The sequence below is a fragment of the Lonsdalea quercina subsp. quercina genome (assembly GCF_000688695.1).
Lineage (GTDB): Bacteria > Pseudomonadota > Gammaproteobacteria > Enterobacterales > Enterobacteriaceae > Lonsdalea > Lonsdalea quercina_D.
In genome coordinates this window covers 1-57,671 of the sequence record NZ_JIBQ01000013.1, presented here as the reverse complement: position 1 = coordinate 57,671, position 57,671 = coordinate 1, and the positions used below count along the sequence as shown (strand labels likewise).

The 57,671-nt window shown below is 53.8% G+C and carries 47 protein-coding genes, 1 tRNA gene and 2 rRNA genes (1 of these 50 running past the window's edge); 19 read left to right on the top strand and 31 right to left on the bottom strand.

The genetic code is table 11. From position 1 onward, the window contains the following. From dppF to dppA, 5 genes are all read right to left on the bottom strand, one after another. Positions 1 to 304, bottom strand: the 5' portion of a protein-coding gene (dppF, locus tag SB13_RS13330) for a dipeptide ABC transporter ATP-binding subunit DppF (RefSeq protein ID WP_026740831.1). It extends 713 nt beyond the left edge of the window; the window shows 304 of its 1,017 coding nt (coding positions 1–304); its start codon is at positions 302 to 304; its stop codon lies beyond the left edge, outside the window. Continuing rightward, positions 301 to 1,278, bottom strand: coding sequence for a dipeptide ABC transporter ATP-binding protein (gene dppD, locus SB13_RS13325; RefSeq protein ID WP_026740830.1), 978 nt, complete (start codon positions 1,276 to 1,278; stop codon positions 301 to 303). Before dppD ends, dppF begins: the two co-directional genes overlap by 4 nt. Before the next feature lie 10 nt (positions 1,279 to 1,288). Then, complete coding sequence (gene dppC / locus SB13_RS13320) at positions 1,289 to 2,194, bottom strand: dipeptide ABC transporter permease DppC (RefSeq protein ID WP_026740829.1); 906 nt, start codon at positions 2,192 to 2,194, stop codon at positions 1,289 to 1,291. Positions 2,195 to 2,203: 9 nt separating this feature from the next. After that, positions 2,204 to 3,223 (bottom strand): dipeptide ABC transporter permease DppB, encoded by a 1,020-nt coding sequence (dppB, locus tag SB13_RS13315; RefSeq protein WP_026740828.1) that lies wholly within the window; start codon positions 3,221 to 3,223, stop codon positions 2,204 to 2,206. Positions 3,224 to 3,341: 118 nt separating this feature from the next. After that, positions 3,342 to 4,949 (bottom strand): dipeptide ABC transporter periplasmic-binding protein DppA, encoded by a 1,608-nt coding sequence (gene dppA / locus SB13_RS13310; RefSeq protein ID WP_026740827.1) that lies wholly within the window; start codon positions 4,947 to 4,949, stop codon positions 3,342 to 3,344. A 1,165-nt stretch (positions 4,950 to 6,114) separates the two neighbouring features. Between dppA and SB13_RS13305 the strand changes: the two genes are divergently transcribed. Continuing rightward, the gene (locus SB13_RS13305) at positions 6,115 to 7,458 is read left to right on the top strand and encodes a 2-hydroxycarboxylate transporter family protein (protein ID WP_026740826.1); all 1,344 of its coding nucleotides are present in this window, start codon (positions 6,115 to 6,117) and stop codon (positions 7,456 to 7,458) included. A gap of 226 nt (positions 7,459 to 7,684) precedes the next feature. Here the strand turns inward: SB13_RS13305 and dcuR are convergent, their stop codons facing one another. The 5 genes from dcuR to ibpA form a co-directional block, all read right to left on the bottom strand. Further along, on the bottom strand, positions 7,685 to 8,407 hold the full coding sequence (dcuR, locus tag SB13_RS13300; protein WP_026740825.1) for a two-component system response regulator DcuR: 723 nt from the start codon (positions 8,405 to 8,407) through the stop codon (positions 7,685 to 7,687). Beyond that, a complete protein-coding gene (locus SB13_RS13295; RefSeq protein WP_026740824.1) occupies positions 8,400 to 10,013 on the bottom strand; it encodes a sensor histidine kinase in 1,614 nt (537 codons plus the stop codon). Before SB13_RS13295 ends, dcuR begins: the two co-directional genes overlap by 8 nt. Before the next feature lie 131 nt (positions 10,014 to 10,144). After that, positions 10,145 to 11,557: an anion permease gene (locus SB13_RS13290; RefSeq protein WP_026740823.1), complete on the bottom strand. Its 1,413-nt coding sequence runs from the start codon at positions 11,555 to 11,557 to the stop codon at positions 10,145 to 10,147. 646 nt (positions 11,558 to 12,203) lie between these two features. Further along, positions 12,204 to 12,659, bottom strand: coding sequence for a small heat shock chaperone IbpB (gene ibpB, locus SB13_RS13285; protein ID WP_026740822.1), 456 nt, complete (start codon positions 12,657 to 12,659; stop codon positions 12,204 to 12,206). 138 nt (positions 12,660 to 12,797) lie between these two features. After that, positions 12,798 to 13,217, bottom strand: coding sequence for a small heat shock chaperone IbpA (gene ibpA / locus SB13_RS13280; protein ID WP_026740821.1), 420 nt, complete (start codon positions 13,215 to 13,217; stop codon positions 12,798 to 12,800). A gap of 348 nt (positions 13,218 to 13,565) precedes the next feature. Between ibpA and SB13_RS13275 the strand changes: the two genes are divergently transcribed. After that, positions 13,566 to 13,925 (top strand): YceK/YidQ family lipoprotein, encoded by a 360-nt coding sequence (locus SB13_RS13275; protein ID WP_026740820.1) that lies wholly within the window; start codon positions 13,566 to 13,568, stop codon positions 13,923 to 13,925. A gap of 59 nt (positions 13,926 to 13,984) precedes the next feature. On the opposite strand, the gene SB13_RS13270 is transcribed toward SB13_RS13275, so the two are convergent. Continuing rightward, positions 13,985 to 15,280, bottom strand: a complete 1,296-nt coding sequence (locus SB13_RS13270; protein ID WP_026740819.1) for a DUF3748 domain-containing protein — start codon at positions 15,278 to 15,280, stop codon at positions 13,985 to 13,987. Between the two features lie 234 nt (positions 15,281 to 15,514). Here SB13_RS13270 and bhsA point away from each other — a divergent pair, with 234 nt between their 5' ends. Then, entirely contained in the window at positions 15,515 to 15,772 is a 258-nt protein-coding gene (bhsA, locus tag SB13_RS13265; protein WP_026740818.1) for a multiple stress resistance protein BhsA, read from the top strand. An 80-nt stretch (positions 15,773 to 15,852) separates the two neighbouring features. Here the strand turns inward: bhsA and yidA are convergent, their stop codons facing one another. After that, positions 15,853 to 16,668, bottom strand: a complete 816-nt coding sequence (yidA, locus tag SB13_RS13260; RefSeq protein WP_026740817.1) for a sugar-phosphatase — start codon at positions 16,666 to 16,668, stop codon at positions 15,853 to 15,855. 665 nt (positions 16,669 to 17,333) lie between these two features. Next, positions 17,334 to 17,771: a universal stress protein UspA gene (gene uspA / locus SB13_RS13255; protein WP_026740816.1), complete on the bottom strand. Its 438-nt coding sequence runs from the start codon at positions 17,769 to 17,771 to the stop codon at positions 17,334 to 17,336. 591 nt (positions 17,772 to 18,362) lie between these two features. Here uspA and uspB point away from each other — a divergent pair. After that, positions 18,363 to 18,701 carry a universal stress protein UspB gene (gene uspB / locus SB13_RS13250; RefSeq protein ID WP_026740815.1) on the top strand — a complete coding sequence of 113 codons (339 nt, stop codon included), beginning with the start codon at positions 18,363 to 18,365 and terminating at the stop codon, positions 18,699 to 18,701. 111 nt (positions 18,702 to 18,812) lie between these two features. Here uspB and pitA read toward each other — a convergent pair whose 3' ends face one another. After that, positions 18,813 to 20,318: an inorganic phosphate transporter PitA gene (pitA, locus tag SB13_RS13245; protein ID WP_026740814.1), complete on the bottom strand. Its 1,506-nt coding sequence runs from the start codon at positions 20,316 to 20,318 to the stop codon at positions 18,813 to 18,815. Positions 20,319 to 20,592: 274 nt separating this feature from the next. On the opposite strand from pitA, the gene SB13_RS13240 reads away from it, so the two are divergent. Beyond that, positions 20,593 to 21,780, top strand: a complete 1,188-nt coding sequence (locus tag SB13_RS13240; protein ID WP_026740813.1) for a BaiN/RdsA family NAD(P)/FAD-dependent oxidoreductase — start codon at positions 20,593 to 20,595, stop codon at positions 21,778 to 21,780. A 4-nt stretch (positions 21,781 to 21,784) separates the two neighbouring features. Here SB13_RS13240 and SB13_RS13235 read toward each other — a convergent pair whose 3' ends face one another. From SB13_RS13235 to ligB, 4 genes are all read right to left on the bottom strand, one after another. Continuing rightward, positions 21,785 to 22,744, bottom strand: a complete 960-nt coding sequence (locus tag SB13_RS13235; RefSeq protein WP_026740812.1) for an arsenic resistance protein — start codon at positions 22,742 to 22,744, stop codon at positions 21,785 to 21,787. Positions 22,745 to 22,968: 224 nt separating this feature from the next. Continuing rightward, a tRNA-Pro gene (locus SB13_RS13230) sits at positions 22,969 to 23,045 on the bottom strand. A gap of 131 nt (positions 23,046 to 23,176) precedes the next feature. After that, positions 23,177 to 24,856, bottom strand: coding sequence for a kdo(2)-lipid A phosphoethanolamine 7''-transferase (eptB, locus tag SB13_RS13225; protein WP_026740811.1), 1,680 nt, complete (start codon positions 24,854 to 24,856; stop codon positions 23,177 to 23,179). Positions 24,857 to 25,234: 378 nt separating this feature from the next. Next, positions 25,235 to 26,938 (bottom strand): NAD-dependent DNA ligase LigB, encoded by a 1,704-nt coding sequence (gene ligB / locus SB13_RS13220; RefSeq protein WP_051619113.1) that lies wholly within the window; start codon positions 26,936 to 26,938, stop codon positions 25,235 to 25,237. A gap of 322 nt (positions 26,939 to 27,260) precedes the next feature. Here ligB and gmk point away from each other — a divergent pair, with 322 nt between their 5' ends. The 7 genes from gmk to SB13_RS13185 all read left to right on the top strand — a co-directional run bounded on the left by gmk (position 27,261) and on the right by SB13_RS13185 (position 36,508). Beyond that, on the top strand, positions 27,261 to 27,884 hold the full coding sequence (gene gmk, locus SB13_RS13215; RefSeq protein WP_026740809.1) for a guanylate kinase: 624 nt from the start codon (positions 27,261 to 27,263) through the stop codon (positions 27,882 to 27,884). A gap of 56 nt (positions 27,885 to 27,940) precedes the next feature. Continuing rightward, complete coding sequence (gene rpoZ, locus SB13_RS13210) at positions 27,941 to 28,216, top strand: DNA-directed RNA polymerase subunit omega (protein WP_026740808.1); 276 nt, start codon at positions 27,941 to 27,943, stop codon at positions 28,214 to 28,216. An 18-nt stretch (positions 28,217 to 28,234) separates the two neighbouring features. Then, positions 28,235 to 30,334, top strand: a complete 2,100-nt coding sequence (gene spoT, locus SB13_RS13205) for a bifunctional GTP diphosphokinase/guanosine-3',5'-bis pyrophosphate 3'-pyrophosphohydrolase (protein WP_026740807.1) — start codon at positions 28,235 to 28,237, stop codon at positions 30,332 to 30,334. Between the two features lie 6 nt (positions 30,335 to 30,340). Continuing rightward, on the top strand, positions 30,341 to 31,033 hold the full coding sequence (trmH, locus tag SB13_RS13200; RefSeq protein ID WP_026740806.1) for a tRNA (guanosine(18)-2'-O)-methyltransferase TrmH: 693 nt from the start codon (positions 30,341 to 30,343) through the stop codon (positions 31,031 to 31,033). Further along, positions 31,033 to 33,114: an ATP-dependent DNA helicase RecG gene (gene recG / locus SB13_RS13195; RefSeq protein WP_026740805.1), complete on the top strand. Its 2,082-nt coding sequence runs from the start codon at positions 31,033 to 31,035 to the stop codon at positions 33,112 to 33,114. The genes trmH and recG overlap by 1 nt, the downstream gene beginning before the upstream one ends. Before the next feature lie 129 nt (positions 33,115 to 33,243). Further along, entirely contained in the window at positions 33,244 to 34,647 is a 1,404-nt protein-coding gene (locus SB13_RS13190) for a nucleobase:cation symporter-2 family protein (protein WP_026740804.1), read from the top strand. 160 nt (positions 34,648 to 34,807) lie between these two features. Continuing rightward, on the top strand, positions 34,808 to 36,508 hold the full coding sequence (locus SB13_RS13185; protein ID WP_026740803.1) for an AsmA family protein: 1,701 nt from the start codon (positions 34,808 to 34,810) through the stop codon (positions 36,506 to 36,508). A 101-nt stretch (positions 36,509 to 36,609) separates the two neighbouring features. Here the strand turns inward: SB13_RS13185 and fabY are convergent, their stop codons facing one another. The 4 genes from fabY to typA form a co-directional block, all read right to left on the bottom strand. Beyond that, positions 36,610 to 37,551 carry a fatty acid biosynthesis protein FabY gene (gene fabY, locus SB13_RS13180; RefSeq protein ID WP_026740802.1) on the bottom strand — a complete coding sequence of 314 codons (942 nt, stop codon included), beginning with the start codon at positions 37,549 to 37,551 and terminating at the stop codon, positions 36,610 to 36,612. Positions 37,552 to 37,586: 35 nt separating this feature from the next. Continuing rightward, positions 37,587 to 38,024 carry a D-aminoacyl-tRNA deacylase gene (dtd, locus tag SB13_RS13175; RefSeq protein ID WP_026740801.1) on the bottom strand — a complete coding sequence of 146 codons (438 nt, stop codon included), beginning with the start codon at positions 38,022 to 38,024 and terminating at the stop codon, positions 37,587 to 37,589. Positions 38,025 to 38,071: 47 nt separating this feature from the next. Continuing rightward, positions 38,072 to 38,683 carry a glucose-1-phosphatase gene (yihX, locus tag SB13_RS13170; protein ID WP_026740800.1) on the bottom strand — a complete coding sequence of 204 codons (612 nt, stop codon included), beginning with the start codon at positions 38,681 to 38,683 and terminating at the stop codon, positions 38,072 to 38,074. A 205-nt stretch (positions 38,684 to 38,888) separates the two neighbouring features. Further along, entirely contained in the window at positions 38,889 to 40,712 is a 1,824-nt protein-coding gene (gene typA / locus SB13_RS13165; protein WP_026740799.1) for a ribosome-dependent GTPase TypA, read from the bottom strand. Between the two features lie 371 nt (positions 40,713 to 41,083). Here typA and glnA point away from each other — a divergent pair, with 371 nt between their 5' ends. The 4 genes from glnA to SB13_RS17795 all read left to right on the top strand — a co-directional run bounded on the left by glnA (position 41,084) and on the right by SB13_RS17795 (position 45,436). Further along, positions 41,084 to 42,493: a glutamate--ammonia ligase gene (gene glnA / locus SB13_RS13160; protein WP_026740798.1), complete on the top strand. Its 1,410-nt coding sequence runs from the start codon at positions 41,084 to 41,086 to the stop codon at positions 42,491 to 42,493. Positions 42,494 to 42,696: 203 nt separating this feature from the next. Continuing rightward, positions 42,697 to 43,746: a nitrogen regulation protein NR(II) gene (gene glnL, locus SB13_RS13155; RefSeq protein WP_026740797.1), complete on the top strand. Its 1,050-nt coding sequence runs from the start codon at positions 42,697 to 42,699 to the stop codon at positions 43,744 to 43,746. An 8-nt stretch (positions 43,747 to 43,754) separates the two neighbouring features. Then, complete coding sequence (gene glnG, locus SB13_RS13150) at positions 43,755 to 45,167, top strand: nitrogen regulation protein NR(I) (RefSeq protein ID WP_026740796.1); 1,413 nt, start codon at positions 43,755 to 43,757, stop codon at positions 45,165 to 45,167. A gap of 146 nt (positions 45,168 to 45,313) precedes the next feature. Then, positions 45,314 to 45,436 carry a YshB family small membrane protein gene (locus SB13_RS17795; RefSeq protein ID WP_139171511.1) on the top strand — a complete coding sequence of 41 codons (123 nt, stop codon included), beginning with the start codon at positions 45,314 to 45,316 and terminating at the stop codon, positions 45,434 to 45,436. 81 nt (positions 45,437 to 45,517) lie between these two features. On the opposite strand, the gene hemN is transcribed toward SB13_RS17795, so the two are convergent. Both hemN and yihI read right to left on the bottom strand, forming a co-directional pair. Further along, a complete protein-coding gene (gene hemN, locus SB13_RS13145) occupies positions 45,518 to 46,891 on the bottom strand; it encodes an oxygen-independent coproporphyrinogen III oxidase (protein WP_026740795.1) in 1,374 nt (457 codons plus the stop codon). Between the two features lie 187 nt (positions 46,892 to 47,078). Continuing rightward, entirely contained in the window at positions 47,079 to 47,621 is a 543-nt protein-coding gene (yihI, locus tag SB13_RS13140) for a Der GTPase-activating protein YihI (protein WP_026740794.1), read from the bottom strand. A gap of 214 nt (positions 47,622 to 47,835) precedes the next feature. On the opposite strand from yihI, the gene yihA reads away from it, so the two are divergent. Beyond that, positions 47,836 to 48,474 (top strand): ribosome biogenesis GTP-binding protein YihA/YsxC, encoded by a 639-nt coding sequence (gene yihA, locus SB13_RS13135; protein ID WP_026740793.1) that lies wholly within the window; start codon positions 47,836 to 47,838, stop codon positions 48,472 to 48,474. 114 nt (positions 48,475 to 48,588) lie between these two features. Here yihA and spfP read toward each other — a convergent pair whose 3' ends face one another. The 5 genes from spfP to SB13_RS13115 all read right to left on the bottom strand — a co-directional run bounded on the left by spfP (position 48,589) and on the right by SB13_RS13115 (position 54,055). Next, complete coding sequence (gene spfP / locus SB13_RS18215; RefSeq protein WP_071892919.1) at positions 48,589 to 48,636, bottom strand: small protein SpfP; 48 nt, start codon at positions 48,634 to 48,636, stop codon at positions 48,589 to 48,591. A gap of 299 nt (positions 48,637 to 48,935) precedes the next feature. Next, the gene (polA, locus tag SB13_RS13130) at positions 48,936 to 51,722 is read right to left on the bottom strand and encodes a DNA polymerase I (RefSeq protein ID WP_026740792.1); all 2,787 of its coding nucleotides are present in this window, start codon (positions 51,720 to 51,722) and stop codon (positions 48,936 to 48,938) included. Positions 51,723 to 52,089: 367 nt separating this feature from the next. Further along, positions 52,090 to 52,713, bottom strand: a complete 624-nt coding sequence (gene dsbA / locus SB13_RS13125) for a thiol:disulfide interchange protein DsbA (protein ID WP_026740791.1) — start codon at positions 52,711 to 52,713, stop codon at positions 52,090 to 52,092. Between the two features lie 22 nt (positions 52,714 to 52,735). After that, positions 52,736 to 53,722: a serine/threonine protein kinase gene (locus SB13_RS13120; RefSeq protein WP_026740790.1), complete on the bottom strand. Its 987-nt coding sequence runs from the start codon at positions 53,720 to 53,722 to the stop codon at positions 52,736 to 52,738. 63 nt (positions 53,723 to 53,785) lie between these two features. Next, positions 53,786 to 54,055, bottom strand: a complete 270-nt coding sequence (locus tag SB13_RS13115) for a YihD family protein (protein WP_026740789.1) — start codon at positions 54,053 to 54,055, stop codon at positions 53,786 to 53,788. 114 nt (positions 54,056 to 54,169) lie between these two features. Between SB13_RS13115 and mobA the strand changes: the two genes are divergently transcribed. After that, positions 54,170 to 54,748 (top strand): molybdenum cofactor guanylyltransferase MobA, encoded by a 579-nt coding sequence (gene mobA / locus SB13_RS13110; RefSeq protein WP_026740788.1) that lies wholly within the window; start codon positions 54,170 to 54,172, stop codon positions 54,746 to 54,748. Then, on the top strand, positions 54,741 to 55,259 hold the full coding sequence (mobB, locus tag SB13_RS13105; RefSeq protein ID WP_026740787.1) for a molybdopterin-guanine dinucleotide biosynthesis protein MobB: 519 nt from the start codon (positions 54,741 to 54,743) through the stop codon (positions 55,257 to 55,259). The genes mobA and mobB overlap by 8 nt, the downstream gene beginning before the upstream one ends. Before the next feature lie 571 nt (positions 55,260 to 55,830). Here mobB and rrf read toward each other — a convergent pair. Next, positions 55,831 to 55,946, bottom strand: a 5S ribosomal RNA gene (gene rrf / locus SB13_RS13100). 106 nt (positions 55,947 to 56,052) lie between these two features. Then, positions 56,053 to 57,671 (bottom strand): 23S ribosomal RNA (locus tag SB13_RS17930); the annotation flags it as partial.

The window sequence follows — 57,671 nt, the reverse complement described above, 5'->3', positions numbered from 1 at the left end:
GAATTTTCTGCCGCCGTAACTTTTCAGCCGCGGGGTCTGTCTTCAGCAGATCCTGCCCCTGATAATACAGTTCGCCGTGGGACGGGGTTTCGATCAGCGTCAACAGGCGGCCCAGCGTCGATTTGCCGCAGCCGGATTCGCCGACCACGGCCAGCGTTTTACCCCTTTCCAGCGTAAATGAGACGCCATCCAGCGCTTTCACCACGCGCTGGGGCTGAAAGATCCCGGACTTAACCGGGTAGTATTTTTTCAACGCTCGCGCTTCCAACAGCACGTCCTGACGCACGTCTTTATCGTGGCTCATAAACTGGGCCTCCCCGAATCATCCAGCGGCGTATGGCATTTCACCCGGCGATCGCCCCAGGGTTGCAGCTCCGGCTCTCGCTGGCGGCAGTGGTCCGTTACATACGGGCAGCGCGGGTTCAGCAGGCAGCCCGAGGGCCGGTCGTACTTGCCGGGGACGACGCCCGGCAGCGAGGCCAGCCGCGATTTATCCGTTGCGAACTCCGGCAAAGCCCGCAGCAGCGCCTGCGTATAGGGATGGCGCGGCGCCTTGAATATTTCGCCGGCAAGTCCCGACTCCACCACCTGCCCGGCATACATGACGATGATCTGATGCGCGGCTTCGGCGACCAGCGCCAGATCGTGGGTAATCAGTATCAGCGCCATATTCTCCTGCTGTTGCAGCGATAGCAGCAGCTCGACAATCTGCGCCTGAATCGTGACATCCAGCGCGGTCGTAGGCTCATCGGCGATTAACAGCTGCGGACGGCAGGCAATCGCCATCGCAATCATGACCCGCTGGCTCATGCCCCCCGACAGCTGATGAGGATACACATCCAGCCGCGAGGCCGGATCCGGTATCCCAACCATCGTCAGCAGGTCAATGGCTCGTTGGCGTCGGGTCCGACGGTTGCCGCCCTGATGCACCTTGATGGCTTCCATAATCTGAAATCCCACGGTGTAGCAGGGGTTGAGGCTGGTCATCGGGTCCTGAAAGATCATCGCGATTTCCGCGCCTACCAGCTGACGGCGCGCTTTCTCCGGCATGGCGATCAAATCACGACCGTCGAACGCCAGACTGTCGGCCGCGACCTGACCGGAATCAATCAATCCCATAATTGCCAGCGAGCTGACCGATTTGCCGGAGCCGGATTCTCCGACAATCCCCACCACCTGACCGCGTTCTACCTGATAACTGACACGGTCGACAGCCTTGAACGGCTGCTCGCCCTCGCCGAAACTGACGGACAGGTGTTCTACGTTTAGTAAGGCCATCGCTCTTCCTCTACGACTGCTTGAGTTTGGGGTCGAGAGCATCGCGCAAGCCGTCCCCCACCAAATTGAATGCCAACACCGTCAACAGAATCAGCAGTCCCGGAAAAGTCACGACCCACCACGCGCTTTGCGCATATTGCAGCACGTCCGACAGCATGGTCCCCCATTCGGGTGTGGGCGGCTGCGCGCCCATTCCCAGGAACCCTAGCGCCGCCATATCCAGAATTGCGTTAGAGAACCCCATAGATGCCTGAACAATCAAAGGAGCCAGACAGTTGGGAAAGATGTTGATGAACATCTGCCGCAGGGCGCCTGCGCCCGCGACGCGGGAAGCGGTGACGTAGTCGCGGTTGGCCTCCAGCAGCACCGCGGCGCGCGTCAGGCGCACGTAGTGCGGCAGAGAGACGAATACCAGCGCAATAGCCGCATTCACGATCGACGGGCCGAAAATCGCGACCAGCACCAGCGCCAGCAGCAGGCTCGGCAACGCCAGCATGATNTCCACCAGCCGCATGATGGCGGCATCCACCAGACCGCCGAAGTAGCCGGAGATCAGCCCCAATACGGTTCCGAACAGTAAGGAGATCGTCACGACCATACACCCGACCAGCAGCGACAGGCGCGCGCCGTACATCAGGCGGGACAACATATCGCGCCCCACATCATCCGTGCCGAGAAGAAATTTCCAGCTGCCGCCGTCTTGCCACACCGGCGGTGCAAGCAATGCTTCACGAAACTGTTCGGACGGAGAATGCGGCGCNAAAATGCCCGCCCCGATCGCGATCAACAGCATGATCATGATGTAGACCAGCCCCACGACGGCGCCTTTATTACGACGGAAGTCGTGCCAGAACGCCTGCAGCGGCGTCAACGGCAGCGGCGCCGAATTCATCGCGGGTTGAGTCAATTGCGTCATTGCGGCCTCCTATTTGCCATGCCGGATGCGCGGATTCACCACGCCATACAGCAGGTCCACCAGTACATTGACCAGAATGATCAGCGACGCCACCAACAGAACCCCGCCCTGCACGACCGGATAATCACGGCGTTGCAAGGCATCCATCAGCCAGCGTCCCAACCCCGGCCAGGAGAAAATGGTCTCCGTCAGAATGGCGCCCGCCAGCAAAGTGCCCACCTGGAGCCCAATCACCGTGACCACCGGCAGCATGGCATTACGCAGCGCATGCACCACCACCACACGCTGGCGGCTTAACCCTTTGGCGCGCGCCGTGCGGATATAATCTTCGCCCAGCACTTCCAGCATGGAAGAACGGGTCATGCGCACAATGACCGCCAGAGGAATGGTGCCAAGCACGATGGCGGGCAAAATGATATGCATCACCGCATCGACGAAGTCGCCCTGTTCCCCCCAGATAAAGGTATCAATGAGCATGAAGCCGGTCAGCGGCAGCGACTCATCCAGAAACAGGGTATCCCCCACCCGGCCGGACACCGGCGTCAGATTGAGGTGAACGGAAACCAGCATGATCAGCATCATTCCCCACCAAAAGATCGGCATGGAATAACCCGTCAAGGCTGCGCTCACCGCCGCATGATCGAAGAAAGAGTCCCGCTTGACTGCCGCCAATACGCCCACCGGAATACCCACCGCGATGGCGAAAATCATGGCGCATACGCCAAGTTCCAATGTGGCCTTGAAGCGCGGAACGAACTCTTCCCATACCGAAGTACGGCTTTTGAGCGAGGTGCCTAAATCACCGTGCAGAACGCCGTTGATGTAGTGGACATACTGTTGCCACATCGGCTTATCCAGCCCCATTTCCGCCATCAGCTGAGCGTGACGTTCGGGGGTGATCCCCCGCTCGCCAGCCATGATCATGACAGGATCGCCGGGGATCAGATGCACAAAGGCAAAGGTCAGTAGGGTAATACCGATAAACGTTGGGATAACCAGCCCCAAACGCCGGAGTATGAACTGAAACATATCCGCACTCTCTGTCGATGACCGACCCAGCGGCGGATCGGTTTGGGTCGCCACCTGCAGCGTCCATAGTCGCTGCGCGCCCGCAAGCACGCAGCAACATCCGCGTCGTGGTCAGTGATTAGTCCAGGGACACATGATTGAAGTTATGCACGCCGCGCGGCTCGATGACGTAGCCCTTCACGTTGCTGCGAATGGGTTCGTACACCGTCGAGTGAGCGATGATGAGAGCCGGAGCCTGATCGTGCATGATGACCTGCGCCTGTTTGTACAGCGCGATGCGCTTAGCCTCATCGGAGATGGCCCGAGCCGGCTGAATGACATCCTCGAATGGCTGGTAGCACCACCGGGAATAGTTGGAGCCCTTGCGAGCGGCATCGCAGCTGAACAGCGTCGCGAAGAAGTTATCCGGGTCCCCATTGTCGCCGGTCCATCCAAACAGGACGGTCTGATGCTCCCCGTCTTTGGAACGTTTTAGATACTCGCCCCATTCGTAGGTCACAATCTTGGCGTTCACGCCGATTTTGGCCCAGTCCGCCTGAATCATCTCCGCCATACGGCGCGCATTCGGGTTATACGGTCGCTGAACCGGCATGGCCCACAGGTCGATAGTAAAACCGTCCCCTAGCCCGGCTTCCTGTAAGAGCGCCTTTGCCTTTTGCGGATCATAGGCGTAATCCTGCACCGCATCGTTGTAACTCCACATAGTGGGCGGGATCAGGTTTTTGGCCGCCTGCCCGGCGCCCTGATAGACGGCGTCGATAATGGCCTGTTTGTTGACGGCATAGTTCAGCGCCTGCCGCACTTTGAGGTTATCCAGCGGCTTTTTCTCCACGTTATACGAGAGATAGCCGACGTTCATTCCAGGTTTTTCTAGCAGAATTAGGTTCTTATCCTTCCTCATGCTGGCCAAATCCGCGGGATTGGGATAAGGCATGATTTGGCATTCGTTTTTCTGCAGCTTGGCGTAACGCACAGAGGCGTCCGGCGTGATAGAGAAGACCAGGCGATCGATGCCCGGTTTCTGTCCCCAAAAGCCGTCGAACGCCTTGTACAAAATGCGGGAATCTTTCTGATATTGCTGCAGCTGGAACGGACCGGTGCCGAGCGGATTCAGATCGACTTTTTCGGGCGTTCCGGCCTTCATCATCGCATCGGCATATTCCGCGGATAAAATGGAGGCGAAATCCATCGCCAGATCGGCGGCAAAGGGCGCCTCGGCGTGGGTCAGATGGAAACGCACCGTGTGGTCGTCAACTTTTTCCACCTTCTCGATCAGGTCTCGCATCCCCATGCCTTCAAAGTACTCATAGTTACCGCCTGAGACTTTGTGATACGGGTGATTCAGATCCAGCTGACGTTGGAATGAGAACAGCACGTCATCGGCATTGAAACCGCGCGTCGGCTTGAAATCTTTACTGCTTTGCCACTTCACGTCGGTGCGCAGATGGAAGGTGTACGTTTTGCCGTCGTCGCTGATGTCCCACTTTTCCGCGAGACCCGGTTCGATCTCCGTTGTGCCACTTTTAAATTCAATCAGCCGGTTGTAGATGGGAGAAGAACTGGCATCAAACGTCGTGCCCGACGTGTATAACTGCGGATTAAAACCTTCCGGAGAGCCCTCCAAGCAATACACTAACGTTTTCGCCTGCACGCCCGCTGCAACTGAGAGCGCCAGCAGTCCAAGGCCAAGCCTTAGCATCCTTGATGTCATCATGGATTTAGCCATTTACGTATGCCTCATAGTGTGGATGTTGTGTGGTAGCAGACGGACCGTTCTTTTTATTTCGTGGTCCGCATACTGCAGCGTTACTGCGACAGGCATCAGTAACCAGGAAAATAAGCCGTGCGATGCCTCCCTGCTTGCCGAATAAATAAAGGGAAATACCCACACACGGACGGAGCTCTTTCCTGTCGTGTCATCAATTTGTCAACTGTTCACATTCAGGTCAATACGCCCAATCTGGATTTACAAAGCTATCGAGAGCGTTGGTACGAACTAAAAAAAGAAAAAATATGCTCAATTCAGATTTAAAATCCGATATACATAAAAAATTAAGCCTAAAATTACATAAAAGTCCAAATAGAGTAATTTAAAGATAAAAAATAACTATATGAAATTCATCTTACCCTTCTGATTTTCAACGTCACTTTTCCGGCATCTTCTTGTAAAAGTGATATTTAAGCCACAAAAGCGGGAGTGTTGTGATTGACAGCTTTTCATTTCACGAGGCTTAAGATGACTATCTGCGTGAGGTGAAAAAAGTGGTGGCGAGAGCTGCCGGCTTAATAGAAGCTATACTCCCGCTTCATCTGGAGCGGACGCCTCAAGGCCCTGTTCGTCTGTGAAAAGAAACGGTGCGGCATGACTGGCGTCACAAAATAAAAGGAAATGGAAACGAGGAAATTGGCTGAAATGAGGGTAATTATGTGATCGCGTAGGCAAACTACTGCAAATATTAAAAACTAAGATATTAATAATTACTGGCGTGATCTCATATTTCTCCCGAGAGATTTACATTAGTTTTAAAATTTTATTACTTAAGCGCCTATGGTTATTTTTATCATGCAATTATATCAAGATAAAAAACAAATTCCCTGCTTCAATAACGCTATTCCCTAACCCTGAGTTAATTTTAATTACAAAACTAAGAATTAAATTATTTAAAATGGAAGTGCCGTTCAGTTCACAATTACATCACGCACTCAATTAATGGCTATTATTTTTAACAATAAGCCATGATAAATTGCCTGATATTCAATGGCAGTACCCGAAATACCATACCCATTCACATTACGCATGTGAGCAAAAATAAAATAACGATTTATTATTCATAGCCTTACATTTTCCGATTGCCCTTTGTATGCCCTACCACCACAACAAGGTGAATATAATGAAAAAAATTGATGCTGATATCCTCCGTGAGGATACCCTCGTGAATACTCCGCCTCCTGGCTTTATGAGTAGTTTGAATAAAACCACGATTGGCTCCGTTCCTTTAGTTCTCTTTATCGTCATTTCCGCCATTGTTTTTGTCGCCGCCTATACCGGTGTTTTGCCCAGAAATATGATCGGCGGTTTCGCCGTTATCATGTCGATGGGATTTTTATTGGCGCACATTGGCCGCAATATTCCGGTGTTAAAAGAGATTGGTGGGCCAGCAATTCTGTGCCTGATCGTGCCGTCGGTATTGGTCTATTACGAGTTCTTTAATGACACCACGCTGGATACCGTGACCCTGCTGATGAAAGAGGCCAACTTCCTCTATTTCGTCATCGCCAGTTTGGTGGTGGGCAGTATTCTCGGCATGAACCGCATCATTCTGATTCAGGGCATGGTGCGTATGTTCGTTCCGCTGGTGATCGGTACTGTCACCGCCGTGTCTACCGGCCTGCTGGTGGGTAAATTGTGCGGTTATAGCTTCTACCATACCTTCTTCTTCATCATCGTACCCATCATCGGCGGCGGTATCGGCGAAGGCATTCTGCCGCTTTCCCTGGCCTACTCCGCCATTCTGGGTCAGTCTCCCGACGTCTATGTGGCCCAGCTGGCGCCAGCTGCCGTCGTAGGCAACATTTTCGCTATCATCTGCGCAGGTATGCTGGCGCGACTGGGTATGGCCCGCAAAGATCTCAACGGCCAAGGTCGACTGATCCGCAGCGATAAAGACAATGAGATCTTCAATGTGAAAGAAGCGCCAAAACCGGTGGACTTCACGCTGATGGGCGGCGGACTGCTGCTTATTTGCGCCTTCTTCATCGTTGGCGGTCTGGCGGAGAAAATCGTGCACATCCCCGGCCCTGTTCTGATGATCCTGATCGCCGTCATCTGTAAATACGCTCGCGTCATCCCTTCCAGCATGGAAACCGGTGCCAGCAGCTTTTACAAATTCGTTTCCAGCTCTCTGGTATGGCCGCTGATGATTGGGCTCGGCATGCTGTATGTCCCGTTGGAAAGCGTTGTCGCAGTCTTCTCTGTCGGTTACGTACTGGTATGTGGTTCCGTGGTGATCTCTATGGCGCTCGTCAGCTTCTTCATCGCGCCGTACCTCAATATGTATCCTATTGAGTCATCCATCGTCACGACCTGTCACAGCGGCCTTGGCGGCACCGGCGACGTCGCCATCCTTTCCGCCTCCAACCGCATGTCGCTGATGCCGTTCGCGCAAATCGCAACGCGTATTGGCGGTGCGTCTACGGTTATCGGCGCCACGCTGTTGCTGAGATTGTTCGTCTAGTCAACATCAGCCCCGGAAAACCACCGCCTCTGATCGGTGGTTTTTTTTCGCCTGCATTCGAGAAAGGTCCTTTTCCGAAGAAGTAGAGAAAGAAGAACGATAAAAAAAACCCGCCGCCTCTTAGAGGTGCGGGTTTTCATTATGTCGGTGGAGCCGTTTTTCAGTTCAAATCTAGCGGCTCACCATTATTCGCCCTGTGAGCATGCTCTGCATGCCATCATCACGATTATTCGCAATATTGGCGCAATGCATCCTGCTTTTCAGGCAACAGACGGTAGAGATACACCGGACGTCCCGTCGAACCATACAGGATGTTAGTGGCGAGAATGCCGGTATCCGCCAGGTAGATGAGGTACTTACGGCAAGAAACGCGCGAGATGCCAATCGCATTGGCCAGCATTTCGGTGGAGAACTCCGCCCCTTGATTACCTTCAATCCACTCGCATACGGTACGCAGCGTCAGGCTCGTCAGCCCTTTCGGCAGCTTCTTACGCTCGGCGACAGGGTTTCCGCTGGTGCGTCTAATCAAGTTATCGATATCCGTTTGCGCCACGAATTCACGGTGTTTAAGCAGGTTTGCCTCTTCGCGGTAAGCGGTCAGCGCCTGCTCGAAACGAGCAAACTGGAAAGGTTTAATCAGATAGTCCACCACACCATAGTGCAGGGCTTTTTTGATGGTGTAGACGTCGCTGGCTGACGAGATGATGATCACGTCAGTATGCTCGCTGAATTCGCGGATAGCCGGCAACAAGTCCAGCCCGTTATCCTGCTGCATGTAAATATCCAGCAGCACCAGATCGATTTCGCAATCTGGCTGCATCAGCAGATTTCTGGCCTGCTGCAACGTGGAGACAGTAGCGTAACAGTTGAATCCGGAAACCTGATTCAGGTAACACTTGTTCAACTCAGCCACCATGGCATCGTCGTCAACGATCAGTACATTAATCATGGTCAATCTGCCTTGCTTTATAAGGAATATTCACGAAAAACTGGGTATACACCTCGGGTTCAGAGTCAAGATCGATGGTGCCGCCAATTTTTTCCAGACTTTGTTTAGTCAAATACAAGCCAATGCCGCGTCCACTGCCTTTGGTCGAGAATCCTTCCTGGTAAATCTTTTGCTGAATATCCAGCGGTATACCCGGGCCATCGTCACTGACCATACAGTGAAGATGCCCTTTTTTATGATGGAACGTGACGCGGATCTCGCGGTTTTCGAGGCCGGTCATCGCGTCTAGCGCATTCTCGATCAGGTTCCCCAGAACCGTAATCAATTCGTTTGTCGCTTCCACATCATCGGTATCCGGCAGCAGACTGTCTTCGCTAATCGACAGGTTGATACCTAAATCCCGCGCCCGGTTGATCTTCCCGAGCAAAAATCCGGCGATCACGGGAGATTTGATTTTACGGATAATGGCGCCAATTTCCGCCTGATAATGATTTGCCGTTTTGAGAATGTACTCTTCGAGCTGCGGGTAATATTTTAAATGCAGCATACCCAGAATGACGTGCAGTTTGTTCATGAATTCATGAGACTGCGCGCGCAGCGCGTCGGCGTAATACGACATCCCGGTCAACCGTTGCACCAGCTGGCTAATTTCGGTTTTGTCCCGCAACGTGGCGATGGCGCCTATCGTTTCCCCATTCACCACGACCGGCACCGTGTTGGTGAGTAGCTGGTTGCCGTTGAAATTGATCTCTTCGTCTCGCTGTGGTTTTCCGGATTTCACGACGTTTTCCAGACTCATCAGAGCGGGCCAACGACTAATCGTACTGCCGATAGTCAGCTCATTGCTGGCGGAATGCTGACTGAACAAGCGCTGGGCTTCATCGTTGACTATCGTCACGCGTAATTCAGTATCGACCGCAATAACGCCTTCCTTAATCTGCTTCAGCATGGCGTTACGCTGCTCAAACAGATTTGAAATCTCGAAGGGTTCGAAGCCAAGCATGATTCGTTTCAGGGCTTTAACCAGAAAATACGTGCCCAACAATCCAACCAGCGCTCCAAAAAGGATAGTCCAAGGAATAATCCAGCGGTTTTCATTGATCAGCGACTGCACGCTGGTCAACGAGATCCCCACAGCGACCACGCCCAACTGTTTGCCGCTCTGGTCGAAGACCGGGACAAATACCCGCAGGGCAGGTTCCAGCACCCCACGGTTCACCGCCGAATTCTCAAGGCCCATCAGAGCCGGATAGAGGTCGTTGCCGATGAAGTGGCGGCCAATCTGGTCGGACTCGGGATGCGAATGGCGAATCCCTTTCATATCGGTCACGATGACGAACAGTAAGTGATTACGCCATTTCACTTCTTCCGAAAAGCGCTGCACCTCTTCCGGGTTGCCGACATTGCTCAACTCATGGATCACTACGGGGGCATAAGCGACGGTGCGAGCGATGGCAAAGGCCTTCTCTCTGAGGTGGCTTTCCGTCAGCTCACTGATACGGAAAAACAGTAGGGCATACACCACCAGTAGTACGGAACCAATCACCGCCGACACCATAAGGATGATGGACGTACTCAGCTTCAGCGGAGTCTTCTTCTTACTCATGGCTCGCTCCGAAAGATTGTCGTAACCCACTATCTTATACCGTTTAAGCCGATTTCGCGCAGTTCATATAACATACCGCCGCCATAAAGCGGCGGCGGCGGTTTATTTCACTTGTGGGTGCTGACGGCCTGTTACCACAGGCCCAGAACTTTCCACCAGAAGCTACCGACAATCAGCCAAATGGGGATGACGACCAGCCCGGTCAGGAAACCGATCTTCCACCAGGTAGACAGCGACATATAGCCACAGCCGAACAGGATGGGCGCCGGACCGCCGGAGTAGTGCGTGGTAGACATGAACAGGTTACTGAAGGCGGCAAAGGCCAGAACCGTCAGCATAGGAGGAGCACCTGCGGCGATAGCGATGGAGACGAAAATCGCATACATGGCGCTGATGTGCGCCACGGCGCTCGCCATCAGGTAATGGCTGTAGTAGTAGACCAGCAGCAGCAGTCCCAGCATTGGCAGCCAGTGCATCCCTTTGACGGAATCCCCTGCCATGTTGCCCAGCCAGCCGATCAGGCCCAATTTATTCAACTGCGTCGCCAGCATGATCAGCACCGCGAACCACACCACGGTGTGCCAAGCTTCTTTCTCGCTCACCACGTCGTCCCACGTCAAAGCGCGAGTCAATAGCAGCACGCTTAAACCCGCCAACGCCGTCAGGGTGGCGTCGATATGCAGCGTCGAACCCAGAACCCAGAAGGTGACCAGTCCCAGGAACACGCCCAGCACGACCCACTCATCGCGGCTCATCGAGCCCATTTCACGCAATTTTTCGACGGCCATCGCGCGCATTTCGCTCGTTTTCTTCAGCTCGGGAGGATAAAAGCGGTACATCACCAGCGGAATAACAATCAGAGAAACAATCCCCGGCAGCAATGTCGCCATCGCCCACTGGGTCCAGCTGATGTGCACGCCGAACTGCCCGGCCAGCTTGCTGATCATCGGGTTACCGGCCATGGACGTCATAAACATCGCGGACGTGACGGAGTTACACTGGAAGATGGTTTGCACTAGGAACGCGCCGATACGTTTCTGCGTTCCCTGAGCCGGCGTCGAGCCGTAGGCTTCAGCGATAGAACGAAACAGCGGAGTGATAATACCGCCGCAGCGCGCTGAGGTAGAGGGCATCGCCGGAGCAAACAGCAGATCGGTGAAGACCAGGCCGTAGGCCAGACCCAGACTACTGTTGCCCAGCTTGCTGATGAACAGCAAACCGATACGGCGGCCGAAGCCGGTTTTGATAAAACCGCGCGAGATGAAGAATGCGCAGGCAATCATCCAGATGGTCGGGTCGCTGAAACCCGCCAGCACATCTTTGACGCTCAGCAGCCCCATGGCGGCAACCGCCGTGATGCTGAATATCGCGATAGCGCCCAACGGATAAGGAGAAAGAATTAAACCCACGACGGTCGCAATGAAGATGGCCATCAAATGCCAGGCTGAGGGGCTAACGCCCTCGGGGACGGGAANAAACCATAATCCGACGGCAATGCCGAGGATGAACAGAAGTTTAACTAACCTGCTATTATTCGCAGACATACATACACCACTCATATTAAAACGAAATCTGACGTTTTTACCGGGTGTACCCTGTCTTGAGTGGGGGGTCGTTATTCTCTTTTATTTCCCCATTAATAAATACAACGGGTACAACGACAGTAAAAAAAGGCAAGAAAATAATAGCGTTTCAGCGATCCTCTTGCCCCATAAATTCGATGAATGTTCAACGGTCCAAATAGTATTATAAATGGCGTTACCGAACCCTTTACTTTAGTTACTAAATGTATTTAATAATTTAATTATAATTTAATAATTTGGGTATTAACAAATAAAAACAGTCAGTTCACGACAAGCAAAGATCTCACAACAATGGAACATAAAATTAACGTAATGACTGATAGTGATCTATTTATCAATTAAACACTTCATAGCCTGTAATATTGACTATACGTTAATTTAATATTTCTGCTGCGATATGCAGCAATGATATCTAATGACAGGGAATGTGGCAGAGAAAATATTAAGGACTGCACATAAAACATGGGATATATTCGCGAAAAAAAGCGCCGTTCCCGACAATCATTGCCGCATTTCCTCCTCACTGGCCAACCAACAAACCTGATGCAAAAAAAACCGCCCACGGCGAAAAGCCATGGGCGGTCATCAACGATTTTAGACGCGGAGGTTAAGCGTCAATCACCTCTTCTGAGGGTTTATCCAGCTGCCCGGCGCGCGACGTGCCGATGGCGATACGCTGCGGCTGCAGCTCTTTGGGCACTTCGCGGACGAGATCGATGTGCAGCAATCCGTGTTCGAATTTCGCCTCCGCCACGCGAATGTGTTCAGCCAGCGTGAAGCTTAGGGTGAACGGTTTAAACACGAGCCCCTGATGGACGTACTTCACAGTCTTGTCCGCCGGAACAGGCGAACCTTTGATCGTCAGGCGCGGCCCTTCGATTTCAATAGCCAGATCCTCCTGACGGAATCCAGCCAGCGCCAGCGTAATACGGTAGCGATCATCGTCCTGTTTTTCGATGTTGTAAGGAGGAAACTCCGCCGTTTCCTGACTGCCCATAGAGCTAGCCAATTTATCGAAGCCGATCCACTGACGCAGCAGCGGGGATAAATCATAGTTACGCATAGTCATGACTCCTTCTTTGAAGCGAGAAATTCACCCGGAGTGTCAAACATTCCGGCGCGCCCCCATTCGGCAGGCGCCACATGTCACGGCGAGACGCTAATCCTCTCTCGCCGGTGCCAACAACGGTTAACCCGTTTATTACTTAATTTCGATACGACGCGGTTTCAATGTCTCAGGGATGATGCGTTCCAGATCGATATATAACAGCCCGTTTTCCAGGTGCGCGCCTTTAATCTGAATGTGCTCGGCCAGCTGGAACTTGCGCTCGAAGTTACGTTCGGCGATACCCTGATAGAGGTAATTGCGAGGTGCAGAGGCAGCCTCGCCGCCGTGTGCGCCTTTCACGATCAGCATGTTATCGTGCGCGGTGATATCCAGTTCGTCTTCAGCAAAGCCGGCAACGGCAATCGCGATGCGGTACTGATTTTCGTCGACAAGCTCGACGTTGTAGGGGGGATAACCGCCGTTACCCTGGCTTTGGCCAGCTTCCAGCAAATTTAACAGACGATCAAAACCGATAGCGGAACGGTACAGCGGAGAAAAATCGGGGTTACGCATTATAGCCTCCTAAGCTTCAGCGAGGTGTTTACGACGGCCTTCCATCAGGACAGGCCTCTTGCCGGAAAGAAATACCCTGTCGGCATACGTCTCTCTACGGCTCTGTTATTCATATGGCGGCCACGCGTTTTTTTTCAAGAGGGGCGATAAATATTTTCGCCGGGAAGCGTGGAAATAAACCCAATGAGATCTCACGGATGAAACGGTTATCGCCTACACTGAACAAGGCACAATTTGCCAAAATCAATACAACATCTGTGCACTTCGATAACAGCACAAACGCGGGAACAATTTGTGGGTATGCAGGCTCAAGAGAATTTGCGGAGCGGTCTCCCTGTGGATAACGTTATGACCATATTGAAAAGTGTCTTATCTGCTTTCGTTCTGGCCGTTGGCATCGTCATTGCCCTAAGCGGATGCTCCAGTGTGATGACACGAACGGGAGGCGACCAGGGCTATTACTCGGGTACCCGAGCGGGCATCGACATGCTGGAAGACGACCACACCAGCTGGGCGATGATGCCCCTGGTCGCGATTGATATCCCCTTCTCTGCCGCGCTGGACACGCTGCTGCTGCCCTATGACTATTATCATTCCGATGATCAATCTGATAAATCACTGCACGACAGAGTCAGCGACAGTGAGGGCGACGCGCCTTTCAGCACGGCTCCTGCTACGCCCGCGATTGCCAGTCAGACGCGACGCTGAGTCGCAAGTTCGGCGACAACGCTCAGGTCGGCTGCCGCTTTCGGGGCTGCGCGCTCCGTTCAGCCCGCATCCTCAAGCTGTACTCTGACCTTGAAAATCTGATTCACGCCATCCACTTCCCGCAAATACGCAATCTCTTCGCCGCTGGGAGAAAAGACGACGGCGTCCCCTGACAGGGGCTCCGCGCTTCGCGGCGTCTGCCGGAATAAACGCCCCGTCGAAAGGCCACACACCATAATGCTGTTATCACAGACAAAAGTCAGATATTGCCCGCTGGGGTGCCAGGTAAAGGCCGATTGTATGGAATCAGGCCCATACGTCACCTGATGAGGAGCTCCGCCATTCGGCGACACCGTCCACAGCTGAACAATACCGTCATCATCCCGCATCAAAAACGCAATTTGGCTGCCATCCGGGGAGGATCTCAACCAATGACGCGGCTGATTCACCACGCCGGGATATCGTCTGTCTCCGCTAAATGTCAAACGTCGTTGAATGACGCCCGCCGGAGGCGAAGGCAGCGTGTCGGCGGTCCCGGCAAGCGGTTCAGATCCTGGCTGCGCATAGGCTTCAAGTGCTTCCGGCAGATCGACGATGAAGACCTCCGGCACCCGTTCCCCTGTCGTCGATACCGTATCGCCGATAAATGCCAACGCCCATCGCTGGCGACAGCCTTCCGGCCGGAGATACCCCCTTTCACCGATCCAGCCCTCCTCATAGGCCCGATTAATTTCATCACTGCCGGGGCGAGGATGTGGCGTGGTGCGACTGACCAGAACACAGTAATGGCTGCCGTCATATTCTCTTGGGTGATGTTTCGACACGATGACCGGGCGCAGCGGCACGCCCACCCCGACGTTGCGCAGGTCGAGGGACGGATCCCGTTCGTGCAGGACGTGATCGTTGTAGGTGAAGCTCAAACGCGTTCCATCAGGGCTGAAGACGTGGACATGTGTCCCGCCGCGCAGCGCGCCAGCGACATAGGGAGGCGTGATCGACAAAGCATCCAGCGTAACGACCTGATCACGTTTGTCGTCGGCGACGATGACGCCGCGACGATGGTGGAAATCATAGTGCCAATCGTCATCCGGATGCTCCGGACCGTGGATAAAGACATAGCGTTGGGGTAACACGGGGCTGCCGGTGATCACACCGACACACGCATTTTCTCTCGCCTCATAGACAACCTCCGTCTGTCGGGTATGAATGTTCACGCGCTCGACCCGACGGCCGGTAAATGAAGAACCTGTTGGTCTGACGTCATACAGCACCCATTGACCATCGCATGTCCAAATATTGACGTTCGTCAGCTGATGGGAAACGGAGCCCGACGTTAATTGAAATTCTTCATTCATCGTAAAAATCCACAAGGTGTATCGATTATTAACCTATAATAAAAATCTATGCGGAAAATAAAAATTAAATAGATAAAACAATTCGTTATTTACAGTACCTGACTTTCTTCTCGTTAAAACAGGAGGAATATAGTCGCAACTGATGACGGTTTATCGTCGTACCAACAAGGCGGTCGTTTTGCTACAGAACAACGCGCCATTTCTTTTCGTTATCGATATAGAAGGTATAAGACTATGAAAAGCGTTAAAATTATCGTTGCAGCTGCTGTACTTTCCACCCTCTCTTTTGGCTCGTATGCGGCCCAATATATCAGCGTGCTACAGGCGCAAAATATGGAAAAGATTGGCGAAACCTCGGATACCGGCAAAGACTTAACGACCCTTCAGCAAAAATTCTCAGCCAAAGCTGATAAAGCCGGTGCGAAGGCTTACACCATCACCAAAACCACCGGCGACCAGGTGTTGCACGGAACAGCAAATTTCTATAAATAATCTCGCAGCTGAGCTTCATGCCCGGTTTATCCGTCTCAGCCGGATAAACCGGGGGCGTGACGAAACNAAGCCGTCTCGCATTATCCCTTCAAGACAAACTTCTCGATGGCATAAGCCACACCGTCTTCCTGATTGGTTTTGGTGACGAACTGACTGGCTGCTTTCACCTTTTCAATTGCATTACCCATTGCCACGCCAAGCCCCGCATAATCCAGCATCGCTAAATCATTTTCCTGGTCGCCCAACGCCATGATTTCATCGCGCTCAAGGTTCAGGTGTTCCGCCAGCATCTTGACGCCCGTGCCCTTATTCACGCGTTTATCCAGAATTTCCAGATAAAAATCAGCACTTTTCATTATGGTGTAGCGTTCGAACACCTCAGCCGGCACCTTTTTAATGGCCTCATCCAACAACGCAGGTTCATCGATCATCATGAGCTTGGGAAAATGCAGGCTACGATCCATCTCTTCAACGGACCTGTATCGCAGAGGCATACCGGTGAGAAAAGCCTCATGCACCGTATAACGGCCGATGTCCTTATTGGCGGTATAGACATAATTAAAATCCAACGCGTGGAAATGAACGTTCAGATCGCGCGCCAGCTTTTCGCAATAGAGATAATCATCAAAATTCAGCGTAGTTTCCGCAACGCACTCAGCGCTGGCGGCTTTCTGAACCAGCGCGCCATTGTTGGTAATGCAGAAATGATCGTCCTGATATAAACCCAACTCTTCCAGATAACGCTTCACGCCAATATAAGGCCTTCCGGTCGCGAGAACGACGTGCACGCCTTTATCCCGTGCGGCGACGATCGCCGCTTTTACCGCCGGAGAGACGACGTTTTGTGGGTTAAGCAGCGTGCCGTCCATATCGATCGCAATAAGTTTGATTGTCATAATTCGTACCGGTGTCGGAATAATAATTTGTATGCTAACGCGCCTTTATGCAGCGATGCCAGTGAATATAGAACAAGGACGTGCTTTCCCGAATCAGTCGCGAAGTTGCTGTAGACTGCTTTTTAAAAATGTGACGTCGATCATGTTATGCCACGACAATAAAGAAAATAAGCCGGCTCAACGAACGCCACGGCGAATGAAATAACGGGCGCGCGCTCCGCTTTTCTTATTTTTCCCCCCATCCGAATTAACACATGTTTATTTCGAAGATAACCCATTGGATAAGTCCCGGCAGTCACCCTCTCTCCCAGACGAATTTCCTTTGCATCACTTAATTTCGATCAACGCTATTTCACGCTCAAGTAAGTAAGTCGGGAGTTTGATTGGCGGCCTGAAGATCCCACCGGAAATGGCATGCCCTGCTGCGCGAGCGGGTCGCCGCGTTTTAGCCGTCGATACGTGATGGGGTAATAATTGATGAAACGGTTCCGCCTAAAGCCTCGAGTACCACGTAACAGCGTTAAGCCCGCCATCGACAGAAGGGAGAGAAAAAGATGAGCGCCAGAGCGAAAAGCGCAGAGTTTAGGACAGACATCAGGCGGCACGTCGCAGTAATGATGTTACGCACCCGCCACCCTGATACTGAAGCGGCGGGTGATCCCACGTTAAACTTCTTCGTCATCCTGCAACGGAACAATCAGCATGTCGACATGGATGGTGTTGATCAGCTGACGGGCCGAGGACATCAGCTTGCTCCAGAAGTCCTGATGGTGTCCGCACATGACCAAATCGACATCGTACTTATGAATGGCATCCAACAGCACCTGGCCCAGATCGCCGCTCCCGCTCAGCGTTTCCGCAATCGGATATCCCGCGTTTTGCGACAGGTCTTTCAAGGCATTTTGCGTCTCTTCAGAGATACGCTGCTGCATATCGCCGAGGTTGACATCAATCAGTCCGGTGTAGAGATCGGAGTAGTTAACGTCGACATGAATCAGGGAAACCTTGGCGTTATACGGCTTGGCCATTGAGACAGCTTTGTCGACCAGCATTTTGCTTTCCGGCGACAGATCGACGGCAATAAGAATGTGTTTATAAGCCATAATAAGCTCCTTCCATAAAGACTAATGAATGGGTCAGCAGAGTTTTCTCCTGCCAAACTGATACTTACTGGCGATCTGCATCATAACACTCGCCATCGAAAGGGAGATGTTCAGCAGATCACAACGCCGTAGAGTGGCGGTTAGCTGTAGTCACGAAACCCATCACCACGCCTCCCTATTTTGAAGTTAACGTCAGTGTACGCCGATAAGCCGCATCGCCGACGAAAAATCGCGTGAACGCATAAGTATAGCTAAAGATCGCACGCGATAAGGCTAACAGGACTGGCGGGGATGACCGGGGGATCCTGCCAATTTTTCATCACATTAGCATGTCTAAGAGACATTAACGGCGTTATAGTAAAAAAATGAAACGGTCTTCTACAATGAAAATAATCCCGCGTCGTTGACTCCGCGCGGAGAAGAAGAATACCGCCAGCAGTGGACATTATCCGCAGACCGCGCCTTGATACGCCACGATCGAGCCGCACGGAAACATCGCATACATGATATTTGGGATGACTATCCACAGGTGTAAACGACGGAGATTCGTGACGTACAAACATCTGCCGGATAGCTAAGCGGGAGGGGAGCATGGTTATTAGCACGTTTGCGCTTTTCTGGGCCTTATGCATCATTTGCGTCATCAATATGGCGCGTTACTACTCTTCTTTGCGAGTGCTGCTGCTGGTATTGCGAGACTGCGATCCTCTGCTGTACCAGTACGTGGACGGACGCGGTTTCTTCACCGCTCACGGACAACCCAGCAAGCAACTAAGACTCGTTCGCTACATTTACAGCCAGCGCTATCTGGATCATCACGACCCCGAGTTCATCCGTCGCTGTGAACGTGTACGTGGACAGTTCCTGCTGACTTCCGCGCTGTGCGGATTAGTCGTGGTCAGCCTTATCGCCATGCTCGTCTGGCACTAAAGACGCGACCGATTCAAGGTCACGGCGAACGAGATTTTCTCGAACGACGCCCATAAAAAAGGCGACCTCAAGTCGCCTTTTTATCGTACGTATTGCTGTCGTCGCGCGGCCTTAAATCAGCTTCAGCGTCAACCAGTACAACACGCCGGACAGTATCAGCGATACCGGCAGCGTAAAGATCCAGGCCAGCAGGATGCTTTTCACCGTTTTGCTCTGCACGCCGCCGCCATCTACGATCATCGTCCCCGCTACCGCGGAGGAGAGCACATGCGTAGTGGACACCGGCATACCGGTATAGCTGGCGNCCCCAATCGAGAGCGCGGCCGTAACCTGAGCCGAGACGCCCTGAGCATAGGTCATCCCTTTCTTACCGATCTTCTCACCGATAGTGACGGCAACACGTTTCCACCCCACCATGGTTCCGAGAGACAGAGCCAACGCCACGGCGACGATAATCCACAGCGGCGCATACTCTACGGTATGCAACAAATCGGTACGCAGATTGGTCAGCAGACGTTTGTCTTCGCTGTTCGTTTCCGGCAGCTTGATGATGCGGTCCATGGTGTCGGAAATACACATCAGCAGACGGCGAACCTGACCACGGTCATCGCTGGACAACTCGCTGTAGTCTTTCAGGTTGTTCAGCAGGCCTAAAGAGTGATCGATGGCCAGCATGACCCGCGAGCTATCGCAATGGAAGTCCGGTTTACCCTCGACAGGAATGGTTTTTTCCGGCGCGGGCAGCATCGGTGGGGACAAATCAACCACATGCTCCAGCGCTTCGCCGTGAGAATGGTAGTAACCCTGCAGATTGACTATCGCATCGCGAGTTCGACTGATGTCATAACCCGACGCATTCATGTTCAGCACGAAACCTGCGGGCGCGACGCCAATCAGTACCAGCATAATCAGGCCGATACCTTTCTGACCATCGTTGGCGCCGTGAGAGAAGCTGACGCCGACGGCGGACAGGATCAAGGCAGTACGCGTCCAGAACGGCGGTTTACGCTTGCCATCCTGTTTCTCACGCTCTGCTGGCGTGAGGTGAACCCGTTTTCTTTTCTTGGTGTTGCTCCAGTAGCGACGCAGCAGGAACACCATGACCCCGGCGATGATCATGCCCACAATCGGAGACAGGATCAGCGACAGAAAAATACTGACCATCTTCGGAATATTGAGCGCATCCACGACTGACGTATTCGTCAGCAGTGCGTTGGTCAAGCCGATACCGATAATAGAGCCGATCAGGGTATGGGAACTGGACGCGGGCAACCCAAAGTACCAGGTACCCAGATTCCAGATGATCGCAGCCAACAGCATGGAAAAGACCATAGCCAGACCGTGAGCAGAGCTGACGTTCAGCAACAGATCGGTAGGCAGCAGGTGGACGATGGCGTAAGCCACGCTTAATCCGCCCAGAAGGACCCCAAGGAAGTTAAATATTCCCGCCATCACCACAGCGAGCTGGGCGCGCATGGCACGAGTATAAATAACGGTAGCAACAGCATTGGCAGTATCGTGAAAGCCGTTAATGGCTTCGTAAAACAATACAAACAGCAAAGCCAAAATCAACATCAGACCGGTGTGGAAATCAATTCCGGCAAATAAATGTAGCATAAGCGTTAGGCCATATCGTGGTCATCAACGCGGCGCATTATCGGCGACAAGCGGGGCTTGGGAAAAGGAAAATCTGACATTATTTTGACTTATTTTAATCCAATCATCCATTGGCTAATAATTTATTCGATAAAAATCAGTCAATTGGGCCTTATTACGAAATTCTGCAATTTGTAACACTGGTCAGATCACAGGACGAGCACTACAATCTGCCGCCCTGAACGGCAATTCGGCCGCAGGCCGAAACCTGACGAATTGCGGGGGAGCAAAACACGTGGAACAGTATGATGTGGTTGTGATTGGCGCCGGCGCGGCAGGTCTTTTCTGCGCGGCGCAGGCAGGACAGAAAGGCCTGCGGGTACTGCTGGTGGACAATGGTAAAAAACCCGGCCGCAAGATTTTGATGTCCGGCGGCGGGCGCTGCAATTTCACCAACCTTTACGCAGAGCCTGGCGCTTACCTGTCGCAAAACCCGCACTTCTGCAAGTCCGCACTGGCGCGCTATACCCAGTGGGACTTTATCGAACTGGTTAACCGCCACGGCATCGCCTATCACGAAAAGACCCTCGGGCAATTGTTCTGCGACGACTCCGCCCAGCAAATCACGGATATGCTGCTGAAAGAGTGTGAACAGGGCCAGGTCACGCTCCGTTTGCGCAGCGAAGTGCTGGAAGTGGAAAAGAGCGATGTATTTACCCTGCGGTTGAACAACGGTGCGATTCAAAGCCCGGAGCTGGTTATCGCCACCGGCGGCCTGTCGATGCCCAGACTCGGCGCCACGCCTTTTGGTTATCAGCTTGCCCAGCAGTTTTCCATCAACGTACTGCCCACCCGCGCGGCGCTGGTGCCCTTCACCCTGCACAAACCACTGCTGGAACAGCTGCAGACGCTATCCGGCGTCTCAGTGCCGTCTCTGATCGAAGCGGAAAACGGCGTGACCTTCCGCGAGAATATCCTATTCACCCACCGCGGCCTGTCCGGCCCGGCGGTACTTCAGCTTTCCAGCTACTGGCAGCCGGGTGAATTTGTCACCATCAATCTGCTGCCCGACCAGGATCTGGCCGCACTGCTTGATGCAGAACGCCTCGTCCATCCCAATCAGAGTCTGAAAAATACGCTGGCGCAGTGGTTGCCCAAGCGTCTGGTCGAGTGTCTTCAGGCGCTGGGACAGTTGCCAGATGTCACGCTTAAACAGCTGCAAAAACCACAGCAAACTCAGGTAGAGAACACCTTACAACAATGGCGGGTACAGCCTAACGGCACCGAAGGCTACCGCACGGCAGAAGTGACGCTGGGCGGAGTCGATACCCACGAGCTTTCATCAAAGACGCTGGAAGCCAGCAAGGTCCCTGGACTGTACTTTATCGGCGAAGTCGTGGACGTCACCGGCTGGCTCGGCGGTTACAACTTCCAGTGGGCCTGGAGCTCGGCTTGGGCTTGCGCTCAGGCGCTGGGCAAATAACGGCTCACTTGCCTGCGTGAAAGCGCAGACGCGGGGCACAACGAACGTAAATCAGTTCGGCAATCAGCTCGACCAGCGTCTGCGTCACCACCACGACAGGCATCAGCGGTAACGCCCCAGGAACCGCCAGCGCCAGCGGCAAAATCACCAGCGAATTTCGCGTCCCAGCGCTAAACATGACGCCCCTTCCCGCCGCCGCATTCAGCTTAAAAAGCCGCGCAACGCCCCAGCCCGCCAGAGGCGCGAGCGCCGAAAATAAAAGGTATACAGGCAAAACCGTCAGTGCGGTGCTTCGCGACTGGGCTAGCTGCGGTACGACAAACGCTGTGATCACCGCCAGCACCAACGCCGTCGCCGGCACGGGAAGACAGCCAAGCCAATTCGTCATAACCTGCCCTGCAGATGTCGTCTTACTCCAGCGTTGAAAGATCAACGCCAACAGCAGCGGGACCGCAATCATGGTGATAAAAGCATGCAGGAAAGGCTCGATGTTGATGGACTGCGCCGTATCGAATAACAGGCTTAAATAAAGCGGCAACAGCAGCATTTGCAAAAGTAGCAACAGCGGCGTCGCGGCAAGCAGCAAACGGGAGTCCGCCTGTCCCTGCTGACAAAACGTCACGACGTAGTCGATGCAGGGACACAACAACACCATTGCGACGCCATACGCCACCACCGACGGGAGCGGGAATAGCGTCAGCAACAACGCCACCAGCGCAGGTATCGCGACAAAATTGGCGATAAACAGGGCCAACAGGAAACGCGCGTGGCGAAAGGCGTTAAGCATCTCCCCCAGCGGCAGCGATAAAAACGTAACGAACAACATGAACGCCAGGGCCGGATTGAGAACCACCACCACGCCCGACACTGTCGGCCTGCAGACAGCCATGACCGCCGCCGCGACCATAGTCAAAAAATAAATTCCCGTTTGGCGGTTTTCCAGCGCGTCTTTTATTTGGCTCATAAAAAGGGGGACATACTCGATTAAAGAAAGCGGCCAGCATCTTGGCAGAAATCGCTGCGGTTGCCTATTGCCGCCCTGAGTCTGTGGCGGTATTGCACTGAAATGGACGGGGACGCCGAAATGAGACAGGAAAAATCTGTGCTCAGAAGAGATGAAAACAAAAAAACCCGCTGTAGTAAGCGGGTTTCTTGATGAAGACAACCGGGTATTGTCTTCTTTGAATTTGGTCGGTGAGAGAGGATTCGAACCTCCGACCCCTTCGTCCCGAACGAAGTGCGCTACCAGGCTGCGCCACTCACCGAATGCGGGGCGCATATTACTGCGCCCCTGATAACGCGTCAATCCCTTTTTAACAGACGGCCTTGGAGTTGGCGACAAAGCATACAACGCAATTTCCAAGAACAGATAGAGACCGCATCTTATTGATTTTAATCAATGAATCGGCTTCGAACACCAGTTGTTGCTTTGATTGATGCCGCCATTAGGCGAGGTATACCCCAGACATCCCAACACCGAGTCGAAGATCTCCTCATGGCGCAGGATTTCACCGGCATCCTTTCTGGCCTTCAGATTAGCGAAAGCCTGCTGATGTTCTGGCTCAGCCAGAAATTTGTCGGACGCCCACATCATTATCGGCGAACGGAACTGCTCCGGCGGCGCGACATTACGCGGGGTGCCGTGCAGGTGCGAGTTCTCATCGATGGATTCGCCATGATCGGAGGAATAGAACACCAACGCTTTCTTATCCCTCATCTGATCGATGACCTGTTCGATAAATGCATCCGTGTAAAGAATGCTGTTATCGAAAGAGTTGATGAGCTGTTCCCGGGTACAGGAGGCATCTACGCTCATGCACTCCGGCTGATAGCGGGCGAAGCTACGCGGGTAACGCATCGAATACTGGTAGTGCGACCCTTTGGTGTGCAGGACGATCAAGTGTTTGCCTTTGGTATAGCGTGCCAACGAGGCTTTCATCTCATCCACTAACAGCATGTCATCAACGGATTTTCCATCGTTGCGTTTTTCAGAGGCAATCATTTCACGGATAGAGTAGTTATCAGCCCGGATGTTGTTGTAGAACCAGACTTCGCTTTGCATGGCGAACAGCTCCGACGAGAACCCCAATCCTTTCATCACGGAGAAAATATTGTGCTCTTTTAGGGTCCGCTGGGGATTATCTTCCGTCCCGCCTTCACGAACGAACATACAGCGCATGGAGAGTTTGGTCGCGGTATCGCAAGAGCGGCCGCGAAACGCTAGCAAGTTTTTCTCTTTCCCCAACTGAGGTGTCGTGTCCCGCGAGTAGCCTAACAGTCCCAGATGATCCCACCGCGTCGTCTCGCCGATGATAAATACGACGTAGGTATCATCGATATCGCTGGGAGCCTGATAGGTAAAATGTGTGCTCGGATCAAACAGGGAAGACGCGTCCTGATTTTCATCGTAATGGGCGTAAGCGAACAATCCCAAGGCAGACAACCAGTTAGAGGGCAGATACGAGTGAGCCACCACGCCGCCATAGCTAGGTAAATCCTGATTGGAGGCTTTCTCCGCGTCAGCATTGACCTTGCCCATGTAATCCATAGGCAGCCAGACCAGCGCAACGATGACCGCCAAACCCAGCGCGGCTCGCAGACGTCTACCTGGCGTTTTCAACTGATCCAGTAACGTATGTTGCAGACGGCTTGTCCAGATGATCGCCAGCGGCGGCAGGCTGACGAGTATCATCCACAGCACGAAATTGACGCCGATCACCTCGCGCGAGAGATCGATATCTGTCGTCATCACGGAAGCGATGATGCCGTAGCCGATAACGACATTAAAAAAGGTCATGTAATAGCTGGCGGCTACTGAAATTAATGTCAGTAACGATGCCAGAATACGAAAGCATTTTTTTCCGCCCAGAGAAATAAGCCGCATCAGNAAAAAAGTAAACAGAATGCAAGCCAGCAGTTCAGCCACGGCAGAAAGAAAATGCGTGGCATGCTTGAGGTCGAAAATAGCCAGAGAATCAAAACGGCGGTAATAAACGGATAAATTCAGGAATAAGCCTATATAAAAAGCTAGTATCCAGGAAACTTTGGGTTGGGAAAAAGGCATCGACACTTTCATTCTTATTAATCTGCTCCAGAGGCTCACGTCTGTAAACAGACACCGGAGCCCCCCTCGGAGTTCATTATCTTTAAGATATAAAGGTAATAATTTCGATGCAGTACAAGCGCTCGACCTACTGATAGTCGTATCTGACCACTCAACTGTCAGTCTGGCTGGTGAACTGATTAGATCAATTTATCGATTCTTTAAAATAGTCGTCTAATTCATTAGTTTTTATGCGTGAACAAACCCTGTGGGCTTGATTTATATATAACGAGAAATAATTCTCTGAACTTTCGTCAGCAGTATTCCCTTTTAATAAAATTATTTATTCGTTATCACACTGGCTTTTTCATTACTGCCATCGGAGTATTTCTGAAATATTGAATTTTTCCGCTATTTAATACCGTACGACTCGATCTGCCGCATCATCGCTTGTACCTCTGGATGATGTAAAAACTGACTTATCTTGCGCGCCCGCCGATAACCGACGCCGGGTAACTGCTGCCATTCAGGGATACTGCGTTGCTGAAGCTGAGAAAAAGAGTGCCCCGACAGCGCGCCATGAGCTGACTGCGGCAACGGCATCCCCAAGGCCAGAAGCCAACGCGATAACGGCAGCTGCCGCGTCGACTGAAATTGTTGGTACAGCAGCCCCGCGCGCGTTTCACCGACAGACGCCGCGGTGCTGATCTGGTGTCGTTCCAGAGCCAGCCAGCCAATCAAGTCCTTCAGCTGATGCGCCTGTATCAATCGTTTCCACATGCCTTCGCGTAATCCCTGTATCGCCAGCCCCGCATCGCTGCTTAACCAGACCAACCGCGCCAGAAATTGCGGCTGACACGCTTTGCTCCATCGGAAGCAGGAAAACTCGTCGAACTGCGCTGTGTCAGGCGCGTCCACCGTCAAACGCTCCACGCTGCGCCACACGACGCCATCGAGCCGGGGTATGCCTCGCCCTGCGAGACTCACGGTCACGCGATCTCCAGGCATGACATCCCACCGCCGCCAACGTGCCACAGAGCCAACATTCACTCTGCTGACCTGCTTATCATCCAGCGTCACCGTGTCCAGCGCCAAAACGGCCCCTATTTTTCCGGTTCGACCCACCGGAAATTCAACGCCCTTGACCTCCGCGACGCGGTGAATCGGCGGATATTTCCAGGCTATCGACCATTCAGACGCTCCTGACTGCCAGTAGCGGCCTGCAGGCTCGTCTTCCTGGCGGATCACCACACCATCGGTGACAAACGGCATTGGGGATTGATACCAGTGCTCACGCCAGCGTCGAGCCTCTGCCAGCGAGGTGATAGGTTCGGAATAGCGCTCTGTCAGCGCAAACCCCATTTCACGCAACGCCGCCAGTCGCTGCGTCATGCTACGGGGTCCGTTGGGCCACGCCCAGATAAAAACCCCGATATTCGCCAACCGTGGGGAAGGTTGTTTGCGCCGCATTTCTCCTGCGACCAGCGCCCGGGCGTTGAGGCCGCCGAGCTTATTCTGACGATGATTTTCCACCGGAAGAAACAGCTCGCCCTGCAGAACGACACGCTCTGGTGTTCCAGTGTTATCGCCCCGCATGAGCCTAAGTTGCTGAGGGATGGCCGCTATCTGACGAACCTTCTCCGTCCAATCTTCCCCTTGCCGCCCATTGCCTCTGCTGACGGCAGAGATCAGGCGGCCTTGCAGATAAACCAGCGTCACAGCCACACCGTCCACCTTGGGTTGAACCCAAAGATGGCGCCGGGCCGCGATCCAATGCTGCAGATCGCCGTCGTCGGAAAGTTTTCTAAGGCCGGTCTGCGCCACCGGGTGACGCTTTTTTCCCTGACTGGGCAAACGCACCTCAAACACGGCCTCCTGCGTTGGAAAACAGCGCTGCCAGCTTGCCAACATCGTGCGCATCTGGTCGTACGCATCATCGGGAACCGGGCTTTTGCCCTCTTCATGATATGCCTTATCCCATTGCGCCAACTGCTGCCCTAGTTGCTGAATTTCCTGACGGGCCCGCGGGGGAGCCCATTCCGGACAAGCGTCGGCAGCCAGAGCCAGTTCCGTCCACAACATCGCCGCTACGCCCAGCCAATATCCATATTGCATCATTTCCCCCAGCTTCCGTTCAGCGCAACGGCAGTAAAGCACGGAGTCCGACAGCAAACCCAGCGCCAGAAATTACAGTTGCGAGCCGTTTCGCAGACAATTTGCGTCGTTACAGGAAGGAGATGAAAAATTGCGGCACATTACACAAGGAATATGCAAGGAAGAGAAAAGCGTTTGATCGCGGTAAAAAGATAAGCCAATTTGTCAAACAAGACGGGTTCAATACTTACGCTGCGCGACTGACGGCGGCGCGGCATGTATAATGCGGGGAACTGCGCGTTCCGCTGCATCAATTCTAACTACTGAATCAGATACATTCACTATGGCTCAAGGCACGTTATATATTGTTTCCGCACCGAGCGGTGCCGGAAAATCCAGTTTGATTACTGCGCTGTTGAAAACGCAGCCGCTGTATGACACACAGGTTTCCATTTCTCATACCACTCGCGATAAACGGCCGGGAGAAAATCACGGCGAGCACTACTATTTCGTGCCGGTTGACGAGTTCAAGCGCATGATTGGGAACGACGAGTTTCTGGAGTATGCCGAGGTTTTCGGTAATTATTACGGAACGTCTCGTACCGCCATTGAGCAAGTGCTGTCTACCGGCGTGGATGTATTTCTGGACATAGACTGGCAGGGCGCCAAGCAAATTCGCGAGCGGATGCCCTCCGCACGGAGTATTTTCATCCTGCCGCCCTCGAAAGAAGAGCTTGAACGTCGCCTGCGCGGCCGTGGTCAGGACAGCGAGGAAGTGATTAATCGACGCATGGCGCAGGCGATTGCCGAAATGAGCCACTATGCTGAATACGATTATCTTCTCGTCAACGACGACTTTGATCTGGCGCTGCAGGATTTGAAAACCATCATTCGCGCCGAACGTCTGCGTTTATCCCGCCAGAAAGTGCGGCATGACGGTTTAATCACCAAACTATTGGCAGACTGACGGCACATTCAGTATCATGCCCAGTCTTTTTTTATTTCCCTGTGGAGTACCTCATTATGGCACGCGTAACTGTTCAAGACGCTGTAGAAAAAATTGGTAACCGTTTTGACCTGGTGTTGGTCGCTGCCCGTCGCGCCCGTCAGATCCAGGTTGGGGGCAAAGATGCTCTGGTTCCTGAAGAAAACGACAAGTACACGGTTATCGCACTGCGTGAGATCGAAGAAGGACTGATCACTTCGCAAATTCTCGACGCCCGTGAACGTCAGGAGCAGCAGGAGCAGGAAGCCGCAGAAATTCAGGCGGTCACCGCAATCGCTGAAGGTCGCCGCTAATAACACCACGAGTCGCCCTTGTATCTGTTTGAAAGCCTTAATCTGCTGATTCAGAATTACCTGCCCGAAGACCAGATAAAACGTCTCCGGCAGGCTTACCTTGTCGCACGTGATGCTCACGAGGGGCAGACTCGCTCCAGCGGCGAGCCTTACATCACCCATCCAGTAGCCGTGGCCTGCATTTTGGCCGAGATGCGTCTCGACTATGAAACGCTAATGGCGGCGCTACTGCATGACGTGATCGAAGACACGCCCGCCACCTACCAGGATATGGAACAGCTGTTCGGCAAAAGCGTTGCCGAGCTGGTGGAAGGCGTCTCCAAGCTGGATAAGCTTAAGTTTCGCGACAAGAAAGAAGCTCAGGCGGAAAATTTTCGCAAAATGATCATGGCGATGGTGCAAGACATCCGCGTCATTCTGATCAAACTTGCCGACCGTACCCACAACATGCGGACGCTGGGAGCGCTAAGGCCGGATAAACGCCGACGCATTGCCCGGGAAACATTGGAAATCTACAGCCCGTTGGCCCATCGGCTTGGTATTCATCATCTGAAAACCGAACTGGAAGAGCTGGGGTTTGAAGCGCTCTATCCGAACCGTTACCGCGTCATCAAAGAAGTGGTGAAAGCCGCGCGCGGCAACCGTAAGGAGATGATTCAGAAGATCCTGTCTGAAATCGAAGGACGTTTGCTGGAAGCGGGTATCCCCTGTCGCGTCGGCGGCCGGGAAAAACACCTCTACTCCATCTACTGCAAGATGCACCTGAAAGAACAGCGTTTTCACTCCATTATGGATATTTACGCCTTTCGGGTGATCGTCAGCGATTTGGATACCTGCTATCGCGTGCTGGGCCAGGTACACGGCCTGTACAAACCGCGCCCCGGTCGCGTTAAAGACTATATCGCCATCCCGAAAGCCAACGGCTATCAATCTTTGCATACCTCGTTGATTGGCCCGCACGGCGTCCCGGTCGAAGTGCAGATCCGTACGGAAGATATGGATCAAATGGCCGAGATGGGCGTAGCCGCACACTGGGCTTATAAAGAAGGCGAAAGCAGCACGACCGCACAGGTCCGCGCGCGCCGCTGGATGCAGAGCCTGATGGAACTGCAGCAAAGCGCAGGCAGTTCATTTGAATTTATCGAAAGCGTGAAGTCGGATTTGTTTCCGGACGAAATGTACGTCTTCACGCCAGAAGGCCGCATTGTCGAACTGCCTTCCGGCGCCACGCCGGTGGACTTCGCCTATGCGGTGCATACCGACATTGGCCACGCCTGCGTGGGCGCACGTGTCGACCGTCAGCCGTATCCGCTGTCTCAAGCGCTGAAAAGCGGTCAGACGGTTGAGATCATTACGGCGCCGGGCGCACGGCCAAACGCCGCCTGGCTGAACTTTGTCGTCAGTTCCAAAGCCCGAGCCCGAATCCGTCAGATGCTGAAGAACCTGAAGCGTGACGATTCCGTCAGCTTAGGGCGCCGCCTGCTGAACCATGCGCTAGGCCACGGACGTAAGCTATCGGAAGTTCCTTCTCCCAACATTCAGCGTGAGCTGGACCGAATGAAGCTCTCCTCGCTGGACGATCTGCTGGCGGAAATCGGCCTTGGCAATGCGATGAGCATCGTGGTGGCCAGAAATCTGCTGGAAGAAGATACCGGACTGAACAGCTCCGGCATCCGCAAGCTCCCGATAAAAGGTGCCGACGGCGTGTTGGTGACATTCGCCAAATGCTGCCGTCCCATTCCGGGCGACCCGATCATTGCGCACGTCAGCCCAGGTAAAGGTCTGGTTATCCACCATGAATCCTGCCGCAATATCCGCGGTTACCAGAAAGAACCCGAAAAATTCATGGCGGTCGAGTGGGATAAGGTCACTGAGCAGGAGTTCCTGACGGAAATCAAGGTGGACATGCTCAACCATCAGGGCGTACTGGCCAACCTGACCGCAGCCATTAACACCGCCAATGCCAATATCCAGAGCATCAATACGGAAGAAAAAGACGGCAGGGTATACAGTGCCTTCATACGCCTGACAGCACGCGACCGTGTCCATCTCGCGAATATTATGCGCAAGATCCGCGTGATGCCGGATGTGATCAAAGTTAACCGTAACCGAAACTAATCTGTTATGACTCCAGAACGCTATGCGCGCATCAGAGAGATGCTGAATCACCGCCAGCCCGACCTGACGGTGTGTATGGAGCAGGTCCATAAGCCTCACAATGTTTCCGCCGTTATTCGGACGGCGGATGCCGTAGGCGTTCATCAGGTTCACGCCATATGGCCGACCGGCCATATGCGAACGCTGGTGTCGACCGCCGCTGGCAGCAATAGCTGGGTAAAAGTCAAAACGCACGCCACGATTAAGGACGCCGTCGGGCACCTGAAGGCGCAGGACATGCAGGTGCTTGCCACCCATCTTTCTGACAACGCTGTTGATTTTCGCGACATCGACTATACCCGTCCTACCTGCATTCTTCTCGGACAGGAAAAAAGCGGCATCTCCGCCGAAGCGCTGGCTTTAGCGGACCAGGACATCATCATTCCAATGACCGGTATGGTTCAGTCCCTCAATGTCTCCGTCGCCTCCGCATTGATTCTTTACGAAGCGCAGCGCCAGCGTCAGATGGCCGGGATGTATCATCGTGACACCAGCCCGTTGGACGATGAAGAGCAACAGCAGCTGTTGTTCGAAGGCGGTTACCCCGTTCTCGCCCGCGTAGCGAAACGTAAAGGACTTCCACGCCCACGCATAGACCAGCAGGGTCAGGTGGTCGCCGACACCCCGTGGTGGGCCGCCATGCAGTCCACGGAACAATAATGCGCGGGCGCCTGCTGAATACCCAACCGCTGAACACGCTTGTCGGCGTCGGGCCCAGTCAGGCGAATAAATTGGCCCGCATCGGTCTGGAAACGGTGGAAGACCTGCTATTTCATCTACCGCTGCGCTACGAAGACCGCACTCAGCTTTATCCCATCAACGACCTTCTTCCGGGCATCTACGCAACCGTAGAGGGTGAAATTTTGCGCTGTGACGTCACCTTCGGCCGCCGTCGTATGCTGACCTGCCAGATCAGCGATGGCAGTGGCATGCTCACGCTGCGATTTTTCAACTTCAACGCCGCCATGAAAAACAGCCTGTCGCCGGGCCAGCGGGTCATCGCCTATGGCGAAATCCGCCGCGGCAAGCTGGGGGCTGAAATTATCCACCCGGAGTATCGGGTTCAGGGCGAAGAAAGCGACGTGGCACTGCAGGAAACGCTGACGCCGGTCTATCCCACCACCGACGGTATTCGTCAGGCTACGCTGCGCAAGCTGACCGACCAGGCGCTGAAACTGCTGGACCGCCATCCGATTGATGAACTGCTGCCGCAGGAGCTCAATCACACGATGATTAGCCTGACGGAAGCGCTGCATACGCTTCATCGGCCACCGCCCGACATGCAATTGAGCGAACTGGAGCAGGGTAAACATCCGGCTCAGCAACGGTTGATCATGGAAGAGCTGTTGGCCCATAACCTGAGCATGCTGGCTGCACGTGCCGGCGCCCAGCGCCACCTCGCGCTGGCGTTGCCTCCCCGCGATGCGCTGAAACAACAGTTGCTGGCCGCCCTTCCGTTTTCGCCGACTCGGGCGCAGGAGCGCGTCGTGGCCGAAATCGAACAGGATTTGAATCACCCTTATCCCATGATGCGGCTGGTTCAGGGCGACGTCGGATCCGGCAAAACGCTGGTGGCGGCTTTGGCCGCATTGCGCGCCATTGCTCACGGCAAGCAGGTGGCCCTCATGGCGCCGACGGAACTGTTGGCGGAACAACATGCGCACAACTTCCGTCAATGGTTTGCGCCACTCGGCATCAACGTCGGATGGCTGGCCGGAAAGCAAAAAGGCAAAGCGCGTCAGGCCCAGCAGGAAGCGATCGCCAATGGCGATGTCGGCATGGTGGTCGGTACTCACGCCATTTTCCAGCAGCAGGTCCAGTTTAACGGTCTGGCGCTAGTTATTATCGATGAACAGCACCGGTTCGGCGTACATCAGCGGCTCGCCCTGTGGGAAAAAGGCGAGCAGCAAGGATTTCACCCCCNCCAGCTGATCATGACCGCGACGCCGATCCCGCGTACGCTGGCAATGACCGCGTACGCCGACCTGGAAACGTCCGTCATCGACGAACTACCGCCGGGCAGAACGCCCGTCACTCCCGTCGCCATCCCCGACACCCGCCGTAGCGATATCATCCAGCGTGTCGACAATGCCTGTCAGCAGGAAGGGCGTCAGGCTTACTGGGTGTGCACCCTAATTGAAGAGTCGGACCTTCTGGAGGCGCAGGCGGCGGAAGCTACCTGTCAGGAACTGCGCGAAGCGCTGCCGGCGCTCACGATCGGACTGGTGCACGGACGAATGAAGGCGCAGGAAAAACAACAGGTGATGGAGGCGTTCAAGGCAGGCCAAATTCAGCTGCTCGTCGCTACCNCCGTGATTGAAGTCGGGGTCGACGTCCCCAACGCCAGCCTGATGATTATCGAAAACCCGGAACGGCTCGGTCTGGCGCAGCTGCACCAGCTGCGCGGACGCGTCGGCCGCGGTTCGGTCGCTTCCCACTGCGTGCTGTTGTACAAATCACCGCTCAGTAAAACCGCGCAGAAGCGGCTGCAGGTTTTACGGGATAGCAACGATGGCTTTGTGATTGCTCAACGCGATCTCGAGATCCGCGGACCGGGTGAGCTGCTCGGTACCCGTCAAACCGGCAGCGCCGAATTCAAAGTCGCCGACCTTCTGCGAGACCAGGCGCTGATCCCACAGGTCCAGCGCCTGGCCCGCCATATCCATGAACGCTATCCCGAACACGCGCAAGCCCTGATAGAACGCTGGCTGCCGGAAAGCGCACGCTACACCAACGCCTAAACGCCGACTGCGATCACGTCCCCCAGATCCCCCTCCACGGTCAAGCAGAAAGATGAAGTGCGCAACCGTTTGCTTTTGTTAGGCAGATCATTAAAATGCGTTTTTTGTCGTTCTGGAGTGCCAACCGCCATGCGTATTCCCTCTGCCGAACCTCTGCGCCCGGAAGAACCCGCCGCTGCCCATCCACGCAGCGAACTCATCTACCGTCTTGAAGACCGCCCACCGCTGCCGCAAACGTTGTTTGCCGCCGGTCAGCACCTGTTAGCCATGTTCGTCGCCGTTATCACGCCGGCGTTGCTGATCTGTCAGGCTCTCGGACTCCCCGCGCAGGATACGCAACACATCATCAGCATGTCGCTGTTTGCGTCCGGTCTGGCCTCCATACTGCAAATCAAAACCTGGGGGCCCGTTGGCTCCGGGCTGTTGTCGATTCAGGGCACCAGTTTTAACTTCGTGACGCCGCTTATCATGGGCGGGNTGGCGTTGAAAAACGGCGGCGCGGATGTGCCTACCATGATGGCCGCGCTGTTCGGCACACTGATGGTCGCCTCTTGCACCGAGATCCTGCTGTCCCGCGTTCTTCATCTGGCCCGCAGGATTATTACTCCGCTGGTATCCGGCGTGGTGGTCATGATTATTGGTCTGTCGCTGATTCAGGTCGGGCTGACCTCGATCGGCGGCGGGTTTGCGGCGCTGAACGATCACTCGTTCGGCGCGCCTAAGAATCTGCTGCTGGCTGGCGTGGTCCTGCTGGTTATCATCCTGCTGAATCGCCAACGCAATCCCTATCTGCGCGTCGCCTCGCTGGTGATCGCCATGGCCGTCGGGTATCTGGCGGCATGGCTGATGGGAATGCTGCCCAAGGAGATGTCCAGCACGGCGCAGTCGGCCATCATGGTGCCGACGCCGCTGTATTACGGTCTGGGCTTCGACTGGAGCCTGCTGGTGCCGCTGATGCTGGTGTTCATGGTGACGTCGCTGGAAACGATCGGCGATATCACGGCGACCTCCGATGTCTCTGAACAGCCGGTACGCGGACCGTTGTATATGAAACGCCTGAAAGGCGGCGTACTGGCCAACGGCCTGAACTCCATGCTTTCGGCGGTATTCAATACCTTTCCCAACTCCTGCTTCGGCCAGAACAACGGCGTGATCCAACTGACCGGCGTCGCCAGCCGCCATGTCGGTTTCGTCGTCGCGCTGATGCTGATTGTCCTGGGCCTGTTCCCGGCGGTTAGCGGGTTCGTTCAACACATCCCGGAACCGGTGCTAGGCGGCGCGACCATCGTGATGTTCGGTACAATCGCCGCCTCAGGCGTACGCATCGTGTCTCGCGAGCCGCTAAACCGCCGGGCGATCATGATTATCGCCCTCTCGCTCGCCGTGGGTCTGGGCGTAGCTCAGCAGCCGCTGATCTTGCAGTTTGCGCCTGACTGGCTGAAAACCCTCCTGTCTTCTGGCATCGCCGCAGGCGGGATCACCGCCATCGTCTTGAATCTCGTGTTCCCGCAAGAGAAAGAAGAAAAAGAATAGGGAGCCTGCTTCCAGATATTTCGTATTTACCGTGCTAATCAGGGCCCCATGATGCAACATCGGGCCCTGATTCTTGTCAGGAGTATGATTACCGACTTGAGCCGCTGCCTACATTGCGGCATAACACTTCTATCCTCGACGACAGGCACGGACTGATACGATGAAATTTATCGGGAAGCTACTCATCTCACTGCTGTTACTGACCCTTCTGGCTCTGGTGGCGCTTTATATCGCGCTGCAGACCGAATGGGGAGCCAACGGGATCAGCCGTTGGGTCAGTCAACATACCGAATACCGTCTTTCGCTGAAAAAGGTGTCTCACAGCTGGACATCGCCCAGTATCTTCCAGCTCGATGAGGTCTCTTTTGGCCATGAAAATCAGCCGCCGACGCTGGTCGCCAAACAGGTCTCCCTTGGACTTAGCGTGCGCCAAATCACCACGCCTTCCCATTTGGCCAGCCTGCAGTTGATGGGGGGAACGCTTAATCTAAGTCAAACCGGTTATGCCCTGCCTCTTCAGGCTGACGTGTTGCAGTTAAAAGATATGGCGCTACAGGCGCAGGATGGCGACTGGCGGTTAAACGGGCAGCAGGTCAACGGCGGTATCACGCCCTGGGAGCCGCAGCCCGGTAATTTGCTGGGGAATAATGCGCGTTTCCAGCTCAGCGCCCGCTCGCTGACGCTGAACGATATTCCCGCCAGTCAGGTGTTGGTGGAAGGCACCTTCGAGAATCGGCGCCTGACGCTCAGCAACTTCGGCGCTAATGTCGCCCGGGGAGAGCTGACCGGCAGCGCGCAGCGTGCGGACGATGGCGGTTGGCAGATTAATCGGCTCAGACTGAGTAACGTGAGGCTGCAAACCTCGCGCTCCCTCTCTGATTTCTGGCGGCCCGTCGCAGCGCTGCCCGCCGTCAGCGTCGACCGTTTTGACCTGATAGACGCACGCATTGAGGGACCCGGCTGGGCCGCCAGCGATCTTGATGCCACACTCCAGCATGTCACCTTCCAACAGGGTAACTGGCAAAGTGAGGACGGCTCGCTCTCGTTCAATGCAACCGACCTCATTAACGGCGACATGCATCTGATCGACCCGATTATCCATCTGGACCTGTCCTCGCAAGGGATTGCCATTCGCCAGTTCTCGACCCGTTGGGAGAGAGGGCTGCTGCGAGCCAGCGGCAACTGGCTGCGCAGCGACCACAGGCTGACGCTGGATGAACTGGTGATCGCGGGAATGGAATACACCCTGCCGGGAGACTGGCGTCAACGCTGGCAACAAACGTTGCCTTCGTGGCTGGAAGAGATATCCGTCAAAAAATTTACCGCCAACCGCAACCTGCTGATCGATATCAACCCGGACTTTCCCTTCCAGGTGACTGCACTTGACGGCTATGGCAGCGACTTGCTGCTAGCTCGCCAGCATCAGTGGGGTATTTGGCAGGGCTCGCTGAATCTGAACGCCAGCGATGCCACGTTCAATAAGGTGGATATTCGACGTCCGTCGCTGGCATTGACAGCCGACAACGATCGGATCACGTTTACCGAACTCAGTGCCTTCACTCAGGGGGGGCTGTTGGAAGCAAAAGCGGGTATTGATCAAACCCCCGCGCGCGAATTCACGCTGGATATAAATGGAAAATCGACGTCGTTCGACACGTTGTTGCACTGGGGCTGGCCAACGCCGACGCGCATGCCGTCGGGGAATCTCAACTTTCAGCTACGACTGAGCGGTAAGATGGCGAATGCCACGCCGCTGAAACCCACTTTGAATGGCGTTTTGCAGGGAACGGACAGCGCAGGCCAACCGCTCCAACAGCAGTTGCATCAAGGCGTCTTACAGGAACGGATGCCAACGCCCTAGGGCGGATGGGGTGATACCAAGAAGAAGGCCGGACTCATCATCCGGCCTTCAGTTATTCCATGGAAACCCATTCCCGCAGCCATCGCTATCTGCGCCTTGAGTTAGTCGTGCGATAAACCCGCTGGCTCCAGAGGATCATCCTGCGTCGGCGGCAAGACCATGTACACGCCTTCGAATAACGCCCCTTTTCGACCTTCACCGAACAATTCGACGTTCAGATGAACCCTCGCCCGACGGCCACGCGCCAATTTGTCCAGATCGCCGCTGAGCGACCCAAGATTGGCGACTGCACTGGGACGACCAATAATCGGCGAGCTATAACGAATATGGGCATCCGCCAAAACAATGGTGCCCCCCAGTTGACGCTCCCGCAGCAATAGCCAAATAAGCCCCCAGCCGGTTAAGGTCGCCAGCGAAAACAGGCTGCCGGCGAAGATGGTGTGATGGGGGTTTTGATTGACGGCTTCCGGCATCGTGGTGATAAATTTCTTGCCGGTGTACTGGCTGATGCGCACACCCATCTTTTCGCTCAGCGGAATATGATCGTGCCAGGCTTGCTGCAGCTGACCGCACCAGTCTGGGCGATGCAAAATATCATCCAGCGTCGCCACCGGTTTGATCATCAGGAAATGTCGAATGGGCGTAGTCTGAGGCGTCGTGACCTCGCCCTGATCCACAAACCCTAATTTGGCGAAAAAGGCCTTCGCCTCTTCGCGGGCGCTGCACACCACGCGCTTAGCTCCCTCCTGACGCGCCACCGACTCCAGCGCCATCGCCAGCAAAGTGCCCAACCCCTTACGTCTCACGGCAGGGTGAACCGCCAGAAAACGGATAGAGGCTTCATTATCGGCATTAATGTAGAGTCGCCCGACTGCCACCAGCCGCCCTTGCACGTCAACCACGGTCTGATGATGCGCCAGCAAATCATAAGCGTCGCGCTCCGACCCCATTGGCTGTCGCAACGGCTTACGCAACATCTCCCAGCGGAACTGATAGTAGGCTTCCAGCTCTTCAGCGCTTTCCGGCACTCTCAAGTGATACATACACAGCCTCAGTTAACCAAGAGAAGCGATCCGTTTTATGCCTGTAGCCAGAAGGTCACCGGCCCGTCATTGACGAGTTCAACCTTCATATCGGCGGCAAAACGGCCGGTTTCCGTGACAACGCCTTGTTCCCGGCATTGACCGATAAAGTATTGATACAACCGATCCGCCTCGGCAGGCGCCGCGCCGCGGGAAAAACTGGGGCGCATCCCCCTTTGTGTGTCGGCCGCTAGCGTAAACTGCGATACCACCAGCAGGCTGCCGCCCGCCTGACGCACGTTAAGGTTCATCTTCCCCTGTTCATCACCAAAAATTCGGTACCCGATCACCCGTTCGCATAACCGCACGGCGTTTTTTTCGTCATCGCCCTGCTCAACGCCCAGCAATACCAGCAATCCCGCATCGATTTTTCCGATAATGTCGTTGTCCACGGTGACGCTGGCGCTGGAGACGCGCTGAATTAACCCAATCATAAAAACGTTGCTGCTCCTGTCTGATGCCGAATCGAAACTGCCTGGCGCTATTCACTCACCACGGCGGACTGAGAAGAAAAGAAGTCCGTCAGAACCTGACGATCGTTGACTTGAATAGCATGGATGCCCAACGCGGATGCGGCGGTGACGTTGTCCGCATTATCATCGAAGAAGATGGCGTCCTCGGCCCGGCAGCCTTCCTGCTGCAGCACATACTCGTAGATGGCCGCATCCGGTTTGCGCATACCAAGCTCCTGAGATAAATACAAACGGTCGGCGGCCTGTTCTATTTCGGGATAGAGCGCAGACCACTGCTGATGATGCAGGCGGTTGGTATTGGACAACACCACAACCCGCTGACCGTCTCGCCGTAATTGCTTCATGATAGCCAGCGCTTCAGGACGCACCCCGATAAAGATGGATTCCCAGCCCGCGGCAAACTGCTCAAAGCTGAGGGCAATCCCCATTTCGTGGCACAACTGAGAAGCAAATGCCTCATCATCGATCTCGCCGCGCTCGTGCTGCTCAAACGCCTGCCCCATAACGAAGCGTTCGCTGAGGCTTGCCAGGGGGACACCGCTAAGGTTGCTCCATACTCCCAGCACCCGTTTGAAATCGATATCAATGACGACGTTGCCTAAATCAAAGATATACAACATAGGTCCTCCTGATGAGTCAGTAGGCTTTCACTGTAACGGTAAAAGGGAGAACTGAACAGAGAAGATCGGCGGCCGAATACACCATCAGCAGGTGTGGGCTCGCTCTGTGTAATGAGGATAACTAAATGAAAATAAATTAAAAAAGCCAGTCAGCTTTCGCTGGCTGGCTCTTTCTAAAACGAGACCGTTGTTACAGAAAAGGCGCTTAGCCTTCTTTGCTCGAACGACCCGCGCGGCGGCGGTCGTTTTCGGTCAGGTGACGTTTACGCAGACGGACAGACGTCGGCGTGACTTCAACCAGTTCGTCGTCATCGATAAATTCCAGAGCCTGCTCCAGAGTCATCTTGACCGGCGGTACCAGTGTCGTCGCTTCATCCGTACCCGAAGCACGCATGTTGGTCAGTTTCTTACCGGTCAGGCAGTTCACGGTCAAGTCGTTAGAGCGTGAGTGAATACCGATAATCTGGCCTTCATAAACTTCGGCACCGTGACCCAGGAACAGCTTACCGCGGTCCTGCAGGCCGTACAGGGCAAACGCAACAGCTTTACCCTGACCGTTGGAGATCAGCACGCCGTTCTGACGCTGACCGATATCGCCCGGACGTACGTCATCGTAGTGGCTGAACGTGGAGTACAGCAGACCAGTACCAGACGTCATGGTCATGAACTCGGTACGGAAACCGATCAGACCGCGGCTAGGGATAACGTAGTCGAGACGAATACGGCCCTTGCCATCTGGAACCATGTCTTTAACGTCGCCTTTACGCTCGCCCATCGCCTGCATGACGGAGCCCTGATGCTGTTCTTCGATATCCAGCGTCACGTTTTCAAACGGCTCTTGGTTGCGGCCATCGATCACGCGGTTGATAACTTTCGGACGCGAAACGGCCATTTCAAAGCCTTCACGACGCATGTTTTCAATCAGGACAGACAGGTGAAGCTCACCACGACCGGATACGCGGAAAGCATCCGCATCATCAGTCTCTTCAACGCGCAGTGCAACGTTGTGGATCAGCTCTTTGTTCAGACGCTCAAGGATCTGACGCGACGTCACGAACTTACCTTCTTTACCGCAGAAAGGAGACGTGTTGACGCAGAAGAACATGGTCACGGTCGGTTCGTCGACGCTCAGCGCAGGTAGCGCTTCAACGTTCGCCGGATCGCAGATGGTATCGGAAATGTTCAGCTCGCCCAGACCAGTGATAGCGATGATGTCACCCGCTTCCGCCAGCGTGGATTCGATACGCTCCAGACCCATGTGGCCCAAGACTTTACCGACTTTACCGTTGCGGGTTTTGCCTTCGCTGTCGATGACAGTAACCTGCTGGTTAGGCTTAACCAGACCACGCTTGATACGGCCGATACCGATAACACCCACGTAGTTGTTATAGTCCAGCTGGGAGATCTGCATCTGCAGCGGACCGTCACGGTCAACTTTAGGCGCGTCAACGTGTTCGACGATCGCTTCAAACAGCGGCGTCATGTCGCTGGCCATATCGGAGNGATCCAGACCAGCAATACCGTTCAACGCGGAAGCGTAAACGATTGGGAAGTCCAGCTGCTCATCAGTGGCATCCAGGTTTACAAACAGGTCGAACACCTGATCGACAACCCAGTCAGGGCGTGCGCCCGGACGGTCAACCTTGTTGATGACCACGATCGGCTTCAGACCATTGGCAAAAGCTTTTTTGGTCACGAAACGGGTCTGCGGCATCGGGCCATCCATTGCATCAACGACCAGTAGCACCGAGTCGACCATCGACATCACACGTTCTACCTCACCGCCGAAGTCGGCGTGTCCTGGGGTATCAACGATGTTGATGCGGTAGTCTTTCCAATTGATGGCGGTATTTTTAGCGAGGATGGTGATCCCGCGCTCTTTCTCCAAATCGTTGGAGTCCATAACACGTTCGGTGGCTTCACTACGTTCATCGAACGTACCGGACTGTTGTAGCAGCTTGTCGACCAGGGTGGTTTTCCCATGGTCAACGTGCGCAATAATAGCGATGTTACGCAAATTTTCGATCACAGCTTTGCCTCAGGCATTTAGAAATAGCGCGCTATTGTACACGGATTAATCGAGGGACTAAACAGGATCACAAACATCTCTTGCAAACAACCTCACATTGAGGGGGTTGTGATCCCTTTCACGGTGCAATTTCGCGGCAAACACATTGAAGAGCACCAATATGGTGCTAACAATGCAAAATAAAGCACTATTTTGGTGCAGATTACTATATTGGTGCAGTCGAAGACCACTTAGAAAACCAGAGAACCGGCTCTCAGGCACAAATACTAAAGTTGGCACAGATTTAGCTATAGTCTACGTACGGTCACAACAACATTCCACAACGATATTCGTTCCACGACGATAAATGATATAACCCGGGAGAACCAAGTATGTCAGTTGAACACGTTTTGACGCTGCTGAAAGAACATGAGGTGAAATTCGTCGACCTTCGTTTCACCGATACTAAAGGTAAAGAGCAGCACGTCACGATCCCTTCCCATCAGGTAGATGCAGATTTCTTCGAAGACGGCAAAATGTTCGATGGTTCTTCTATCGGCGGATGGAAAGGCATCAANGAATCAGACATGGTGTTAATGCCTGACGTCACGACCGCCGTTCTCGACCCGTTCTACGAAGAGTCTACGCTGATCATCCGTTGTGACATCCTCGAACCAGGCACGATGCAGGGCTACGATCGCGATCCGCGCTCCATCGCCAAACGCGCAGAAGATTTTCTGAGTTCTTCCGGTATCGCGGATACCGTACTGTTCGGGCCAGAACCCGAGTTTTTCCTGTTTGATGACGTTCGCTTCGGCAGCAGCATCTCCGGCTCCCACGTCACTATCGACGATATCGAAGGTGCCTGGAACTCCAGCAAAGAATATGAAGGCGGCAACAAAGGCCACCGGCCGTCCGTCAAAGGCGGTTACTTCCCGGTTCCTCCGGTCGATTCTTCTCAGGACATCCGTTCCACCATGTGTTTGACCATGGAGCAGATGGGTCTGGTGGTTGAGGCGCATCACCACGAAGTGGCGACAGCAGGTCAGAACGAAGNGGCCACCCGCTTCAACACCATGACCAAAAAAGCCGACGAAATTCAGATTTACAAATACGTGGTCCACAACGTCGCACATGCTTTCGGTAAAACAGCAACGTTCATGCCGAAACCGATGTTCGGCGACAACGGTTCCGGTATGCACTGCCACATGTCTCTGTCCAAAGACGGCGTGAACCTGTTTTCCGGCGATAAATACGGCGGTCTGTCCGAAATGGCGCTGTTCTACATCGGCGGCGTGATCAAACATGCGAAAGCCATCAACGCCCTGACCAACCCGGCAACCAACTCGTACAAACGTCTGGTTCCAGGCTACGAAGCACCGGTCATGCTGGCTTACTCCGCGCGTAACCGTTCTGCATCTATCCGTATCCCGGTGGTCGCGAGCCCGAAAGCGCGTCGTATCGAAGTGCGCTTCCCGGATCCGGCAGCCAACCCGTACCTGGCTTTCACCGCACTGCTGATGGCTGGCCTGGACGGTATCATCAACAAGATCCACCCTGGCGATGCCATGGATAAGAACTTGTACGATCTGCCGCCGGAAGAAGCGAGTGAAATCCCAACTGTCGCAGGGTCACTGGAAGAAGCGCTGAATGCGTTGAACGAGGACCGTGAGTTCCTGACCCGCGGCGGCGTATTCACCGAAGACTCTATCGATGCTTACATCGAACTGCGTCGTGCGGAAAACGACCGCGTACGTATGACTCCGCACCCGGTAGAGTTCGAACTGTACTACAGCGTGTAATTATTCGCGCAACGACGGCAGCCCGAATAATAACGATGTTGAAGCTGCCGTCGCCGACAAGATTTCTTGTTTATTTTGTTGCCGTGGAAACTTTTCAGCCCATCTTCGGATGGGCTTTTTTCTCCGCGCGACATCGTACGGTTGCTAAGCAATATTTATCAATCCAGAATGTGACGCACTAAAATGGTGCAGGAGTCTGCGTTATGGCAACAGGCACGCTGCCCGATGCTGGGCAGATCCTCAATTCATTAATTAACAGCATCTTACTGCTGGATAAAAATCTGGCGATCCATTATTCCAACCCAGCAGCGCAACAACTACTGGCGCAAAGCTCGCGTAAGCTGGCGGGAACGCCATTGCCTGAACTGCTTGGCTACTTTTCGCTGAATATTGACCTGATGCTGGACAGCCTTAACTCAGGACAGGGATTTACCGATAACGAAGTCACCATCGTGGTGGATGGCAGAGCCCATATCATGTCGCTGACGGCACAGCGTATTCAGAACGATTATATTCTGATGGAAATGGCGCCGATGGATAACCAGCGCAAACTCAGTCAGGAACAGTTGCAACACGCTCAGCAGTTAGCGGCGCGAGATCTGGTTCGCGGTCTTGCTCATGAGATTAAAAACCCGCTGGGAGGCCTGCGCGGCGCGGCGCAACTACTGTCGAAAGCGTTGCCCGACCCATCGCTGACGGAATATACCAAAGTCATTATCGAACAGGCGGATCGCCTGCGTAATCTGGTCGATCGCCTATTAGGGCCACAGCAACCTGGGTTGCACGTCACGCAGAGTATTCATCAGGTCGCGGAGCGCGTCTTCCAACTGGTTTCGCTGGAAAAAGCCGATAACGTCACGCTGGTCAGAGATTACGACCCCAGCTTGCCGGAACTCATGCACGACCCAGATCAGATTGAACAGGTCCTGCTGAATATCACCCGCAATGCATTGCAGGCGTTGGGTGAAGAAGGCGGCTCCATTACGATCCGTACTCGTACAGCCTTCCAGCTGACGCTGCACGGCGTACGCTATCGTTTAGTGGCCCGTATCGATATTGAAGATGATGGCCCGGGCGTCCCCGCCCATTTGCAAGATACCCTGTTTTATCCGATGGTTAGCGGACGTGAAGGGGGCACCGGACTAGGACTGTCGATCGCCCGAAATCTTATCGATCAACACTCAGGTAAAATTGAATTTAACAGTTGGCCAGGTCACACCGAATTTTCGGTCTATCTGCCCATCCGCCAGTGAGGTCCATGATGCAACGAGGGATAGTCTGGATTGTCGACGACGATAGCTCCATCCGCTGGGTGCTCGAACGTGCGCTCACAGGAGCCGGCTTAACCTGCGCGACGTTTGATAACGGAAATCAGGCATTAAACGCATTATCTACGCAAACGCCAGACGTGCTGCTTTCCGATATTCGTATGCCCGGAATGGACGGGCTGGCTCTGCTACAACAGATTAAACAGCGCCACCCTATGCTACCGGTCATTATTATGACGGCACACTCCGATTTAGATGCGGCCGTCAGCGCCTATCAGCAGGGCGCCTTCGATTATCTGCCCAAACCGTTCGATATTGATGAGGCGGTGGCGCTGGTCGAACGCGCCATCAGCCACTATATGGAGCAGCAACAACCGGTCCGTAATCAGCCTATCAGCGGGCCGACGACGGACATCATCGGGGAAGCGCCCGCGATGCAGGACGTTTTCCGGATCATCGGCCGTCTTTCACGCTCTTCCATCAGCGTCTTGATCAACGGGGAATCCGGTACGGGTAAAGAGCTGGTCGCGCATGCGTTGCATCGCCACAGCCCTCGCGCCAAAGCGCCCTTCATCGCGCTGAACATGGCCGCAATTCCGAAGGATTTGATCGAATCAGAACTGTTTGGCCATGAAAAAGGGGCCTTCACCGGCGCGAATCAGATCCGTCAGGGGCGTTTTGAACAGGCCGATGGCGGCACGCTGTTTCTGGATGAAATCGGCGACATGCCGTTGGATGTGCAGACGCGACTGCTGCGTGTGCTGGCCGATGGGCAGTTTTACCGCGTAGGCGGTTACGCCGCGGTCAAAGTCGATGTCCGGATTATTGCGGCGACCCACCAGAATCTTGAGCTGCGAGTACAGGAAGGCAAATTTCGCGAAGATTTATTCCACCGTCTGAACGTCATTCGCGTCCATTTGCCGCCACTGCGGGAGCGCCGGGAAGATATTCCACGTCTTGCACGCTACTTCCTGCAAGCGACCGCCAAGGAGCAGGGTGTCGAACCGAAGAACCTGCACCCCGAGACGGAAGCGGCGCTCACACGACTGCCGTGGCCCGGCAACGTCCGCCAGCTGGAGAATACCTGCCGCTGGTTGACCGTCATGGCCGCCGGTCAGGAGGTGCTGATCCAGGATTTACCGCCAGAACTGTTTGAAACCACCGCGCCTGACGCCACGGTCCATGTTCAGCCCGACAGTTGGGCGACCCTGCTGGCGCAATGGGCCGACCGGGCGCTACGCTCCGGTCATCAAAATCTGTTGGCGGAAGCCCAGCCAGAGATGGAGAGAACGTTGCTAACGACCGCGTTGCGTCACACGCAGGGACATAAACAGGAAGCGGCTCGTCTGTTGGGCTGGGGGCGTAATACGCTCACGCGCAAACTGAAAGAGTTGGGGATGGAATAGTCCCATTGCCGCTCTCCTTACCGGTTTTTGGGCTTGTCGGGGGAGCGGAAAAGAGACATTTCAGCGCAGGGATTATTGTCGCAAATTTATACTTTACTTGATCATCACTAGCAGTATGATCACTGCGCTGACAGGAGAACGTAACCATGCTGGAATCACTTTTTTCGGCGTTGTCACACGGCGCTGAAATGGGCAATGCGGTGGGACATTCCCCGCAAACCGCCATCGCAGCCGTTTTGTGTGCCGCCTTGATTAACTTTTTTAGCTGAAGCCGCATATCATCGTGGATTCACGCAGGCAGAAAAGATAAAAACAGCCGCATTGCGGCTGTTTTTATTTCTATCAGAAGTTCATATCACCCGTGAAAACTGGCGACTTCGCATCTTACTGCGCAGGTAGATGTCGAAACACATGCAAATATTACGGATCAATAAGCGTCCCTTTGGCGTCACCACGAGCTCCCGCGACGCCACCTCGATCAGACCATCTGCCATCATCGGCTCCAGCAATATCAGATCCTCAGAAAAATAATCTTCGAAATCAATCTGATACTCGGCTTCTATCGCAGCATAACTCAGCCGAAAATTGCAGATCAGCGTTTTGATGACGTCCCGGCGGAGGCAGTCGTCACACGTCAGTTTCACCCCCCGCCACAGCGCATTGCCCTGGGTCTGGACCTGCGTGTAGTAGTCCTTCAAGACCTTCTGATTCTGAGCATAACTATCACCGATCATACTAATCGCGGAGACGCCCATTCCCAGCAAATCAGTCTCGCCTTGTGTCGTATAGCCCTGAAAATTACGATGCAGCTTCCCTTCTCGCTGCGCCACCGCCAGCTCATCGTCGGGACGCGCAAAATGATCCATGCCAATGAACTGGTAGCCCGAGGCGGTCAGGTCATGAATGGTCTGCTGTAAAATATCCAGTTTCTGCTCGGCGCCAGGCAAATCCGCTTCCTTAATTTTTCGCTGCGCGGCAAATAGCGTCGGTAGATGGGCGTAGTTGAACACGCTCAATCGGTGCGGACCCAGTTCGGCTACGCGTTGCAGCGTATAGGCGAAACTCTCCGGCGTCTGTTTCGGCAGACCGTAAATCAAATCGATATTGGTGGAGGNGAACCCGAGCGCTTTCGCCCGTTCGATCAGGGCAAAAATGAATGCTTCGTCTTGCTCACGATTGACCAGTCGCTGAACCTCTTTATTGAAGTCCTGTACTCCCATGCTCAGTCGATTGAACCCTTCCCGATGCAGGTGATCAACGATATCCAACTCGATTTCGCGCGGGTCGATCTCCAGCGACATTTCAGCGTGCGCGTCAAACGTAAACTGCTCGCGCAGCAGCGTCATTAACCGGGTGATCTGTTTGGCATTCAGAAACGTCGGGGTTCCGCCGCCCCAATGCATCTGGGTAACGGTACGTCCAGCGAACAGGGGCGCGCGCTGACGAATTTCCTGCTCTAAAACATCCAGATACTCGTCCGCCTTGTGCAGCTGACGCGTCACCAGCTTGTTGCACCCGCAGAAATAGCACAGACGATGGCAAAACGGGATGTGGATATACAGGGAAAGCGGTCGCTCGGGGTAAAGAGCGGCCGCTTGCAGAAAAGCGGATTCATCGTAGTTTTCGGTGAATTCCAGCGCGGTAGGGTAAGACGTATAGCGGGGACCGGAATAGTTATACTTTTGTATCAGCTCCAGATCCCAATCGATGCTCGTTCCAGACATATTGCTGCTTACTCCTTGCGGTATCGTTTATTGCCTGACCGTCTCTGCGGTATTGGCTGCTGTCGGGAAGACAGGCTGCGTCGCAGCAATCGCGTCTTCCTGTTCGACAGACACCACAGTTTAGCCAACAGACTCAGCAAAAAACACATAACCAGCAAGGTTAATATCAGAAACAGCCCTTTTAACATCAATATCCGTCTTTGGGGTTATTGCGCTTGAGCAACTGCAGCATATCTTCCTGAGGTTCTTCTTCTTCGTCGTCGTCGTCGTCATCGCCCAGCTCAATGCCCAGCAATTCCATCAGCGCATCGATGCGGTCGAGCTTCTCATCAACCCAGGACTGGTCTTTCACTGAAAGCGTTTCCCCTTTCTCCAGCAGATCCAGCAGCTCGTCCAGTCGCGGATCGTTTTCCAGCATTTCCAGCTCTACTTCTGGGGATAACGTGACTTTTTTCTCCAGTTCAGGCTCAGTAACTGATGAAACCGGAGCGGCGTCAGCCGGGGTCAGCGGGATCTTTTTCTTGCTGCCAATGCGCGGATCGACAACTTTTCCCAGTCCGGAAGAGGCCTTGTTATCGTTTCCACCCTGTGCGCGACTTCCCGCGGCCAGTCCACGACGTTTTTTCTGACGCTTGCGTGCACGAGCTTCGGTATCCAATTCTTCACGGGTTTTTCTTTTGATTTTAGGTTTGGCGGCCTTACCGCCCGGCCGTTTGAATGGCTGTTTCATGGCATCGCTCTCAGATTATTAAGAATGTAGGGAATTGCGGCGGAATCTAGCAGAAAGCGTACGAATAAAAAAGCACCCAACTTCACGGAAGAGGCTTTTATTTTTTCACAATATTACGCTGACGTCGTCAAAGTGACGATACAGATAAAGACCACAGCCACGGCAAGTTACAGGTATAATCGCTGAGTAACTATTAATCCAGACAGAGACGAAGATTGTGACCCATCAATACAACTACCAGGTGACCCATTTCGTTACCAGTGCCCCGGACATTCGCCATTTGCCCGCAGATAGCGGTATTGAAGTCGCCTTTGCTGGACGTTCGAACGCCGGAAAGTCCAGTGCGCTCAATACGCTAACCAATCAAAAAAGCCTGGCCAGAACCAGTAAAACCCCTGGACGCACCCAGCTCATCAACCTGTTTGAGGTGGTCGACGGCATACGACTGGTGGACTTGCCCGGCTACGGCTACGCGGAAGTGCCGGAAGAAATGAAGCGGAAATGGCAGCGCGCCTTAGGCGAATACCTGCAAAAACGTCAGTGCCTGCAAGGATTAGTGGTGCTGATGGACATCCGCCATCCGCTGAAAGATCTCGACCAGCAGATGCTGGAGTGGGCAGTGGCGGCGGAACTGCCGGTGCTCGTATTGCTGACTAAAGCGGACAAGCTGGCTCAGGGCGCGCGCAAAGCGCAACTGAACATGGTGCGTGAAGCCATACTGCCGATGATGGGCGATATTCAGGTGGAAACCTTTTCGTCTCTGAAAAAGAGCGGCGTGGATAAGCTACGCGAAAAACTGGATAGCTGGTTTAACGGCACCCCCTTCGAAGACTTCCCCGATCAGGGCGAATAATGCCTTGATATCATGGGGTTAATGAACCATCTTAATTGACACACCCCGCGTTCAGCATTTCAGCCCCCCAATAAAAAACGCCCCGCTCAGAACACTGAGCGGGGCGGCTAATATTCAGCCAAATCCGATTACGTGAAGTAAAAGGTCTGAAAGATAGAACATCTTACCTCTGTACCCTACGGAAATAACTCTACCCTATTTTTTTACGGCCACAAAGATTTTTTTGTTGTTTACTTTCACACATTGCATAAAGCATCGCCATAAAAGGACACATCGCCGCATGATCCTGTAGCTTAATTACAAAAAGGGCCGTTTTCTGATGAAATTGACTCAAATTTGTCAAGTTACAGGCTAGATAACATGATGAATTACGGGCGTTAATTGTGTAGGTTCTACCTGCCCCAGGTTATACAAGGGACAGGCAGGATAGGACGGTTTTAGGCAGGAAAAGGGGGGGTGAATTAGTGTGCCTGATCCCAGTTAATACCGGTTCCCACGTCGACACGCAGCGGCACATCCAGCTTCATACATCCTTCCATCAACGCTTTAATTTTCGCCTTGGATTGTTCCAGCACGGAATCATGGACTTCAAAGACCAATTCATCGTGAACCTGCATAATCATGGTCACCAGAGGTTCATCCTGTTGCTGCAGCCAGCCGTCGATGGCGATCATCGCTTTCTTGATGATATCCGCCGCAGTCCCCTGCATCGGGGCGTTGATCGCCGCACGTTCCGCCGCCTTACGGCTCATGGCATTTCGCGCGTTGATCTCCGGCAGGTAGAGGCGTCGCCCATCCAACGTGGAGACATAACCGTGCTCGGCCGCCTGCTCACGAGTACGCTCCATATACTCCTGCACGCCCGGATAACGCTCAAAATAAAGATTCATGTATTTCTGAGATTCATTGCGCGGAATATTAAGCTGCCGAGACAAACCAAATGCGCTCATGCCGTAGATGAGACCAAAGTTGATTGCTTTGGCGCTGCGTCGCTGCTCAGACGTCACTTTATCCAAAGGTGAACCAAAGACTTCCGCCGCCGTGGCGCGGTGAATATCCAATCCCTCGGAGAAAGCCCGCAGCAATCCGGCATCTCGAGAAAGATGAGCCATGATACGCAGTTCGATTTGTGAATAATCCGCCGCAACGATGTTGTAGCCTTCGCGTGCGATAAACGCCTGGCGGATACGCCGCCCTTCCTCGTTACGCACCGGTATGTTTTGCAGGTTGGGATCGCTGGAAGACAATCGACCGGTCGCCGTCACCGCCTGATGATAGGACGTATGAACCCTTCCCGTCAGCGGATTGATCATCAACGGCAGTTTATCCGTATAGGTGGATTTCAGCTTCGCCAAGCCGCGATACTCCAGAATCAGCTTCGGCAACGGGTAGTCCAACGCCAGTTCCGCCAGCACTTCTTCGTTAGTGGACGGCGCCCCTTTCGGGGTTTTCTTCCTGACGGGGAGCTGCAGCTTTTCATACAGAATGTGTTGCAACTGCTTGGTAGAAGAGAGGTTAAAAGGCTCGCCAGCCAGTTCATGCACTTCAACTTCAAGCTCCGCAAGCCGCGTCGTCAACTCCTTGGAGTGCTCAGCGAGAATGCCAGCGTCGATCAATACGCCATTGCGTTCCATGCGCGACAGAATGGGCACCAGCGGCATATCGATATTGTCGAAAACGTTTCTTAGCTCAGGCTCTTTTTCCAGCTTTTCCCACAGCTTCTGGTGCAAATGTAGCGTGACATCGGCATCTTCCGCCGCATACACCGCCGCCTGCTCCAGTGGGATCTGATTGAAGGTAAGCTGATTTTTGCCTTTACCGGCAATTTCTTCAAATGAGATGGTTTTATGCTGTAGATAACGTGATGCCATGCTGTCCATATCGTGGCGGCCGCCCNCACTATCCAGCACGTAAGATTCCAGCATGGTGTCAAACGCCATGCCTTGCAGCTCAATGTTGTAACGGGCTAGCACGCCGCGGTCATACTTCAGATTTTGACCGACTTTCAGTACGGCTGGGTCTTCCAGCAGCGGCTTAAGCCGTTCCAACGCTCTTTCGCACGTCATCTGCGCCGGGGCATCCAAATAGTCGTGGCCCAGCGGCAGATAGGCGGCCTCACCCAGCTTATCGGAAAACGAGATCCCGACCAGATTAGCGCTCAACGTATCCAGACTGTCGGTTTCAGTATCGAAGGCAAAAACGTCGGCCGACTTCAGACGATCAATCCACGTCTCAAGCGTCTTTTCATCCAGGATGGTGACGTAGCCTTCCTGCGATAGCGCGCTCTCAACCGCAGGCGCGCTTTTCTCTTCCACCGCGGGTTTGCTTTTCGCGGCGACCGGGCTCTTTTTACCCGACAACCAGGCTCCTGATTCCAACTCAACCTGCCAACGCCGGAAATCATAGTGCCTGAAGAGCTCACTTAGCTCGTCCACTTGTGGCTCAGTAACCGCCAGCTGCTCGCAGCTCAGCTCCAGCTCGACGTCGGTTTTGATCGTAGCCAGCTGATAAGAGAGGTAAGCCACCTCTTTGTGCTGTTCCAGTTTAGCCGCCATCGTTTTAGCGCCGCGGAATGAAAGATCGGCGATTTTATCCAGATTGGCGTACAGCGTATCTAAACCGCCTAATCCCTGTAGCAGCGCCTGTGCCGTTTTCTCGCCAATGCCCGGCACGCCGGGAATATTGTCGGAGGCGTCGCCCATCAGCGCGAGGAAGTCGATGATCAGCTCCGGCGGAATACCATATTTGTCGCATACCTCCTGAGGGCCCAGGATAGCGTTGTTCATGGTGTTAATAAGGGTGACGTTCGGCGTCACCAGCTGAGCCATATCTTTATCACCGGTGCTGATCAGAACCGGCGTCGAGTTCAACTCCGCCTGTTGAGCCAGCGTGCCGATGACATCGTCCGCTTCCACGCCGGAGACCGCTAACAACGGCAGGCCCATCGCCCTGACCATTTTATGCAACGGCTCGATTTGTGCGCGCAGATCATCCGGCATCGGAGGTCGGTGAGATTTGTAATGTTCAAACAGCTCATCGCGGAAGGTTTTTCCTTTCGCATCAAACACAACCGCAACATGGCTGGGATGATATTGAAGCAACAGGCTGCGCAGCATGTTCAACACGCCGTACATCGCTCCGGTAGGTTCTCCCGCACTGTTAGTCAGCGGAGGAAAAGCGTGATAGGCACGGTACAAGTAAGAGGAACCGTCGACGAGAATTAAAGGGTTGTCTGCTATTTGAGCCATAATCTGTTTCAATTGTTATTTCCAGCCATCATATAAGCATGCCATAGGTTGGCAGGAAGAGACGAATAATAACGCGTAAATACGGCCGCGCTTTCGTGACGTATCGCAGAAATTCTGTGGATAAGTTTGTGTATAGAAATACTTAAATAATTAACAGGGGAATAAATACTGACGGGAGTAATTAAATTATTTAGCAAAATCAGTTAACTGAAATAAAAAAACGTATTCACTTGTTGTTAACGGAAAACATAAGATTTGTGGATACCTATGGAAATGAAATTCACTTTCACCCTGTTATTTTCCCTGAAAGTTTCCTTTTTGAAAAAACTCACGCCACGCGGCTGTCGCCGCATGGCGTCGAGTTAAATTACTTTTTAGAAATCAGGAATTTCACTACATCAGCATATTGCTGGACGTAAGCATCCATTGAGCTGGTATCAAGACCGTCATTCTTAACCATATATTTGCCGTTCACAAACAGGGATGGAACACCGCGCAGCTGCAAATCCGCCGCCGCTTTTTCTTGCTGTACGACCAGTGATTTTACAACGAAGCTGTTGAGAGCGCTGTCGTAGTCTTCACCTTTCACGCCCGCAGAGATAAAGACGTTGCGAATATCTTCCGGTTTCTGGACCGTTTGGGTTTTCTGTACCGCATCAAACATCAGCGGGCTAATTTTATCTTCAACCCCCAGAGCAATAGCGACAGCCCACGCTTCCGTCAGGTTTTTGCCCAAAGGTCCCAGGAAGTCCACGTGATACTTCACCATTTTGGTGCCAGCCGGCAACGCTTTCTGTATCGCGTCAGGAATGTGATAAACCTGGGAAAATTGATAACAGTGCGGGCAGTAGAAAGAGAAAAACTCCAGCACCTGCGGCTCCTGCGTTGCGGGCTTATCCAGCGTGACAAACTGTTTGCCCTCGCTGAAATCAGCCGCGGAGGCACTGAACGCCATGATGACACCAATCAGTGTTAGCCATACTTTCTTCATATCACTCTTTTCTCCGTTAACTTTAGTACATCGGCGTCAGCTGCAAAGGCGGTTCCTGCAACAGCTTAACCTGCTCGACAAAGGTGGAGGCTTGTTTCGCCCAGAAATCGGCATCCTGCATCCAGGGAAAACTCCTTGGAAACGCAGGGTCTTGCCAACGTCGGGCAACCCAGGCCAGATAGTGAATCATTCTCATCGCCCGCAACGGTTCGATGAGCGCCAGTTCCTTCTCTTCGAAAGAAGAAAACTCGCTGTAAGCTTCCAACAGAATATCCAGCTGGATGCGTTGCTCGCGTCGCTCGCCATGCAAAAGCATCCACAAATCCTGAATGGCGGGACCGTTACGTGCATCATCCAAATCGACGAACAGGGGGCCGTCATGCCACAGAATGTTGCCGGGGTGGCAATCTCCGTGTAGGCGGGCCGACGCCCAGTCGTCATGCCAGCAGCGCTTCACTTCCTGGATCAGGCGCTCGGTCGCGTTCAGGAAGGTTTCCCGCAGCGAAGCGGGTATCAAAGCGCATCGGGACAACTCCTCGAAGGGCTCATACAGATACTCCTGTAGGCCGATAGTCGGCCGTGCATCGAAATCCCGTTTACGACCGGTTTGATGAATGCGCCCCAAATAACGACCGACGCCTTCCAGCTGATCATCGTTATCCATTTCATACTGCCTTCCCCCTACGCTGGGAAAGACAGTAAAGAAAAAGCCGTCATGCTCATGCAAGGTCTCTCCCTGCAACGCCAAAGGCGCGACGACCGGCACTTCATCCTGCGCTAGTTCAGCGGCAAACTGATGCTCTTCGACGATTTGATCCTTGCTCCAACGCTGTGGACGATAAAATTTGACCACGTAACGCCGACGATCTTCATCACTGAGTTGGTATACCCGGTTTTCGTAGCTATTAAGCGCGATTAATCCGGAGTCTACGCGTACGCCCGCAGACCATAACGCATCCATAATGACGTCTGGCGAGAGCGTGTGAAAATTGAAAACAGCATCATGCATTGCGTTTAACGTTCCTGTTGCAAAAGGCGTACGCGCGCATCGACGCGGAAAACGAGCTTTTCATTAATCTTTGATGACGCCACGGGCCCGCAGGAGCGCCGTTTTGAAGTCAACTTCATAATCTTTCTGCAACCCTGGGATCGGTTGCTCTTGGTCGGAACCACGCAGTTTTAAATGGTAGATAAGGATATCATCTGTCAGATCGCCAAGCGCACCTTCAAACCCAGCTTCCTTTGCAAGTTTTTGTAAAAATTCCATCAAATTCAAATCGGGTTCCTGCTGCCAGGCCGGATGCAACAGTTCAACTAACTCATTCACGCGATGACATTTCATGGTCGGTTCTCCATACTCAGCTTAAATAGTCATGTACTTAGTATGAGGAAAGCGCTTGGCGTTACGCCATCGTTTTCCCTCAATCGGCATCATTTATTTTCAGGTCAAACAATTATGATCACGGGATTCATTCTGGCTGGCGGACAATCCTTACGGATGGGCGGCCAAGATAAAGGCCTCCTCCTGTTGGACGGTATACCGCTGTATCAGCACGTTTTAACACGGCTGGAGAGTCAGGTGGATAGGGTACTGATCAATGCCAACCGTCATCGTGAACGTTACCAGCAAAGCGGGTATCCGGTGATCGGTGATATGAACCGCCAGTTTGCGGGCCCGTTAGCGGGGATATATACGGGGTTGGTCACCACGGAGACCGAATGGGCGCTCTTTGTTCCCTGCGACGTGCCGGCGTTACCATTGAATCTCGTCTCTCGCTTACAACAACATATTGGTCATCACTCCGCCGCCTATGCCACCGATGGCGAACGCCACCATCCTACATTGCTTCTCATCAATAAAAGCCAAACTCAGGCGCTTAAAGAGTTCCTGTCCAGGGGCGATCGCAAACTGATGCTATTTCTCGATCAGATAGATGCTCAACCTGTCTCTTTCAGCGACCAACCCCAGGCATTTCGTAATCTGAATACGCCCGAAGAACTGGCTGATTGGCAAGAGGGCCGAAAACATGACTAGTCCCGTGCCGCTTCTGGCGATAGCCGCATACAGCGGTACAGGAAAAACGACGTTGTTAACGCAGTTGATCCCTTTGCTAAAAGCATTAGGCATCCGCGTCGGCATGATCAAACATACGCACCACGATATGGATATCGATACGCCGGGGAAAGACAGCTATCGTCTCCGCAAAGCGGGCGCTGAGCAGACGCTGGTCGCCAGCGCCAATCGCTGGGCATTGATGACGGAAACGCCTGAACAGTCGCAACCCGATCTTGCGTGGCTGGCTAGCAGAATGGATCGTACAAAGCTCGATCTGGTGCTGGTCGAAGGTTTTCGCCACGAGAAGATCCCCAAAATCGTCCTGTACCGTCAGGAAATCGGCCATGACATGGCTAAGTTGATCGATGACGATACACTGGCGATCGCCAGCGATGTGCCCGTGGATGTCTCCGTTCCTCAACTCGATCTCAATCACCCTCCCGCCATTGCCGAGTTTATCCGCCGTTGGCTTGATGCCCAGCAGTCTTGACTGTAATGAGTTCGATCCCTACTTCATCGTGTCATTCGGATAGGCAGGTGATGTCATTCCGGATAGGCTGCACCCGGTGAGGGAAAGTCGGGAACCTGGGCCACATAACAATCGCGTTATATTGCGAGTTCCCTATAAAACAGCTGACGCCATCCCACCTCAATCCTCCGGATAACCGGGAGTTAAGTTAGGTGCCCAAGAGTAGACCAGACCGGGTGCGGCGTAGCCGCGGCTAAGTGTGGTTATCCCTCATGACCGACCTCAATCTTGTTTGCGCTCCGCTCTTTGCCGGGGGTCTGTGCGCGGCGCTTCATGCCCTGCGAGGGAAGAGGTTCATTTAGACGATACCGAAAAGTAGAGGTAGGAGAGCACGGTCAGGGGGGAGGATAGGCAGGACGATGAACACGTATCGCGACGGCTGTTGTGAGGGGGCCGGAACCGTGACCGACCAGTGGCCTCTAATGAGGCTGGCGGGGGTGACGGCGTGGCGTTGGGCCGCAGGTGTGTGCGCGTTTTTTTCGCCCCAATGCAAAAACCCCCAGCTTTCGCTGAGGGTTTCTACGGGTTTGATGCCTGGCAGTTCCCTACTCTCACATGGGGAGACCCCACACTACCATCGGCGCTACGGCGTTTCACTGCTGAGTTCGGCATGGGGTCAGGTGGGACCACCGCGCTATCGCCGCCAGGCAAATTCTGTTTCATTCCAGCCGTTACACTCTCTCTCCGTGTAACCACCAGAACCAATCTTTGAACAAGCTGAATCTCGTCTCTCTAAAAACACCTTCGGTGTTGTAAGGTTAAGCCTCTCGGGTCATTAGTACTGGTTAGCTCAACGTATCGCTACGCTTACACACCCAGCCTATCTACGTCGTCGTCTTCAACGGCCCTTCAGGGGACTCGAAGTCCCAGGGAAGACTCATCTCGGGGCAAGTTTCCCGCTTAGATGCTTTCAGCGGTTATCTCTTCCGCACTTAGCTACCGGGCAATGCGATTGGCATCACAACCCGAACACCAGTGGTGCGTTCACTCCGGTCCTCTCGTACTAGGAGCAACCCCCCTCAATCTTCCAACGCCCACGGCAGATAGGGACCGAACTGTCTCACGACGTTCTAAACCCAGCTCGCGTACCACTTTAAACGGCGAACAGCCGTACCCTTGGGACCTACTTCAGCCCCAGGATGTGATGAGCCGACATCGAGGTGCCAAACACCGCCGTCGATATGAACTCTTGGGCGGTATCAGCCTGTTATCCCCGGAGTACCTTTTATCCGTTGAGCGATGGCCCTTCCATTCAGAACCACCGGATCACTAAGACCTGCTTTCGCACCTGCTCGAGCCGTCACTCTCGCAGTCAAGCTAGCTTATGCCTTTGCACTAACCTCCTGATGTCCGACCAGGATTAGCTAACCTTCGTGCTCCTCCGTTACTCTTTGGGAGGAGACCGCCCCAGTCAAACTACCCACCAGACACTGTCCGCAACCCCGATTAGGGGCCCACGTTAGAACATCAAACATTAAAGGGTGGTATTTCAAGGTTGGCTCCATGCAGACTGGCGTCCACACTTCAAAGCCTCCCACCTATCCTACACATCAAGGCTCAAGGTTCAGTGTCAAGCTATAGTAAAGGTTCACGGGGTCTTTCCGTCTTGCCGCGGGTACACTGCATCTTCACAGCGAGTTCAATTTCACTGAGTCTCGGGTGGAGACAGCCTGGCCATCATTACGCCATTCGTGCAGGTCGGAACTTACCCGACAAGGAATTTCGCTACCTTAGGACCGTTATAGTTACGGCCGCCGTTTACCGGGGCTTCGATCAAGAGCTTCGCCTTGCGGCTGACCCCATCAATTAACCTTCCGGCACCGGGCAGGCGTCACACCGTATACGTCCACTTTCGTGTTTGCACAGTGCTGTGTTTTTATTAAACAGTTGCAGCCAGCTGGTATCTGCGACTGGTATCAGCTCCGGGAGCAAGTCCCTTCACCAACGCCAGCGTGCCTTCTCCCGAAGTTACGGCACCATTTTGCCTAGTTCCTTCACCCGAGTTCTCTCAAGCGCCTTGGTATTCTCTACCTGACCACCTGTGTCGGTTTGGGGTACGATTTCGTGTTACCTGGAGCTTAGAGGCTTTTCCTGGAAGCTTGGCATCGGTCACTTCATCACCGTAGTGACTCGTCATCACGCCTCAGTGTTAATGATGTTCCGGATTTACCAAAAACATCCACCTACACGCTTAAACCGGGACAACCGTCGCCCGGATAACCTAGCCTTCTCCGTCCCCCCTTCGCAGTAACACCAAGTACAGGAATATTAACCTGTTTCCCATCGACTACGCCTTTCGGCCTCGCCTTAGGGGTCGACTCACCCTGCCCCGATTAACGTTGGACAGGAACCCTTGGTCTTCCGGCGTGCGGT

Bases quoted from the DNA above. Each gene is read 5' to 3' on its own strand.
- SB13_RS13305 (WP_026740826.1), top strand. From the start codon at position 6,115: ATGAAAAAAATTGATGCTGATATCCTCCGTGAGGATACCCTCGTGAAT.
- dppD (WP_026740830.1), bottom strand. From the start codon at position 1,278: ATGGCCTTACTAAACGTAGAACACCTGTCCGTCAGTTTCGGCGAGGGC.
- bhsA (WP_026740818.1), top strand. From the start codon at position 15,515: ATGAAAAGCGTTAAAATTATCGTTGCAGCTGCTGTACTTTCCACCCTC.
- glnL (WP_026740797.1), top strand. From the start codon at position 42,697: ATGGCAACAGGCACGCTGCCCGATGCTGGGCAGATCCTCAATTCATTA.
- SB13_RS17795 (WP_139171511.1), top strand. From the start codon at position 45,314: ATGCTGGAATCACTTTTTTCGGCGTTGTCACACGGCGCTGAAATGGGC.
- gmk (WP_026740809.1), top strand. From the start codon at position 27,261: ATGGCTCAAGGCACGTTATATATTGTTTCCGCACCGAGCGGTGCCGGA.
- SB13_RS13235 (WP_026740812.1), bottom strand. From the start codon at position 22,744: ATGAGCCAAATAAAAGACGCGCTGGAAAACCGCCAAACGGGAATTTAT.
- fabY (WP_026740802.1), bottom strand. From the start codon at position 37,551: ATGTATCACTTGAGAGTGCCGGAAAGCGCTGAAGAGCTGGAAGCCTAC.
- uspB (WP_026740815.1), top strand. From the start codon at position 18,363: ATGGTTATTAGCACGTTTGCGCTTTTCTGGGCCTTATGCATCATTTGC.
- rpoZ (WP_026740808.1), top strand. From the start codon at position 27,941: ATGGCACGCGTAACTGTTCAAGACGCTGTAGAAAAAATTGGTAACCGT.
- mobB (WP_026740787.1), top strand. From the start codon at position 54,741: ATGACTAGTCCCGTGCCGCTTCTGGCGATAGCCGCATACAGCGGTACA.
- SB13_RS13295 (WP_026740824.1), bottom strand. From the start codon at position 10,013: ATGAGTAAGAAGAAGACTCCGCTGAAGCTGAGTACGTCCATCATCCTT.
- SB13_RS13115 (WP_026740789.1), bottom strand. From the start codon at position 54,055: ATGAAATGTCATCGCGTGAATGAGTTAGTTGAACTGTTGCATCCGGCC.
- ibpB (WP_026740822.1), bottom strand. From the start codon at position 12,659: ATGCGTAACTATGATTTATCCCCGCTGCTGCGTCAGTGGATCGGCTTC.
- dppB (WP_026740828.1), bottom strand. From the start codon at position 3,223: ATGTTTCAGTTCATACTCCGGCGTTTGGGGCTGGTTATCCCAACGTTT.
- yihX (WP_026740800.1), bottom strand. From the start codon at position 38,683: ATGTTGTATATCTTTGATTTAGGCAACGTCGTCATTGATATCGATTTC.
- mobA (WP_026740788.1), top strand. From the start codon at position 54,170: ATGATCACGGGATTCATTCTGGCTGGCGGACAATCCTTACGGATGGGC.
- dsbA (WP_026740791.1), bottom strand. From the start codon at position 52,713: ATGAAGAAAGTATGGCTAACACTGATTGGTGTCATCATGGCGTTCAGT.
- yidA (WP_026740817.1), bottom strand. From the start codon at position 16,668: ATGACAATCAAACTTATTGCGATCGATATGGACGGCACGCTGCTTAAC.
- trmH (WP_026740806.1), top strand. From the start codon at position 30,341: ATGACTCCAGAACGCTATGCGCGCATCAGAGAGATGCTGAATCACCGC.
- SB13_RS13120 (WP_026740790.1), bottom strand. From the start codon at position 53,722: ATGCATGATGCTGTTTTCAATTTTCACACGCTCTCGCCAGACGTCATT.
- ligB (WP_051619113.1), bottom strand. From the start codon at position 26,938: ATGCAATATGGATATTGGCTGGGCGTAGCGGCGATGTTGTGGACGGAA.
- dppA (WP_026740827.1), bottom strand. From the start codon at position 4,949: ATGGCTAAATCCATGATGACATCAAGGATGCTAAGGCTTGGCCTTGGA.
- yihI (WP_026740794.1), bottom strand. From the start codon at position 47,621: ATGAAACAGCCATTCAAACGGCCGGGCGGTAAGGCCGCCAAACCTAAA.
- SB13_RS13275 (WP_026740820.1), top strand. From the start codon at position 13,566: ATGACCATATTGAAAAGTGTCTTATCTGCTTTCGTTCTGGCCGTTGGC.
- uspA (WP_026740816.1), bottom strand. From the start codon at position 17,771: ATGGCTTATAAACACATTCTTATTGCCGTCGATCTGTCGCCGGAAAGC.
- dtd (WP_026740801.1), bottom strand. From the start codon at position 38,024: ATGATTGGGTTAATTCAGCGCGTCTCCAGCGCCAGCGTCACCGTGGAC.
- SB13_RS13185 (WP_026740803.1), top strand. From the start codon at position 34,808: ATGAAATTTATCGGGAAGCTACTCATCTCACTGCTGTTACTGACCCTT.
- dcuR (WP_026740825.1), bottom strand. From the start codon at position 8,407: ATGATTAATGTACTGATCGTTGACGACGATGCCATGGTGGCTGAGTTG.
- ibpA (WP_026740821.1), bottom strand. From the start codon at position 13,217: ATGCGTAACCCCGATTTTTCTCCGCTGTACCGTTCCGCTATCGGTTTT.
- SB13_RS13270 (WP_026740819.1), bottom strand. From the start codon at position 15,280: ATGAATGAAGAATTTCAATTAACGTCGGGCTCCGTTTCCCATCAGCTG.
- glnG (WP_026740796.1), top strand. From the start codon at position 43,755: ATGCAACGAGGGATAGTCTGGATTGTCGACGACGATAGCTCCATCCGC.